This is a genomic window from Actinospica durhamensis (genome assembly GCF_018139695.1).
In the GTDB taxonomy this organism is placed as follows: Bacteria; Actinomycetota; Actinomycetes; order Streptomycetales; family Catenulisporaceae; genus Actinospica; species Actinospica durhamensis.
Genome location: NZ_JAGSOG010000022.1, coordinates 1 through 57,000, shown reverse-complemented (window position 1 = coordinate 57,000; position 57,000 = coordinate 1). Strand labels below are relative to the sequence as shown.

Below are 57,000 nucleotides of genomic sequence, written 5' to 3'. Positions count from 1 at the left end.
CGCCACGCCACCACCGACACCGACACCTACTGCACTGGTCCGCCTGGCGAAGACGCCACCAAGCCACCGCCCGCCGATGCCACTACCAGCGACGATGCAACTCAGGGCAAGAATTGCAACTGTAGTACTAGAATCCCTCGCCGATCGCCCTCAGCAGAGTCCTCATGCCCACCGTCGTCCGACGCTCTCACGCCCTTGACAGGACTGAGCCGTGCCGCAGAGACTCTGCGGCTATGAAGACCCCCCTACAGGCAAGGATCGCACTGGGGTTCTTCGCCAGTCTCGGCCCGCTCATTCTCGCAGCGGTCGTCGGCAGCGCCTACGGAATCGGGTGGGCCGCAGCCGAAGCCCTGTGACTGTATCTCACCATCTATCAGATCTACGCCATGCGCCTCGCCGACTGGCCAAAGCGTCATCTGGCGCAGGCGTTCGTACTCAATCTCCTGTCCATGTCATCGGTGCTGCTCTGCGCCGTGACCTTCGTCGTCATCCAGTTCGGCGGCCCACCCGCAAAACTCCCCGCATGGGGAAGCTTGAGCATCGCCGTGGCTCTCGGGACCGCCGGCACCGCAGCCCTATGGCCTGCTCAACGTCGCTACTACGGCGTCGGTCCCGAGCCGCTCACTGAGAACAGCGACTGACACCAAGGCTCATCGTGCCCGATGTGGGCACTCGCAGGACTTCCGGGGGATCAACTCGACGATGGGCTCGGACCTGGGCTCAGGTCAGTCCGCGTGCGGATACGCCAAGTGAGGGTTCGCATAGCATGGCCCGTATGGCAGTAGGACGCGCAGAGCGACAGGCCGAGCGAAGGCCACGGTTTCAAGAGGTGTTCGGTCGCGACGCCGGGGCAGCCCTTGAGCTGATCGAGCTCGTGGAACTCGCGTGGCACGATTGCTACGACGAGATCACGCCTCCAGCGAACGTGATCGAAGACATCGTGGTCAGCTCCGAAGGCAGCCTGGCAAAGCTGATCAGCGCCGCCCGGCTCGCTGTGACCGACGCGCGAGACCTACAGCTCCTCGCCGAGGACATCCGCAGCGGACGTGGGCGCCGTCGCAACTGAGACCCGTCGCATTCGTGCAGGTCGACAGCGAAGTAGTCGAAGCGGAAGGTCACGTGCGCGGTCGGCGCTGGCAGGACTCACTCTTACCCCTCAACGAAGCCCGAACGCCGGTTGGGCCCTGGAACAAGTCCAATGCCACCCCCGCGCATATCCGGGGAGGCTGGTGCATTCTCGAGCTGGATTCCTCGGTGCCGACCGCGCAGCCACGAGCCTACGGCCGACCTCTGACAGGGCACCGCCGGTAGCCACGGCAGTCCGCCGGGTGTCTGGCGAAAGCCCCCAGTTACAGCCGGCCTGAGACGACAATATGCGAGCGCAGCTGAAGATTCGAACAGCACCACTCGCAGTCGATGATGGGGCTCTCTGACCTGGGCGAAGGTCGGCCCGGGCACGGATGCTGCCGCAAGGCCCTTTCGGCCTTGCGATTCGGTAAGGTGCGGTGATGACAGTCTCGACCGGGCAGCAGGGTGCGAGTGGTGCCGCCGTCGGGCGGCTGCCGATTCTGTTTCTCGACGTGGACGGGCCGCTCAATCCGTTCGCGGCCAAGCCGACACGTCGGCCGGCCGGGTATGTCACGCACCGGTTGCGGCCTGCTGGATGGACCGAGCACTCCTTCTACGGGCGGCCGCGGGCGTTGCGGGTCTGGCTCAATCCCGACCACGGTGCGGCATTGGCTGGTCTGCCGGTGGAGCTGGTGTGGGCCACGACGTGGGAGCATGACGCGAATCGGCTGATCGGGCCTCAGATCGGCTTGCCGCGGTTGCCGGTGGTCGAATGGCCCTCGAAGGAGAGAGCGGACGCGGACGGGTTGTTCTGGAAGACCCGCCATCTCGCGGAGTATGCGGCGGGGCGGCCGTTCGCCTGGGTTGACGATCAGATCTCGCCGGCTGACTGGCGTTGGTGTGCCGAGCGGTATCCCGCGCCCTCGCTTCTGCAGCCCATCGACCCCAGGTTCGGCTTGCGCGAGAAGGACTTCGCCGCGATCGCACGCTGGGCGGCTTTGATCGGATGAGCCCTTGCGGCGTCCGGCGGCTGCGGGAGCAGGGTGAGGCCGCGGATACGGACGGATGCGGAGGACGTGGGCGGGGACGGATTGACCACGCGCGCGGGGGAAATCTAGCTGCGTTGCGGCCGGGTGCCGTGCAGGATGGGCGCATGGTTGATCTGCGCTGGGAGGAAGTCAGGTGCTTCTTCGACCCAGAGTTGATGGGTGGCCTGCCTGACGTGCATGTCCCGGGGGCCTCGGTCACGGACTGGCAGTCGCTCTTCGAACTGATCCGGTCCAGTGGTTGGAGTGTGGAGTGCTTCGAGGGCGCGGATGCCATCGAGCTGCCGTCGGCGGCGGCGCTGTTCCAGCGCTCAGCGGAGGCTGACCAGATGAATATCTGGGTGCGGCCGATCCCGGAGATTCTCGCGATCTTTCGCCCTTGGGCCGGTGGAGGCGAGACCATCGATTTCGACGTCGACTTGTCGGAGTTGCAGGGTCAGAGGAGGCTCGACGACTTCTGCCGGTTTCTGGCAGCGATCGGTCGTCGGTTGGGCAAGCCCGTGTTGATGTCTGCCGAGAGTTCCTGGCAGCATCCCGTCCTCGGCTTCGATCCCGACCTCGATCGAGTCCTACTCCTTGCCGAACCGTGGGTCGCGCTTGCGGCTGAATCTGCCTGAGAAGTCAGGGTATTCATCGCGGACGGCGGGATCGGATGCGCGGCGGCTCCGGTAGACGACGCCGCCCCTGTAGCGAAGACTGGGGAGGAACGGCGCGTCGAGAGTCTCGCTGACCAGGGCGATGAGGAAATCGACCATGCCCATGGGGTAGTCGACCGACGGTTGGCCACGCTGAGGGCTACGCGTGAGTACCGATCATGACAGGGCCCTGTATCCGTGGGGAGCCGGGCGCGGTCGGCCGGCTCCCCACGGACGGGTGGGCGCCCTGGAACTCGGGCGCGGGCTCAGGCACTCTTGACGGCGGAGATGTCCAGGGTGAGCTTGATCTTCTCGCCGATCAGCACGCCACCGGTCTCGAGGGCGGCGTTGTAGGTCAGGCCCCAGTCGGTGCGGTCGACGGTGGTGCCGCCTTCGAAGCCGGCCCGGTTCAGGCCGTAGGGGTCGGTCGCCGCGCCGGTGAACTCGAGGTCGAGGGTGATCGGGCGGGTGACGTCCTTGATGGAGAGCTCGCCGTGCAGGCGGTAGGTGTCGTCCCCGACCTCCTCGGCCGAGGTCGAGCGGAAGGTGATCTCCGGGTACTTCTCGGCGGCGAAGAAGTCGCCGGTGCGCAGGTGCTCGTCGCGCTGGGCCTGCTTCGTGTCGATGCTGGCGACCTTGATGACCAGCTCGGCCGTGGACTTGGCCGGGTCGGCGCCGTCGAGGTGGAGCTTGCCCTCGTACTCGGTGAACTCGCCGCGCACGTTGGTGACCATGGCGTGCCGGACCGCGAAGCCGATGCGGCTGTGCGCAGGGTCGATGGTGTAGTCGCCGGTCAGGTGGGACAGGTCGGTGTCGACCTTGCCCTGGGCGGGCGCGACGGCGACGGCGGACTCGTCCTTGCGGCTGAAGATACCCATGATCTGCTCCTGGAACTCGAAGGCTGGCTTGCGCCAATGGCTAATGGCTTTGGTTGAAACTTCAACTAACTTCTGCCTTCAGCGTAGCGGCATCTTGTTCAAGTTTCAACTAAGTGGCGGGCGGCGCCGGGTGCGGAGGGGAGGCTTGCCGCATCATGGCTGGTCAGGCGGCAGGGGATGGTCGGAGTTCGGGACAGACGCGGGACAGTCGAGGCGGACGCGGGGTAGTCGGGTCGGCTGCCGGCCTCGCTGGTCCCGCGGCTGCAGCGCAGGGCGGCGCGCTGCAGCGGCGGGTGCCCTGCTCAGTGGTACGCGCAGGCGGTGGCCGGGTTGCAGCCGTTCGCGTCGTGTGAGGAGACGTTGCCCGAGGCCAGGGTGTCGGGCGCGCCGGGGACGAGGAAGATGCCCCAGCCGCCGTCGTCGGCCGTGTGATCGTCCTGGACGGTCACTCCGCCGTCCGGCGCGTAGATGAAGAACGCGCCCACGACGGCGTCACCTTCGGGATCGGTCCAGGTGCCGGGCTGGTGGCCGTCGTGGACGGCGACGTCGTCGCTGACGGTGAGTCCGATCGGTGAGCCGCCGCCGGGGTACTGCTCCCACGCGTAGAGGCCGTACATGGCGTCGTTCACGAACCGGTCGCGGGTGATCGTGTCGGAGCTCGGGTACTCCATGTACACGCCGAGGCCGTCGTCGGTGAAGGAGTCGTCGGAGACGGTGTCGCCGGCGATGCTGTACATCCCGAGGCCGCCGCTGTCGTGGGTGAACGTGTCGCTGGTGAACACGTCGCCGCCGCCGGCGCCGGTGTTCTCGTTCGACGAGTCGGCCGCGCCCTCGCCGTCGTCGCTGAAGACGCTGTCCGTGACGGTGGCGCCGTAGTCGCCGTCGAGTTCGAGGCCGACGCCGTCCGCGCTGAACACGTCGTGCGTGAACGTCTCGTTCTGCATGCTCCAGACGTCGACCGCGGTGCCCGCGCCGCTGAAGGTGTCGTAGGAGAAGTCGTCGTCGGCGTAGTCGGGCCCGTCGTAGATCGGGCTGTCCAGGAAGGAACTGTCACTGGCCCGGATGCCGCCCTCGTTATCGAAGGTCATCGGGACGTCGGTGAAGGTGTCGCGTTCGAAGAGCGGTCCGGCGGTCTGGGACAGGTAGTACTGTCCGCCGTCGACCGTGGAGTTCTCCAGCGTGAAGCCGGGGGTGTCCTCGATGCTCGCGTAGGTGAGGTATTCGCCGACCGGCGTGGTGATCGAGGAGTCGAGGATCGTGTAGCCGCCGACCTCGCCGTCGCGGGTGCGGAAGACCGGCCCGCCGGACGCGGCGTCGGTGATCCTCAGGTGCGAGAAGACGGTCCCGCCGACGTCGCCGAAGTTCACCGCGTCGCCCAGGTTCTCCAGGCTGCCGTTCTCCACCTCGTCGCCGGTCTGCTGGACCGGCTGGTCGAACCCGATGGCGATGCCGACGCCCTGGCCGCCGCCGGAGACGGTGTGCCCGGCGGCTCCCCGCCGCAACGCGCGTCGCCCGAACCGCCGGTCCGGGTACCCGCGTTCGGGCCCTTTCGCTGCTCTGTTGGCGTGAGCGGCCGCGCCCTGGGCGGGCCGGACGTGTGATCAGATGATTTGATCGTTTTCAGGAGTTCTGCACCCGATCGGTCCGGCCGCGGCGCGGGCGGGCCGAAGCCCTGGAGAGGACCGATGACGAACGGCTCAGGCTCAGCGCGCGTACCCGCGACCACGACGAACGCCGGCGCGCAGGTGGAGAGCGACGCGCACTCGCTGACCGTCGGGCCCGACGGGCCGGTGCTGCTGCACGACAATCACCTGATCGAGAAGATGGCCCAGTTCAACCGGGAGCGGGTGCCCGAGCGGGTCGTGCACGCCAAGGGCGGCGGAGCCTACGGGCACTTCCGGGTGACACAGGACGTCTCCCAGTTCACCTGCGCGGACGTGTTCCAGCCCAAGCGCAGGACGCGGATGCTCGCGCGCTTCTCCTCGGTGGCGGGCGAGCACGGCTCCCCGGACACCTGGCGCGACCCGCGCGGCTTCGCGCTGAAGTTCTATACGCAGCACGGCAACTACGACATGGTCGGCAACAACACGCCGGTGTTCTTCATGCGCGACCCGATGAAGTTCCAGGACTTCATCCGCTCGCAGAAGCGCGACCCGCACACCAACCTGCGCAGCAACGACATGCAGTGGGACTACTGGACCCTCTCGCCCGAGTCGGCGCACCAGGTCACCTGGCTGATGGGCGACCGGGGGCTGCCGCGCACCTGGCGCAACATGGACGGGTTCAGCTCGCACACGTACATGTGGGTCAACGCGGCCGGCGAGAAGGTCTGGGTCAAATACCACTTCCGCACCGACCAGGGCAACGAGCACCTGACCGACGCGGAGGCCGAGCGGCTCGCGGGCAGCGACGCGGACCACTACCTGCGGGACCTGCACGACGCGATCGAGCGCCGCGACGCGCCGTCGTGGACGCTGTCGGTGCAGGTCATGCCGTTCGCGGACGCGGCCGGGTACCGGTTCAACCCGTTCGACCTGACGAAGGTGTGGCCGCACTCGGACTACCCGCTGATCGAAGTCGGCCGGATGACCTTGGACGAGAACCCGGAGAACTACCACATCCATATCGAGCAGGCCGCGTTCGAGCCGTCGAACCTGGTGCCCGGGGTCGGCCCGTCGCCGGACAAGATGCTGCTGGGCCGGATGTTCTCCTACCCGGACGCGCACCGCTACCGGATCGGGACCAACTACCACGAACTGCCGCCGAACCGCGCAGTCGTGGACCTGCACTCGTACGCCAAGGACGGCTCGATGCGCCAGAGCCCGGCCCGGACCGGCGCCGTCTACGCGCCGAACTCGTACGGCGGGCCCGCGGCGGACCGGCCGCAGGGTCCTGATCCGGCGAGCTGGTGGGCGGAGGCGGGCGAGCTGGTGCACGCCGCCGCCACCCTGCACGCCGAGGACGACGACTACGGCCAGGCCGGCTCGCTGGTGCGCAACGTGCTCGACGACGCGGGCCGCGAGCGGCTCGTCGGCAACATCACCGGCCACCTGCGCAAGGGCGTGAGCGGCCCGGTCCTCGCCCGCGCCTTCGCCTACTGGCGCAGCGTGGACCAGGCGCTCGGCGACGCGGTGGCCGCCCAGTTCGGCACGCAGAAGTAGCGAAGTAGCGAAGTAGCGAAGGCGAAGAAACGAAGTGTCGCGCCGGACCGGGCGGTAGTGGTCGGAGGACTATGACGCGGTGTCGGTCCGTAGCGCCAGCAGTTGGCGCGCGTGTCCGGGGACTTCCATGGCGGCGAGGCCGGTGACGATTTCGCCGAGCGGCACGGGCTGATCCAGCATCAGCTTGCCGTGCGACACGAGCAGCGTCGGCACCGGCGTGGCCAGTTCGGTCTCGCCGAGGGCCGCGCCGTCGACGAGTGCGCGCAGCGCCTGCGCCTGGAGGCGAATGCGCTCGCGCAGGCCCGCGCCGCCGCCGGCGCGTTCGACGAGGCGGTCGAGGGTCCAGGTGTCCTGGGCGACGCGGTTGTCGTACGTGGCGTTGACTCCGGCGGCGACGGCCGAGACCGCGCCGAGGGTGGCCGCGGTCACGAGGCTCACGTGCGCGAGGATCTGCTCGGCGTCCCACTCCCCCGCCGCCGGGGCGACGCGTTCGGCCTCGGCGGCCGAGGAGACCGTCTGCGCCGCGTCCTCGAACGCGCGGTAGGCCTCGAGCAGGGCGTTCGCGGTGCTGTTCATGGAATCCTCCTTCTCTGGCACACGGCTTAGAGCATCCGGCTCACGCGTGTGCGTTCGCGTTCATCTCCCACGGCGCCTGCGGCAGCGCGTCGCCGGTTTCCAGCAGCGACTTGAGGTTGGCCAGCACGGCCGGCCAGCCCTTCGAGATTCCGCCGAGCATCTCCCGGTTGGGCAGCTTCTCGTGGGTCACGGTCAGCCGGACGATGTCCTGGTGCGGCTCTACCGTGAAGGTCACCACCGACGCCTCCCGCTCGGAGTCGGGGGCGTCCTCGAACGTGATCACCAGCCGGGTCGGCGGCTCGGCCTCGAGCACCCGGCCGACGACGTCGACCGCGTCGGAGCCGTCGACGCGGCGGTGCTCCCAACGCGATCCCGGCGCCCAGTCGGAGACGTTGGCGTGTCCCCAGTACCGCGCGGTCAGGTCGGCGTCGGTCAGGGCCCGCCAGACCTGCTCGGCCGTGGCGCGGATGTAGGTGACGTAGACGTAGTCCGGAACCGGGTCGGCGGTGCCGGAAGTGTCGTCGGGGGTTTCGGCGGCCATGGCGTACTCCTCTGCCTGGGTCTTGACGGCGCTGAGCGCGCGCAGGCGCGGTCGGTCGAACCCCGAGATCCAGCGCTCTTCGATCTCGTGGATGGGCACGGGGTTGAGGTAGTGCAGCCGCTCCCGCCCCCGCCGCACGACGCTGACCAGCCCGGCGCCCACCAGCAGGTCGAGGTGCTGGGTCGCCGACTGGCGGGCCATCCCGACGTGTTCGCACAACTCACCGAGCGTCTGGCCGTCCTGCCCGCGCAGCCGGTCCAGCATCAGGCGGCGGGTCGGGTCGGCCAGGGCCTTGAAGACCAGGTCCATCGCGTTCGCTTCGCCGCTCACCCCTCCATTATGCAGGTATCTACCTGCATATCGTCAAGCACCGAGCCCACAGGTCTGCGCCGGACGATTTTTCCGCGGCTCAGGGGCAGCTCAGGGGCAGCTCAGGGGCGATTCAGCCCGCGGGCGTGAACCAGGCGGCGTTGTCCTGGATGAGGCGGCGGTGGTTCGGCATGAGGTCTTCGGGCAGGTCGTCGAGTTCGTAGAAGCCGGCGGCGAGGATCTCGCGGGCGTCCAGGCGCGGGTCCCCGCCGGGGACGAGGGTGGCGGCGAAGGCGGTCTCCACCCGCAGGCGGAAACCGCTGCGCACCTGGACCACGTGGGCGACCTCGACGTGCAGCCCGGTCTCCTCGTGCACCTCGCGGGCCACGGCGTCCTCGAGCCGCTCGCCGGAGACGGCGTAGCCGCCGGGCAGCCCCACCTGGCGGCCGACCGGCCAGAAACGGTGGCGCAGCAGCAGCACCCGGCCGCGGTCGTCGCGGACCAGGCCGGTGGTGGTGACCATGAACTTGCTCTGCCGCAGCCAGACCAGCCGCCACTGGTACTTGCGCAGCCGCCGCCAGACGGCCACCACCACGTCACGCCCGTGCGCGTCCCCGGGCGCGTTGCGGCCCGGCCGCTCACCTGCCCGGTCGTCGATGCCGTCGATACCGGTTCGGGCGGCGCGGCTGTCTCGGTTCTGATCTTGGTCCTGCGGCATCGCGCCAACCTAGCACTGTGCGGACCGGTCGCCGCGCCACGCCGGCTCGGAAAGCCGCGGCTCGGCGACCGGTCCGCCGGGATCAGCCGCCGGTGTACTGGACGGTGGCCTCGTCGAGGTTCACGTAGTTCGAGCTTCCCAGGGAGCTGTTGTAGATCACGGAGATCGTGTTCGAGCCCGCGTTCAGCGCCACCCCGCTCACCGTGACCGTGTTCCAGGTACTCCAACTGGCCGTGCCGGGCAGGCTCAGGTTGTCGTTGACCGCGGCGCCGTTCACGTACAGGTAGCGAGAGGCGTTGCCCGCTGCCGCGGCGTATCGCAGTGTCACGCTGTAGGTGCCGGTGCGGCTGACGTTCGCGTTCAGGTCCACCCACTCGCTGTCGGCGTCCCAGCCCGCGACGTACGCCGTGCCGCTGTAACCGCTGTAGGTCGACTCGGTGGACAGGCCGTGCAGGACACCGTTCTGCGCGAGCAACTGGACCGAGGCCTGCATCGTGTCGAGGTTCAGGTAGTTCGTGTCGCCCGCGGCGGCCGAGTAGTTCACCGTGACGGTGTTGTACCCCTGGTTGAGTGCGACGCCGTTGAGCCTGATCGTCGACCAGCTGGTCCAGCTGCCTGTGCTCGGGAAGCTCTCGGTCTGGGCGAGGGTGGTGCCGTTGACCGTGATCTGCCTGGTCGCGGCGCCCGCGCCGGCCGCGTAGAAGAAGTCGAGCTCGTAGTTCGCGGTGGACGGAGCGTTCACCTCGAACGTGACGTACTGGCCGTCGGCGTCCCAGCCGGCCAGGTAGCCGCGACCCTGGAAGCCCGCGTTGGAGCTCTCCGTGCTGATGTTGGTCAGGGCATTGATCGCGTCGTACGTGCCGAACGCGGGTTGCGCGCCGGTGCTGCCGTCGGCCGGCACGACCAGGAGCGCGCTGGCACCCGCGGCCGCCGTCAGTGACTGGATATATGAACTCGAGGTCGGGGCGGACCAGTCGGCGCCGATCAAACCGTCACTGCTGCGGCGCACGTTCCAGGCCTGATTCGCGTTGCGCTGGAGGTAGGGCAGGAACTGGCTCTCGCCCTCGACCGTGACCAGGTGCGCCAGGTTCCTGATGAGGATCATCTTGAACCCGCCGGCGTCGTCGACCCCCTCGTAGTCGACCGTGCCCGCGTTGGTCAGGTACGTCGTCGCCCAGGTGGCCGCGCTCACCGCGTCGGTGAGGTACGAACTCGTATTAGTGGCCTCATACAGGGCGTCGGCGGCGCCGATGTAGCTGCCGAAGTTGTACGTGAAGTCCCACTTGGCCACGCCGGAGCCGTCGATGTGGTCGTAGACGTGGCCGCCGCTCTGCAACGTGCTCTGCACCCAGCTGAAGATCGACTCGGCGTCGGTCAGATAGGACGAGTCGCCGGTGGCCTGGTAGATCTCGGCCGCGGCCTCGGCCACCGGGGCGTTGGCGGCCACGTTCTTCTCGTTCTGGACCGAGCGCTGCCACCAGATCCCGCCGCCGTAGGTCGAGTCCTGATACGCCCAGATCTCGCTGAACAGGTTCTCCGCGGTGGTCAGATAGCGGCTCTCGCCGGTGATCTGGTAGGCCCGGATCGAGGCGACGTCCCACCAGGCCAGGTCGTCGTTGAAGTCCGTGCTGAAGGTCGGGTAGAAGGCGGTGAACCCGTCGTAGACCTCGTCGATCATGCTGCGGTAGGTGGACGCCTGGCTGGAGCTCTGTGCCTCGGCCGCCTGGTAGGCGTCCATGACGGTCTCCCAGTTCTGCGCCTCCCACCAGAAGTCCGCGTACAGGCCGCTGTCCGGGCCGTAGGCGTGCGCGGTCTCTATCTGCTGGTTGCTGTTCGTGTAGAAGTAGTCGGTCGTGGGATCCCAGAACGCCGAGACGAAATCGGACATCGCCGTGAGTCCGTCGGAGCTTGTGGCGGCCTGGGCCGGGACGGCCGCCGCCAGGCTCGTGGCGGCCAACAAGCCGCCCGCGATCAGGAGACTGAGCTTACGCATCGTTCCTCCGAAACTGCGTCGGTGCAGTGCGCGTGACCGTAGTGTCGAAGTTGTCATGCGTCAACATAGGTCAACCTGTCGCAGGTCTTTCGGCAGGCCAGGCGGAGCGGTAGGGTGACGCAATGTCGAAGCCGTTGCTCTACCAGAACATCGTCGACCACCTGCTCGACGCGCTGCGCACCGGTGAACTCGGCCCGGGCGCGCGGGTACCGTCAGAGGCCGAACTCGCGGCCCGCTTCGGCGTCAGCCGGGTCACCGCGCAGAGCGCGCTGGAACTGTTGCGGCGTCAGGGCGTGGTGGAACGGCTGCGCGGCAAGGGGACCTTCGTCGCGCAGCAGCTGCCCGACCTCGACTCGATCAGCCTGGACAAGACCGAGGCCGGCACGCGTCGCGACCGGGTCGCGGCCGGACGCACCTTCGCGCTGCTCATCCCGGACGTCTCGGAGTCCTACGGGCTCGAACTCCTGCTCGCCGTGGACGCCGCGTGCGCCGAGCACGGCGACGACCTGATCGTGCACCGCACGGCCGGGGACCGGGCCGAGGAGGAACGCGCGGTGGACCGGCTGCGCGAGCGCGGGGTGGACGGGTTGGTCGTCTTCCCCGTCCACGGCGAGTACCACAACGCGAGCCTGGTGCGGGCGGTGCTCGACCACTTCCCGCTGGTCATGGTGGACCGGCCGCTCGAGGGCCTGCCCGCGGACGCCGTACGCACCGACAACCTCGCCGCCGCACGCGAACTGACGGCCGCTTTGATCCGGGACGGCCATCGCCACCTCGCCTTCGCCTCGCCCGAGCCCTCGCACACCACGAGCATCGAGCAGCGCCTTGCCGGGTTCCGGCAGGCGGTGGCCGAAGCAGGGCCCGAGGTCACCGGGCACGCCGTGACCGGGTTCGGCGCCACGCTGCCCGGAGCGCTCAACGCCGCGAACGTGCGCCGCGACGCGGAACGGATCGGACGTTTCCTGGACGACACACCGCAGGTGACCGCGATCGTGGCGAGCGAGTACAACCTGGCGCGGGTGGTGGAGACCGGAGTGCGCGAGCGTCCGAACCCGCCGCGCATCGCCTGCTTCGACTCCCCGGTGGACCCCTTCGACCCGCCGCGCTTCCTGCACGTGCGCCAGGACGAGGCCGAGATGGGCCGGCGGGCGGTGGCGGCGCTGCGCGAGCAGCTCGCCGGGCGGACCCGGCCGGCTCTGACGACCGTGGCGTTTCGGCTCGTGGAGGCCGGGACGGGCCCGGTCGAGAGCTGACCCGGCGTCACAGTCGCGGGGTGCCAAGGGTCATCACCGTTGCGCGCGTGTGAAGGAGGGGTTATATTCACGTCACCGCTCGAACCATTGAATATATTTAGTAGAGGTGATCTGTGCACGCCGTGGCCGCCGAGCTCGCCGCACTCCGGGAACGGATCGGCGCGATCCTCGACGAGGAGACCGCCGCACTGGTCGTGCGCTTCGCCGACGAGACCCTGCACCGCGCCGCCCGTACCCTGGCCGACGACACCGTCTTCCTGCTCACCGGCGACATCCCGGCGATGTGGCTGCGCGACTCCGCGGCCCAGGTGCTGCCGCTGATCCGGCTCGGCGACGCGCTTCCGGCGGCCGAGGGCTTCGCGGTGGCGGTGCTGCGCCGCCAACTCGCCTGCATCGCGCTCGACCCGTACGCGAACGCGTTCAACGCCGGGCCCGACGGCGCCGGGCACCAGAGCGACGAGACCGCGATGAGCCCGGACGTCTGGGAACGCAAATACGAGGTCGACTCCCTGTGCTACCCGCTGCACCTGGCCTACCGGATCTGGCGCGGCTACGGCCGCACCGACGTCTTCGACGCCGGGTACTGGGCCGCGGTCGAGCGCGTCGTCGAGCTCTGGGAGACCGAGCAGGACCACGAGAACGCCTCGACCTACCGGTTCCAGCGCCACGACGCGCCCGCCAGCGACTCGCTCGAGCGCGTCGGCCGTGGCCCGCTCGTCGCCGTCACCGGCCTGACCTGGAGCGCCTTCCGCCCCAGCGACGACGCCTGCGCCTACGGCTACAACGTGCCGGACAACCAGTTCGCCGCCGTGGTGCTCGGCCGGCTGGCCGAGATCGGCGAGGCCGCACCGCCCCCCGGGCCGACCGGCGCCGATCTGCTCGCGCGGGCCGCCAAGCTGCGCACCGCGATCGAGGACGGGCTGCGCGCCCACGCCCTGATCGACGATCCGGAGACCGGACCGCGCTGGGCCTACGAGGTGGACGGGTACGGCGGCGTGCTCGAGGCCGACGACGCGAACGTCCCGAGCCTGCTGTCCCTGCCGCTGCTCGGCTACTGCCGCCGCGAGGACCCGGTCTATCTCGCCACCCGCGCGTTCGTGCTCAGCGAGCGCAACCCGACCTACCACCGCGGCAGCGCGGCGAGCGGGGTCGGCAGCCCGCACACCCCGGACCGGCACGTGTGGCCGATCGCGCTGGCCGTGGCGGCCCTGACCGACACCGACGAGCAGGCCAAACGCGACGCGCTGCGGACCCTGCTGGCCACCCGGGGCGGCACCGACCGCATCCACGAGTCCTTCCACGCCGACCGGCCGGAGACCTGGACCCGCGGCTGGTTCTCCTGGGCCGAGGCGATGTTCTGCGAGCTCGCGCTGGAGTGCTGCGGGTTCCCCGATCCGGAAAAAGGCTGACCCAGGTGACGTACACCGACACCCCGGACCCCCGGCGCGCCGCCGGGCGTCCGGCCCCGAGCCGGCCGGGCCGGGCGCGTACCGGCGGCCTGCGCCGGCGCGAGAGCACCGCCGCGGCGGCCTTCCTGAGCATCCCGGTCCTGGTGTTCCTCGCCTTCGTGGTGCTGCCGATCGGGCTGATGGCCTACTACAGCTTCACCGACTACGACGTGCTCACCCCGCCCAGCTGGATCGGGTTCGGCAACTACACCAAGCTCCTGCACGACCCGTTCTTCCGGATCGCGCTGAAGAACACGGTGATCTACACCCTGATGTACGTGCCGCTGGGCATCGCCGTCTCGCTCGGCACCGCGCTGCTGCTCAACCGCCGGGTGCGCGCCGCGAAGTACTTCAGGGTCCTGTTCTACGTGCCGGTGGTCTCCTCCACCGTGGCCACCGCGAGCATCTGGTACTGGATGCTCAACCCGCAGCGCGGACTGATCAACATCATGCTCGGCTGGTTCGGGATCAACGGCCCGGCCTGGCTCTACGACTCGAACTGGGCGATGCCCGCGATCGTGCTGATGTCGGTGTGGGCCGGGTTCGGCACGAACATGGTGATCTACCTGGCCGGGCTGCAGAACATACCCCCGGAGCTGACCGAGGCGGCCAGGACCGAGGGCGCGAACGGCTGGCAGGTCTTCCGCCACGTCACGCTGCCGTGCCTGGCCAAGACCACGCTGCTGGTGACCACGCTGCAGATCATCGGCGCGTTCCAGGTCTTCGACCAGGCCTACGTGCTGACCCAGGGCGGCCCGGGCAACTCGACCGTCACGCTCGTCTACTACATCTACGACCGCGGATTCGGGGCCTTGCAGATGGGATACGCCTCGGCGATCTCGGTGGTGCTGTTCCTGGTGATCCTCGTCGTCGCGCTGGTCAACGCCGGCCTGGTCAAGCGGACCGGTGACCGATGAGCGCCCTGACGACCTCCCCGACCACGAGCGCGCCCGGCGCGCCCGGCACGCCGAAGACCGCGGCCGCGGCGGCCCCGCACCCGAAGCGGCGCAAGCCCCTGCGACGGCGTGTGGGCGGGCTGCTGTGGTGGGCCGCGGCGGTGCTGGTGAGCATCTCGACGGTGCTGCCGCTGCTGTGGACCCTCTCGACCTCGCTCAAGCCCGCCGGCGAGATCATCTCGGACGGTTTCCGGCTGCTGCCGCGCACCTTCACCTGGGGCAACTACAGCAACGTCTTCCACACGGTGCCGATGCTCTCCTACGCCCGCAACTCGCTGCTGATCGCGAGCGCCGGAGTGCTCTCGAACCTCTTCTTCGGCTCGCTGGCCGGCTACACCCTGGCCAAGCTGCACCTGCGCGGCAAGCGGATCCTGTTCAGCGCCTACGTAGGCTCGATGATGATCCCCTCCACCGCGACCATGGTGCCGCTGTTCCTGATCATGAAGCAGTTCCCGCTGGTGGGCGGGAACGACCTGGCCGGCAAGGGCGGCGGCGGCTTCATCGACACCTACTGGGCGGTGATCCTGCCCGGCGCGGTCGGCGCGTTCGCCGTGTTCTTCATGAAGCAGGCCTTCGAGTCGCTGCCCGGGGACCTGGCCGACGCCGCCCGCATCGACGGCGCCGGGGAGTTCCGGATCTTCTTCCGGATCTACCTCCCGCTGGCCCGGGCCAGCCTCGCGGTACTCGGCATCCTGACCTTCCAGGCCGGCTGGAACTCGTTCATGTGGCCGCTGATCGTACTCAGCTCGCCGAGCATGATGACGATCCAGGTGGGCCTGGCCGGGTTCGTGACCAACTACGCCACCGACTACGGCCCGCTGATGGCCGGCACGGTCGTGGCCTCGCTTCCGGTCCTGATCGTCTTCCTGTTCGCGCAGCGCTGGATCGTGGAGGGACTCGCGACCAGCGGCGGCAAGTGATCCACGGCGCAAAAAACGGTTCACCCTCGATTCCCGAGAAGGGGCTCTTCGCCATGCACGCGACACGCACCAACCCGCACCACTCCGACTCCACCGGATTCTCCCGCCGCGGCGTCCTGCGCACCGGCGCACTCGGCGCCGCCGGCCTGGCCGCCGCACCGCTGCTGAGCGCGTGCAACGGCAGCTCCTCCTCCAGCGGTTCCTCCGGCTCCGGCGGCGTGGCCCAGCTGACCATGTGGGGTTCGTTCTCCGGCGACCAGATCGCGCAGATCAACAAGCAGCTGGCCGCCTTCAACAGCTCGCAGAAGGACATCCACGTCACCTACGAGTCCCAGGGCGTGCTCGAGCCCAAGCTGCTGACCGCGGTCGCCTCCGGCAAGGACGTGCCGGACGTGGTGCTCTGGGACCGGTACCAGACCTCGCTCTACGCGCCGAAGGGCGCCCTGTCCGCGATCGACGACCTGGTCGCGCGGGACCGGGTGGACCTGACCGACTTCTTCCAGCAGCCGCTCGGCGAGATGCGGATCGAGGGCAAGCTCTACGGGCTGCCGATGCTGGTGGACAACCGCTCGCTGCTCTACAACAAGACGATCCTGGACGGCGCCGGGATCAGCCCGCCGAGTACCTGGGACGAGATAGCGGCCGCCGCGGCGGAGCTGACCCAGTACTCCGGCGGCAAGCTCACCCGCTCCGGCTTCGCCATCGACGACGTCGGCCTTTTCAACATGTACATCATGCAGGCCGGCGGCAAGATGCTCAGCAGCGACAAGAAGTCCGTGGCCTTCGACAGCGCGGCCGGCATGGCCGTGCTCGACTACTGGAGCGAACTGGTCAGCCAGAAGAAGGTCTACCAGGTCGGGTTCGCCCAGGGCATCGACGGGTTCGGCACCGGCGCGATCGCGCTCAAGTACGACGGCCCCTGGAACATGCCGACCTACGACGCGGTGAGCGGCTTCGAGTACGGCGTGGTCGCCCCGGCCACCGGCCCGGGCGGGGACAAGGGCGCGATCACCGGCGGCTTCGGCCTGGTCATCCCGACCGCGGCGAAGAACCGGGACGCCGCGTGGGAGTTCATGAAGTGGTGGTGCACGGTGCCGGCGAACGCGGTGGGCTTCTCCAAGATCTCCAGCTGGCTGCCGGGCAGCATCAAGGCGACGCAGGACCCGTACTTCTCCACCGGGCACTGGCCGGCCTTCGTGCAGACGATGGACTTCGCCACGGTCCGCCCGAACACCCCGGGCTACTCGGACGTGGAGGGCAAGGCGCTCGACCCGCAGCTGCAGAACTTCCTGGCCGGGCACACCGGTGCACAGAGCGCGCTGGCCACCGCCGCGTCCCAGGGCAACCAGATCCTCACGCAGAACCTCTGAGCACGAGCACAGGCACAAGCACAAGCACAAGCACGAGCACGAGCACGACGGAAAGGCGAGAGGCAGCCCCCATGGCGCAGCCGCAGGCGCACGGCGCCGCATGGCAGGATCGGGCGGAGCGGGTCCAGCGGAGTCTGGACGAGTACTTCGGTACGGACCGGCCGCAACTGTTCGACAACTGGCACCCGCTCGGACCGGGCGAGAACGACACGTTCAACTACTGGTGGCTCGCCCACGCCCTCGACGCGCGCATCGACGCGTACGAGCGCACCGGCGAGGCCGGTTGGCTGAAGCAGGCCGTGGAGATCCACGACAACCTCGTCGCCCGCAACGAGGGCCTGCTGTTCAACGACTACTTCGACGACATGCTCTGGTTCGCCCTGGCCACGCTGCGGCTGGCCGAGGCGACCGGGGACCCGGTGTACGCCGAGGAGGCCGAGCAGCTGTGGCGGCACGTCCACGAGCTCGGTGCGAACGACGAGGCGGGCGGTGGCATCGCCTGGCGCAAGGAGCAGTTGTATTACAAGAACACGCCCTCCAACGGCAGTTTCGTGATCCTCGGCGCGCGGCTGCACCGCAGAACCGGAGAGAAGCGCTATCGGGACGAGGCGGAGAAGGTCCTGCGCTGGCTGGAACAGGCGCTGGTGCGCCCGGACGGCTTCGTGCAGGACGGCGTGAACCGGCTCGGCGACGGCGCGATCGACACCGAGTGGAAGTACACCTACAACCAGGGCCTGTACATCGGCGCGTGCGTCGAGATGGCGGAGCTCACCGGCGACCGCACGCTGATCGACAAGGCCCTGCGGACCGAGCGCGCCGCGTACGCCGAACTGGCCGAGGGCGACGTGCTGCTCGACCGCGGCGACGGGGGCGACGAGGGCCTGTTCCAGGGCATCATGCACCGGTACGCGGGCCTGCTCGTCGAGGCCTGCGACCGGCTGGGTGCCCATGAGGAGGCCGCAGCGGTGCAGGGCCGGATCACCGCCGCCACCGAAGCGCTCTGGCACGGCGCGTTGGCGGACGAGGAGCGGCTGCTGGCCGGACCGGACTGGCGGGTGCCGGTGCCGCCGGACGGGCACGTGCCCTACTCGGCGCAGCTCAGCGCGATCATGGCGACCGAGGTGTGCGCGCGGCTGACCAGTCGGACGGACGCGCTCTCCGGGCACTGACACCGCAGGCAGAACACCGCCCCGCACCGCCCCCGCGCCGAGTCAGGACCGCGGGGGCGGTGCGGTGGAGGCGCCGGGCACCAGCCGGGTGGGCAGGACGTGCTTGGTCACCGCGCCGGGCTCGGCGAGCTGGGCGAACAGTTCCTCGACCACCCGGGCGCCGAGCTCCGCCTGGGGCTGGGCGACGTGCGTGAACGGGTAGGGCGAGTCGTCGAGCGCGGCCGGCGGCTGGTCGAAGCAGACGATGGAGACGTCCTGCGGGATGCGCCGGCCGAGATCGCGGCACGCTCGGCGCAGCATGATCGCGAGGTGGTGCTCGGAGACCAGATACGCCGTCAGTTCCGGCCTGGCCTCGACGAACGCGGTGAGCTTCGCCAGGTCCTCGCTCGCGTCCACCCGGGATCCGGGGGTGACGGAGTAGAGCTCGTGGAACTCGTCCGCCTCCTGGTGCGGCACGCCGGCTCCGGCGTGGGCCCGGACGTAGCCGTTGCGGCGGTCCTCCACCGTGGAGACGCGGCTGGCCGAGGTGATCAGGCCGAGCCTGCGGTGGCCGAGCTCGAACAGGTACTCGGTGGCCGCGCGGGCCCCGGCGAGGTTGTCCGAGCAGACCGTGGAGACCGGCACGCCGTCGAGCGAGCGGTCGATGATGACCACCGGGAACGACCGGGCCAGCAGGCCCATCAGCAGCGGCGGGATGGACTGCGAAGAACTCGGCTGGAACGCCAGGCCCCTGATGCCCGCGGCCAGCAGCTCCTCGATCAGCGGCCCCTCGGCCGCCTCCTCCCCCACCGAGGTCTTGAGCACCAGGTTCGCCCGGCCCGAGGTGGCCCCGATCATGGACGCCAGCAACGCCGTGCCGAAGGTGTCGTCGAAGCTGGTGATGAGCGCGCCGAGCAGCGGGGCGCCCTCGGCGCGGGCATTCGCCGGCAGCGGCGGGTACGCGCCCGGCTCCGTCGCGCCGCGGACCGCGGCGGCGGGCGCCGGCTGCGGATCGGCGCTGATCACGACGGTGCCGTGCTTGGGCCGGCGTACGACATAGCCCTCCGCCTGGAGCATGTCCAGGGCGCGCTTGACCGTGATGGCGCTGACCGAGAACTCGGTGCCGAGGTCGGCCGGGGCGGGCAGGCGCGCGTCGACGCCGATCCGTCCCTCGCGGATGCGCGCCTTCAACTCGGCGTATACCTGCTCGTACAGCAACTTCTCGCGCAACGCTCGCCCTTCGCCGAAACAGACATGTTTAATATATCAGTTGCGTGCCTGACGCAGCAGCCTCCGGTCCGCCCGTGCGGGCAAGGCTACGCCCGCCCGACACCTTCGCGGAGGTGTCGGGCGGGCGTCGTCGAGGCCTGCTCTCCCGCTGCTCCGGCTGCTACAGCGGCGTCACGTACGCGCCGCTGATGCCGCCGTCGACCACGAAGGCGGAGGCGGTGACGAAGGACGCGTCGTCGCTGCCGAGGAACGCGACGGCGGCCGCGATCTCCTCCGGCCGGGCGAAGCGGCCGAGCGGGATGTGCACGAGGCGGCGGGCCGCGCGCTCGGGGTCCTTCGCGAACAGCTCCCGCAGCAGCGGGGTGTCCACCGGGCCCGGGCACAGCGCGTTCACGCGTACCCCCTCGCGGGCGAACTGGACGCCGAGCTCGCGCGACATCGCCAGCACCGCGCCCTTGGACGCGGTGTACGAGATCTGCGAGGTCGCGGCGCCCATCAGGGCCACGAAGGACGCGGTGTTCACGACGGCGCCGCGGCGCCCGTCCGCCTTGAACTGCCGCAGCATGTGCGGGATCGCCGCCTTGCAGCACAGGTAGACCGAGGTCAGGTTCACCTCCTGCACCCGGCGCCAGGCCTCGATACCGGTCTCCAGGATCGAGTCGTCGTCCGGGGGCGAGATACCGGCGTTGTTGAACGCCAGGTCGAGCGAGCCGTACGTGTCCACCGCGGTCTGGAACAGGGCCTCGACCTGCGCGGCGTCGGTGACGTCGACGGGTACGAACAGGCCGCCGACCTCCTTCGCCGCCGCGGCCCCGGCCTCCTCGCTGACGTCGGCCACGACCACCTTCGCGCCCTCGGCCGCGAGCCGCCTGGCCGTGGCCAGGCCGATGCCGCCCGCGCCGCCGGTCACCACGGCGACCTTGCCGTCATAACGCTCCACCATGTGCAGCTTCCTCTTTCACTCTCGCGTGTTGCCCGTGGGTCGTGCGCCGTCGAGTCGTTCAGTCGGCGGCGATGAAGACGTTCTTGGTCTGGGTGAAGGCCTCGAGCGCGTCGGGGCCGAGTTCGCGTCCGAGGCCCGAGTCCTTGTAGCCGCCGAACGGGGTCCAGTAGCGCACCGAGGAGTTCGAGTTCACCGACAGGGCCCCGGACTGCACGGCGCGGGCGACCCGCAGCGCGCGGCCGACGTCGCGGGTCCAGACCGATCCGGACAGTCCGTAGCGGGTCGCGTCGGCCAGCCGGATCGCGTCGGCCTCGTCCTCGAACGGCAGCACCGCGACGACGGGTCCGAACACCTCCTGCGTGCACACGGGCGAATCCGGATCACCGGGGGCCACGACGGTGGGCGGGAACCAGAACCCCGGCCCGTCCGGCGCGCTGCCGCGGAAGGCGATCGGCACGTCCTCGGTGAGGAACGCGGCTACCCGGTCCCGCTGTGTGGCGGAGATCAGCGGACCCATCTCGGTCTCCGGCAACCCCGGGTCGCCCACCTTCACCGCGGCGACGGCGGGTTCGAACAGCTCGAGGAAGCGGTCGTACACCGAGCGCTGCACCAGGATCCGCGAGCGGGCGCAGCAGTCCTGGCCGGCGTTGTCGAAGACCGCGTAGGGCGCGGCCGCGGCCGCCTTCTCGAGATCTGCGTCCGCGAAGACGATGTTCGCGCTCTTACCGCCGAGTTCCAGGGTCACCGGGACGAGCCGCTGCCCGCCCTGCGCGGCGATCCGGCGGCCCACCGCGGTCGAGCCGGTGAACACGAGCTTCGCCACGTCTGGGTGCTCCACCAGCCGCTGCCCGGCGACCGGCCCGCGGCCCGGCAGCACCTGGAACACGTGCGGCGGCAGGCCGGCCTCCCGTGCCAGTTCGGCCAGGCGCAGCGCGGTCAGCGGGGTGTACTCGGCGGGCTTGAGGATCACCGTGTTGCCCGCGGCGAGCGCGGGGGCCACCCCCCACGCGGCGATCGGCATCGGGAAGTTCCACGGGGCGATCACCGCGACGACGCCGAGCGGCTCGCGGAAGGTGACGTCGATGCCGCCGGCCACCGGGATCTGCCGGCCGCACAGCCGCTCCGGCGCGCCCGCGTAGTAGTCCAGCAGATCCCTGACGTTCCCGGCCTCCCAGCGGGCGTTGCCGATCGTGTGGCCGGCGTTGGCCACCTCGATCCGGGCCAGCTCCTCGATCTCCTCGTCCACGCGCGCGGCGAACCGGCGCAGCAGCCGGGCCCGGTCGCCGGGAGCCACCTCGCGCCACGCCGGGAACGCGCGCAGCGCCCGGGCGACGGCGGTATCCACCTCGGCCTGCCCCGCCATCGCCACCTCGGCGAGCGGCTTCCCGGTCGACGGGTCGAGCACCGTGTACGCGGGCTCCTGCGGCCCCCGGTCGGCTCCCTCGGCTCCCTCGACTTCGAGGTCTGTCATCGGTTTCCCTCCTTCCACGCGGCGGAGGCGGCCCGTTCGCCGCGCGCCGCCCTGAGCGCGGCATGCGTGACCAGGCCCTCGAACAGGCGCGCGTCCTGTCCGGCCTCCGGGTGCCACTGCACGCCCACGACGAAGGCCCGGCCGCCGAGCTGCACGGACTCCACGGTCCCGTCCGAGGCGAGCCCGGTCACCGCGAGCCCGCGGCCCACGCCGCTCACCGCCTGGTGGTGATAGCAGGGCACTTCCACGCTGGGGCCGAGCAGGATGCCGGGCAACGCGTCGGGGTCGAGCGTGACGCTGGTCGTGCCGAAGACGCCGGGGGCGGGACGGTGGCCGTCGTGCTCGGCCCGCTCGGGCACGTGCTGGTCGAGAGTCCCGCCGCAGGCGACGTTGAGCAGCTGGGCACCGCGGCAGATCCCGAGCACCGGCAGGTCCCGGTCCAGCGCCGCCTTCAGCAGCGCCGATTCCCAGGCGTCGCGCTGCGGCCGGGTCCCCGACGTCTCCGCGTGCGCGGGCGCGCCGTAGAGCTCCGGGTCCAGGTCCGGGCCACCGGTGAGCAACAGCGCGTCGATCCTGGCCACCGCGGCGTGTGCCGCCGCCGACGGCTCGACGCCCGCGACGGCGGCCGGTGGAAGCAGGAACGGAAGCCCGCCCGCCGCCGCGATCCCCTCGACGTAGCCGAAGGGCAGCAACGCCGCCTCGGAGTTCCACACGCCCCAGGACGCCTGGTCGCGGTACGTGCTCAGGCCGATCACCGGCAGCGGCCCGTTCTCGGCCGCGGTGGGCGCGGGCCCACCCTGTGCCAAAGCCAAGATGTCGATCTCCATTCTCACATCCGCTCGAATCCGCGGAACCGCTCCCAGTCGGTCACGGCGGCGTCGAAGGCCTCGATCTCGACCCGGGCGGCGTTGAGGTAGTGCTCGACCACCGTGTCGCCGAACGCCGCGCGGGCCAGAGTGCTGCCGCCGAACAGCTCCGCGGCCTCGCGCAGCGTCCCCGGCACGCGCGGCAGGTCGGCGCGGTACGCGTCGCCGCGGAACTCGCTCTCCAGGCTCAGCCCGCGATCGATCCCGTCGAGCCCGGCGGCGATCATCCCGGCCACGGCCAGGTACGGGTTCACATCGCCGCCCGGGACGCGGTTCTCCACCCGCAGCGACTCGCCGTGTCCCACGACGCGCAGGGCGCAGGTCCGGTTGTCCCGGCCCCAGGCCACCGAGGTCGGCGCGAAGCTGCCGGCCGCATACCTCTTATAGGAGTTGATGTTCGGGGCGAACAGCAGCGTCAGCTCACGCAGCGCCGCCAGCTGGCCGGCCAGGAAGCCCTCCATCAGCGGCGAGAACCCGTGCGGCCCGGCGCCGGCCAGCACCGGCGCGTCCTGCTCGGCCGAGCGCAGGCTCAGGTGGATGTGGCAGGAGTTGCCCTCCCGGGCGTCGAACTTGGCCATGAAGGTCAGCGCCGCGCCCTGCTGGGCCGCGATCGCCTTCGCCCCGGTCTTGTAGAGCACGTGGTTGTCGCAGGTGGCCTGGGCCTCGGCGTAGCGGAAGGCGATCTCGTGCTGGCCGAGGTTGCACTCCCCCTTCGCCGACTCCACGTACATCCCGGCGCCGGTCATGCCGAGCCGGATCGCGCGCAGCAGCGGCTCGATGCGCGCGGTGCCGAGGATCGAGTAGTCGACGTTGTACTGGTTCGCCGGTGTCAGCCCTCGATATCCCTTGTCCCAGGCCTGTTCGTAGCTGTCGCGGAACACGATGAACTCGAGCTCCGTGCCGACGTACGCGGCCAGACCGCGCTCGGCCAGGCGGTCGAGCTGGGCGCGCAGCACCTGGCGCGGGGAGACCGAGACCGGCGCGTTATCCTGCTCGCGCAGCACGTCCGCGAGCACCGCGGCCGTGCCGGGCTGCCAGGGCAGCATCCGCAGCGTGGACAGGTCCGGCTTGAGCACGAAGTCGCCGTAGCCGGTGTCCCAGGAGGACAGTCCGTACCCGTCCACCGTGTTCATGTCGACGTCGACGGCGAGCAGGTAGCTGCACCCCTCGGTGGCGTGCGGCACGACCTCGTTCAGGAAGTACTCGGCGGACAGCCGCTTGCCCTGGAGCCGGCCCTGCATGTCGGTGATCGACAGTTCGACGGTGTCGACGGTTCCGTCCTCGACCAGGGCGCGCAGCCGGTCCAGGGTGAGCATGCCGGGCCGGCGCGCTCCCGATTCGTGCGTGACGTTGTTGCCTTCGTTCATGGATCAGACCGACCCCAGCTCCGCCTCGATGGCCGCGAGCTCGGCCGCGGTGCCCTGGACCTTCGGTCCGGTGAACCACTTGCGGGCCGAGGCCAGCCACCAGATCCCGGCGAAGCCGAGCACGACGGCGACCGCCACGACGGTGTAGTTGAAGTTGCCGCGGGTGATCGGCGAGGTCGTGGGCAGCATGAACAGCACCGTGATGACCACCACCCAGGCCACCGCGACCACGCCGATGGGCCTGGACCAGCGGCCCAGGTGCCAGGGGCCGCGCTCGAACCGGTCGCCGAGGCGCAGCCGCAGGAAGGTCGGGATGACGTAGGCGATGTAGAGCCCGATCACCGCGATCGAGGTCACCGCGGCGTACGCGGTGCCGTTCCACAGGTCGGGCAGGCCCAGCAGGAAGGCGCCCACGACGGCGAGCCAGACCGCGTTGGTCGGGGTGCGGGTGCGCTTGTTGATCCGGTGCCAGATCCGCGAGCCGGGCAGCGCCCCGTCCCGGGAGAAGGCGTAGATCATCCGCGAGTTGGCGGTGACCGAGGACATGCCGCAGAACAGCTGGGCGCCGATCACGACGAGCAGGAGCAGCTTGCCGCCGGTGAGTCCGAGCGCGTCGATGAAGATCTGCGCGGGCGGCACCCCGGTGGCCGAGGTGGCCTCGCCGGCGTAGTTCTGGATGGCGAAGGTGATGCCGATCAGCAGCACCCAGCCGGCCACCAGCGAGACCACGATCGACATCACGATGCCGCGCGGGCCGCTGACCGCGGCGTCCTTGGTCTCCTCGGTCATGTGCGCGGACGCGTCGTAGCCGGTGAAGGTGTACTGGGCCAGCAGCAGGCCGAGCAGCGCGACGTAGAAGCCGGAGGACCAGCCGGTGTTGTTCACGAAGTGCCCGAAGACGAAGGAGGCGGACTGGTGTTTGGACGGCCCGAAGGCCAAAGCGCCCACGATCACCAGCACGCCGAGGATGTGCCACCAGACGCTGACCTGGCTCAGCAGCCCGACCAGGCGGACGTTGAAGGTGTTGAGCAGGCCGTGTACGAGCAGCACGGCGCCGAAGATCTCGACGGTGTGCGGAGCGCTTGCGGCGAAGTTCCACTGCAGGTCGAGCAGGGCGTTGATGAAGAACGCGGCGCCGAAGTCGATGCCCGCGGTCACCGCGACCTGGCCGAGGAAGTTGAACCAGCCGGTGAACCAGGACCAGGCGGCCGAGTTGGTCCCGGCTAGCCGGGCCGACCAGTAGTACAGGCCGCCGGCGGTCGGATAGCTCGAGCAGACCTCCGCCATGGCCAGCCCGACGAGCAGCGTCATCAGTCCGACCAGCGGCCAGCCCCAGGTGATCAGCGCGGGGCCGCCGGTGTTCATGCCGTACCCGTACAGGGTCAGACAGCCGCTGAGGATGGAGATGATGGTGAAGGAGACCGCGAAGTTGGAGAACCCGGACATGGTCCGGGACAGCTCCTGCGCGTAGCCGAGTTGGTGCAGCCGTTGTTCGTCGGTCTGCGGCGCGTCGAGTGCGACCGCGTCGGACGGGAGCGGCGACGCGGCGCCGGGGGGATTGTCGGTGGTCAAAGCACGCCTCCAGGGGCCGGCTGCGGATGAGGGCCTTGCGACGGTGGGGCAGGGGTGTGCCGAGCGACATCAATGGACGATCAGTCGTCCATTTTGGATACCAGTCTGGGGGTCACACGCCTGGTGTCAAGAGGCAGTCCGAAAATCGGCTTCGGTGACGGTGGGTCAGGCCCGAGCCGGCCGCTCGTCCGTGCGGCATAAGCGCAGCCGCGAGGCTCAGCGCAGGAAGCCCTCGAGCAGGGACGCGGTCCCGTCCAGGTGCTCGGCCATCGTCCGGCGGGCCGCCTCGGGATCGCCGCCGAGCACGGCCTCGCAGATGCGCCGGTGCTGCTCGGCGGAGTGCGCGAGGTTCACCTCGAGCATCGGGATGGCGTCGAGCAGGGTGTTGATACGCAGCCGCGCGTCGGCGACCGCCGTGGCGAGCAGCGGCGAGCCGGAGGCCTCGGCCAGGGCCAGGTGGAAGCGGGTGTCGGCGATCCGGTAGCCGGCCGCGTCGGCCTGTTCGGCCGCCTCCCTGCGCTGCGTCAGCAGCCTGCGTTCCGCGGCGTCCAGCGCCCGGCCGGCCGCCGCCTCGGCCGCGCCGGTCTCGACCGTGCGGCGGAACACCAGCACGTCCTGCAAGCCGCCGGGCAGTCCCTCGACCAGGTCCCGGAAGCCGCCGGGCGCGGCGCTCGCGGGCACCCGCAGCACGTAGGCGCCGCCGGATCGGCCGCGGCGGCTCTCCACCACGCCCTCGGCGGCCAGCGCACGGATGGCCTCGCGCAGCGTGTCGCGGCTCACGCCGAGCATCCCGGCGAGCTCCCGCTCCGGGGGCAGCCGCTCCCCGCAGCCCACCGCTCCGAGCTTCACCGCCCGCAGAATCCGCTCGACCGTCTCCTCGAAGGCGTTGCCGGTGCGCACCGGGGCGAACAGCGAGGACTGCGGGGACTGCTGGGACTGCTGCGCGGCCGACGGCTCCGTGCGCACGGCATCGACGGCTTCGACGGACCCTTCGGCGGCTGACCTCATCCCCGGAACAGCTCCTCTCGCCTGCCCCCAGGCAGCGCCACGCGGGACGCGTCGTCACGCCGCCGGACACAATCTTAAGGCCTGCACGCCGGCCATTTCCCGGCGCAAGGCTGGCCGCAAAATTCACACGCCTGCCCCACCGCGCACGGGGCACGGCAGGGCAGGCGTGTGATGGTGCGACGATCCGACCGCCCGGTTACGGCGCCCAGGCCGGCTGTACCAGGAAGCTGACGTCGTCGGTCCAGGACGTGGAGCTGTCCCAGGCGTCCGAGCCGCCGTCACTGGCCACGTACAGCTGGCCGCTGTAGTGGCGCAGGTAGTCGGCCGGGGTCGCATTCCAGGACAGGGACTCGCCCTGGCCGTTCTTGCCCGGCGTGGGACAGAACGTGGCGTCCGAGGCGAACTGTGTGGTGCCGTCGTCCTGCTGCTGGTAGACGGCTCCGCTGGTCTGCCGGAGATAGCCGTTCGGGTAGTCCTTCGACTCGAACGAGACGCACGCGCTGTTGGCCAGCCCGGGCGTGACGATCCAGGTCGCGTCCTGCTTGTCGAGCGTGGCGCTGGTGGTGGTGATGGCGGACAGGATCGCCCGGCCGTTCTGGTGCCGGATGAAGTCGGCGGTGCAGCACGCCGTGGTGGCCCGGAAGGACACCTCGGCGCCCGGGGCCAGCGCGACCGCGCTCAGGTAGCCGAACTGCTGCGACGCGCCGCCGGTGCACGCCTCGATGTCCAGCTGTGTGCCGTCGGCGGTGTTGTCACTCGGGTCGGTGAGGCAGAGGCCTGACTGCGGGTTGAGCAGCGAGCCGTCGGGCTGCTGCACCCACCGCTGGCCGCCGATCCCGTTGCACGCCCACAGTTCCACGTGCGCGCCGGACGTGGTGCTGTCGCCGTCGATGTCCAGGCACTTGCCCAGCGACTGCAGCGACTGGCTCGAGGTGTTGTACGTCCAGTGCTGGTCCACCGCGGCGGCCTGGCAGTCCCAGATCTGCAGCTGCGGACCGATGGCGCCGTACAGGTCGTTGCCGGGCACGTCCACGCACTTGCCGCCGGGCGCGCTGATCGGGTGCCCGCTGTTGACGAAGAACTGCTGGTCCGCGGCTCCTTCGCAGGTCTCGATGTCCAGGACGGTGCCGGCCGCCACGGCGCCGCCCGGGTCGGTGAGGCAGAGCCCCGACTGCGGGTTGAGCAGGGTGCCGTCGGTCTGCTGCACCCACTTCTGGCCGCCGACGCCGTTGCAGGTCCACAGTTCGACCTTGGTGCCCGGCGTGGTGACGTTGCCGTCGATGTCCAGGCACAGGTTCAGCGTGCCGATCGACTCGTCGCCGTTCTGCCACCAGTACTGGTCGGCGTCCTCGCGCGCGCAGGTGGCCAGGTCCACGGCCGTGCCCGCGACGCCCGCCGCACCGGCGGTGGTGCCGACGCACTTGCCCGCGGGCGCGGAGATCGTCTGCCCCTGGATCAGCCAGCCCGAGGCGATGACGAACTGCTGGCCCGCCGAACCGGTACAGGTCTCGATGTCGAGCACGGTGCCGCCGGCGGTGCTCCCGCCCGGGCTGGTGAGGCAGAGCCCTGACTGTGGATTGAGCAGGGTCCCGTTGGACTGCGGCACCCATTGCTGGCCGCCGACGCCGTTGCAGTCCCAGAGCTCGACCTTGGTGCCCGCCGTGGTGAGGTTGCCGTCGATGTCGAGACAGCGCCCCATGGTCACGAGCTCTTCGGCGTTCTGCCACGAGGGGATCGCGGCGCCCGAGGGCAGGCCCTGGTCCGGCGCGGTACGCAGGTACTGCCAGCTCTGGTCGACGGCGTCGTGCTGGCAGGTCGCGATGTCGACCGCGGTCCCGTCGCCGCCGGTGTCGTTGCCGCTCACGTCCAGGCAGGTGCCGCCCGGACCGGTGACCGGCACGCCCGGACCGCCGCCGCTGGTGCCGGAGTACGCGGCGGAGGCGATGTTGGTCTGGACGCTCGCGACGGTGGAGTTCGAGGCGTAGCCGGAGACGATGGCGCCCTCGAAGAACGCGCCGGGGGCCATGTCGCTCTGGTCCCCGCCCACGCCGAGCCCGATGCCGCCCTCCTGGTGCATCGGCGCGTACCCGCCGCCGGGCAGCGCGCCGGAGTAGAGCGAGGTCAGCGCGGACCCGGTGGCGTCGCCGCCGTCGAGCGCGAACTGGCTCTGGCCGTCGTTGCGCAGCACCGCCGTGATGAACTTCGCGTTCTCACTCACGTTGGCGGCGTTGGCGCTCGAGCCGTTGCCCATGTACACGCCGTTCTCCAGGTCGGCCTGGATCCACGGCCCCTTGCCGGTGCACGGGGAGACCCCGCACCAGGTGGAGATGATCAGCGCGTCCATGTGCCCGTTGCCGGTGTCGGTGGCGCTGGTCTCCATGTTGCCGAAGTCGAAGCAGCAGTGGTCGGTGGCGTCGGTGCCGCTGGCCACCTCGTAGATCGACTCCGGCGCTCCGTTCACGGCCATCCCGGGCGCCGGGGTGTTCGCGACGGAGGGCACGTAGCGGTAGCCGACCTTCGCGGTGACCCGCACGCCGTAGGCCTCGTGCCCGTTGACCGTCACCGGCAACGCGTCCGCCCGCGCCCCGATGTTGGCCGAGCCGGAACTGCCGGCCGGGCCGAGGGTCAGGTCACTGTGGTTGCCGGACTGGTCGTAGATCCGGGTGATGGTGCAGACGGTGTTCGCGCAGAACGAGTCCTGGGTGGCCGCGTTCACGTAGCCGCCGGTGCTGAGCAGCCCGATGTCCGAGGTGGTCCCGTCGGACTGTCGGCTCACCTGGTACAGCGGCCCGCTGTAGCCCGCCGACAGCGCCCGGACGGTGCTGTAGGCGGCCACACAGGTCTGGCCGCCGGCGGCGAAGTCGTCGCAGGGCAGGGTCGAGCCGGCCGCCTGCGCGGACTGCGCGGCGGCCTGGGTGAGCATCGTGGCGGCGAGCAGGACGACGCACACCAGGGACCACGATCGCGTGGCCAGGGTGCGTAGCTTCATGGTGACTCCAATCTCGGCTGTACGACGAGGTGCAGGGATGGAGCACCGCTGCGCCGCCCCGTGGCAGCGACGCGACGCAGCGGAGTTCTAGCGCGCGGACACCGGCTCGAGCCGCAGGATGCTCCACGAGACCGGGGGCAGCACGAGCGAGAGGTTCTCTCCGTCGAGCTCGTGCTGGGTGCTGGCGCGCGGGGTGACGCGGTCCGGGGCGTCCTGGGAGTTCGTCAGCATCAGCTCGCCGCCGCCCATCACCTGGTGCTCGACGACCTGCAGCCGCGCGTCGGTGACCAGGCGCAGGTCGAGCCGGCCGGAGTCCTGCTCGTTGCGGTTGACCGCGAAGACCGTGAGCGCGCCGGTCTCCGGGTCGCGGGTGGCCGTGACGTCGACCGAGGGGGCGCCGGGACCGTCGGCTCCGGGGACGCCGGGCGAGGTGGGCTCCACTCGCAGCACCTCGCCGCGGGCGTGCCGGGCGGTGAGCGCGAAGGGGTGGAAGATGCTCTGGCGCCACGCCTTGCCGTCCGGCTCGGTCCGGATCGGCGCGATCACGTTGACCAGCTGGGCCAGGCAGGCCACCCCGATCCGGTCGGCGTGCCGCAGCAGGCTCATCAGCAGGCTGCCCACCACCACCGCGTCCTCGGTGGTGTACTCGTCCTCGATCAGCCGCGGCGCCTCGGTCCAGTCCAGGTTGTCCTGGCCGACGAACCGGCTCTCGTACCACAGGTTCCACTCGTCGAAGGAGAGCTTGAGCTTGCGCCGGGAGCGCTTCTTCGCCCCGATGTGGTCGCAGGTGGCCACGACGCCGTCGATGAACGCGTCCATGGTGTGGGCCGAGGCCAGGAACTGCGCCCGGTTGGCCGGGGTCTGCTCGAAGTAGGCGTGCAGCGAGATGTAGTCCACGAACTCGTAGGCCTGGTCGAGCACCTCGGCCTCCCAGCTGCCGAAGGTGGGCATCCGCTCGTTGGAGCTGCCGCAGGCCACGAGCTCGATGTCCGGGTCGATCCGGCGCATCGCCTTCGCCGTCTCGGCGGCCAGCTGCCCGTACTGGGTCGCGGTCTTCTGCCCGATCTGCCAGGGGCCGTCCATCTCGTTGCCCAGGCACCACAGCCGGATCGCGTGCGGGTCGCGCACGCCGTGGCCGATCCGCAGGTCGGAGTAGCGGGTGCCGCCGGCGAAGTTGGTGTACTCGAGCAGGTTGCAGGCGTCCTCGACGCCGCGGGTGCCGAGGTTGACCGCCATCATCGGCTCGACTCCGGCCAGCTTGGACCAGGCCATGAACTCGTTGAGGCCGAAGGTGTTGCGCTCCAGCGAGCGCCAGGCCGTGTCCAGCGTCACCGGCCGCTGCTCCCTGGGTCCGACGCCGTCCTCCCAGCGGTATCCGGAGACGAAGTTGCCGCCCGGGTAGCGCACGACGCTGACGCCGAGCTCCCGGGTCAGCTCGAGGACGTCGGTGCGCAGGCCGTCGGCGTCGGCGGCCGGATGACCCGGCTCGTAGACGCCGCCGTAGACGCAGCGGCCCATGTGCTCGACGAAGGACCCGAACAGTCGAGCCGGGACGGGTGCTATGACGAACGCGGGGTCGATCGTCGCCGTGCTGGTGAACACGCGTGCTCCGTTTCTGGAGGGAGGTGAGCGGGTGGGGCGGTGGCCGGCCGGCTACTTCAGGCCGGTGGTGGCCACGCCCTGGACGAAGAAGCGCTGCAGGAGCAGGAAGGCGAGGGCGAGCGGGGTCAGCGAGATCGCCGCGCCCGCCATCAGCGCGGCGTGGTCGACGCCGGACTGGCTGGAGAAGAGGGTCAGCGCCGCGGGCAGGGTCTGCATCCTGGTCAGGCTGCTGATGACCAGCGGCCACAGGAAGTCGTTCCACAGCGCCGCGAACTGGATGATGAACAGCGTCGCCAGGATCGGCTTGGAGTTGGGCAGGATGATGCGCCAGTACACGGTGAACGAGCCGGCGCCGTCGATCCGCGCGGCCTCGTCGAGTTCGCGCGGCAGCTGCCGGAAGGACTGGCGCAGCAGGAAGATGCCCAGCGCGCTGGTGGCGCGCGGCAGGATCAGGCCCTGGTAGCTGTTGAGCCAGCCCAGGTGGAACAGCGTCAGGAACACCGGCACCAGGGTGATCTGGAACGGCACCATCAGCGTGGCCAGGATCAGCAGGAAGATCACGTTCTGGCCGCGGAAGCGCAGCCGGGCCAGCGCGAACGCCGTCATCGAGTCGAACAGCAGCAGCAACAGCGTGGTGCCGCCGGCGAAGACGAAGGTGTTGACGATCAGCTGGGTGAACGGCAGCTGGTCGAGCACCGCACGCACGCCGTGCAGGGTCCACTGGTCCGGCACGATCCGCGCGGGGTCGGCGTACAGGTCCGCGTTGGTGCGGAACGCGACGCCCAGCATCCAGGCGAAGGGCAGCAGGATCCCGAGCGCGCCGGCGATGACGACCAGCCAGGCCGCCGCGCCGCCGAGGGAGCCGAACAGGCGCAGGACGCGGGGCAGCGGGAGCGGCGACCCGTCCTCGTCGCGGGAGACGGAGGCCGTGATCGAGCGCTGCGAGGTGTCAGTCGTCATCGCGGTACCTCGCCACCCGCAGCTGCACGGCCGAGACCGCGAGGATGATGACGAACAGCACCCAGGCGATGGCGCTGGCGTATCCCATGTCGAATTCCACGAAGCCCTTCTGGTAGAGGTACATCACCACCGACTCGGTCGAGAAGATGGGCCCGCCGCCGGTCATCGCGAACACGAGGTCGAACAGCTGCAGTCCGGTGACCGTCGCGATCAGGCTGGTGAACAGCAGCGAGGGCCGCAGCGCGGGCAGCGTCACGTGCAGGAACCTGCGCCACGGGCCCGCGCCGTCCAGCGTCGCCGCCTCGTAGAGGTCGGCCGGGACCTGCTGCATCCCGGCCAGCAGCACGATCATGGTGAATCCGACGTTCTTCCACAGTCCGACCGCGATGACCGTGGGCAGCGCCAGGCTGGTGGACTGCAGCCAGTTCGGCGGCGAGGAGACCCCGAGGTCGGACAGCCACGCGTTGATCAGGCCCACCTGCGGGTCGAGCAGGAACTTCCAGATCACCCCCACCACGACCAGCGAGGCGATGTACGGGAAGAAGTAGGCGGTGCGCAGCAGCGAGGAGTACCAGGTGGTGCGCCGCAGCCGGGCGGCGATGGCCAGGCCGAGCACGACCTGGCCGACCGTCACGGCGGCGGTGTAGACCACGGTGACCCGCAGCGCGTTCCAGAACCGCGAGTCGTGCCACAGGGCGGTGTAGTTGCCCAGGCCCACGAACGGGTTGTCGGATGAGCCGATGGTCCAGTCGTGCAGGCTCATCCAGCCTGACTGCACGATCGGCTCGGCGATGAACACGGCGATGAGCACGAGGCTCGGTGCGATGAACAGGTAGGCGCTGTTGAACCGCCACCGCCTGCGCCGCGGGGGGCGGCCCGCCCGCGCGGGCGGGGGATGGAGCACTGCCATGGGACGAATTCCTCCGGTCTCGGATCACGCACTCGGCCGGGCCCGGGCGGCGGGGACGGGGCACCCGCCGCCCGGGAGCCGGGGTCAGCTGGTGCAGCCGGTCAGCTTGTCGATCTGCTGGGCGGCGGAGTTCGTGGCGGACTGCACGTTCGCCCCGCGCTCGATCTGCTGGATCATCGGCACGTACACGTCGCTGTCGATGCTGGTGGCCTTGGACTGTCCGGCCAGGTAGAGCCGGGCGTAGGGCAGCTCGGAGGCGAACAGGGAGACGGTGGCGTTGCCCGAGACGGAGCTGCCGAGGTCGGTGCGGGCCGGCGGGAAGCCGGAGATCTCGGAGAACTTGGCCTGCGCGGTCTTGCCGGTGTACCAGGCCAGGAACTGCTCGGCCTCGGCCGCGTGCGGGGTGGTGCGCTCGATCATCAGCGGCACGGTGGAGGCGAGGGTGACCTGGCCGGCCGAGCCGACGGGTATGGTCACCATGCCGAGGTTGATGCCCGCCGACTTGTAGCCCGCGGCCGCCCACGGGCCGTTGATCTCCATCGCGGCCTTCTTCGAGGAGAAGAGCGTGTCGGCGTCCGCGCCGGCCTGGCCGACCGGGCTGATGTGGTTCTGGATGACCAGCTGGCTCCACTGGGTCAGTGCCGCGATGCTGGCCGCGTCGTTCACGTCCGCGCAGCCGTTCGCGCCGACGATGTCGCCGCCGCTCATCCACTGCAGCACCGGCCACATCTGGATGGTGTTGTTGTCGGCCAGGGACAATCCGTACTGCGTGGTCTTGCCGCCGGAGCTCAGCGTGAGCTTCTTCGCGTCGGCGATGAACTCGGCCTCGGTGGTGGGCGCCGCCGTGATCCCGGCGGCCGTGAACATGTCCTTGTTGTAGTACAGGACGAGGGTGGCGTTGTTCGCGGGCACCGCGTACAGCTTCCCGTTGACGGTGAAGGCGTTGCGCACCGAGCTCGGGAACGCCGCGGCGTCGATCTGGTCGGTACCGGTGCCGGTGGCGTCGTCGAGCGGGAGCACCGAGTTGGTGCTGATGTAGTTGAAGATCGAGCCCGGGTCCGAGCTCGGCGTGGCAAGGTCCGGACCCTGCCCGGTGGCCCAGGACTCGGGCAGCTTCTGCGCGACGGTGGCCCAGGGCTCGACGCTCATGGTGACGTGGATCTTCGGGTGGGTCTGGTTGAATTCGGCGACCAGCGCCTGGTAGGAGGCCTCGTCCGGCCCGGTGAATCCGGTCAGCATGGTCAGCTGGACCACCCCGCCGCTCGATGTGCTCGCCACGCCGTTGTTGCCACAGCCGGCCAGCGTCGCGGCCGTGAGGGCCGTGAGGGCCGCGAGGGCGGCCGTGGCGCGCACGCGCCCGCGTCGACGAACTGAGTACATGGAAATCAAACTCCTTGTTTATGGGGCGGGGATCCGCGGCGATCGAGGTGCCTGGTGATGTGTTCCCGAGGTGCTGTGGTGCTGCCTTGCCGGTGTGCTGGTGATTCCGGTGGTGCGCGAGGGAAGGTTCGGGTGGGCGGCCGGCCGCGCCGAGGGCATGGCGGGGCATGCCGAGGGGTGGTCGCCGGTCGCGGCGGCTCGGTGAGTCGGGCTCGGTGAGTCGAGGGGTGCGGAGGTGGAGAAGGTGCGGTGCAGGCGGTGGCCTGAGGCCGCGTCAGCCGGTGGCGGCCGTGGTTCCGGTCACCGTCGGCGCCGCCGTCGGCGCCGGGTGTTCGCCGCAGGATTCGCGGACGACGAGCTCGGTCGGCAGCTCGGTGTGCGTCACTTCGCCGGCCACGCCGTCGATGAGGTCGAACAGCCGGTCCGCCGCGTGCAGCCCGAGCTGCTCGGCCGGCACCCTGACGGTGGTCAGCGCCGGCGAGGTCAGCCGGGAGACGCCGAAGTCGTCGTAGCCGACCAGCGCGATGTCCTGCGGCACGCGCAGTCCGCGCGAGCGCAGTTCGAGCAGCGCGCCGTAGGCCATCTCGTCGTTCGCGGCGAAGATCGCCTGCAGGTCCGACATGCCGTCGAGCAGCTGCGCGGCGCCGGCCCGCCCGGCCTCCTCGCTGAAGTCGCCGATCGCCAGCGTGTGCGCGCACGGTTCGGCGCACTCGGCGAGCGCGGCCCGGAAGCCCTCGTACCGGTCGAGCGCGGTCTGGTGCTCCAGCGGACCGCTGATGTGCCCGATCCGCCGCAGCCCGTGGTCCGCAACGAGGTGGCGGGTGACGGCGGCCGCTCCGGCGTGGTCGTCCACGCCGACCGAGACGGCCTGCGGCAGGTGCGGGTAGCGCCCGACCAGCACCACCGGGAGCCCGGTGTCGACCATGCGGCTGACGTTCGCGTCGTTCGAAGCCGCCGACGCGATGATCGCCCCGGCCGCGGTCTGCGACCGCAGGATCCGGTCGTACGCGGCCACCTCATGGCTCTGATCCGGGTTGGTGGAGACCAGCAGCCCGCTGTCATGCGCGTTGGCCGAGCTGGTCACGCCCACCAGCAGGTGCATGAAGTAGGGGTGTCCGAACACGTGCTGCGCCGTGTTGGGCACCACGACCGCGACCGCGGTGGCCCGCCCGGCCCGCAGCGCCCGCCCGGCCGAGTTGGCCACGTAGCCGAGCTCGCGCGCCGCGGTGCGCACCGCGTCCTTGGTCGCCCGCCCGATCCTCGGGTGGTCCGCCAGGGCCATCGAGACCGCGCTCGGCGAGACCCCGACCACCGAGGCGATGTCGCGCAGGGTGACAGGGGCGCGGCCCGCGGCAGTGCTCTTCGACGGGGGCTGCTTGGGCGGAGTGCTCAATCGTTTCACCGGTGACATCGGAGTGAGTGTCCTTACAGGCTAGCGGTCGGCGGTGCGGGCGGGCAATCCGCCGCACCGGGCGAGCAGCCGGACGCGGTGGCGGTCGAGCCGGGCAGCGCGTGCGCCGGGATCACCGGCGTGTCGCGGACCTGGGTACGGGCCGAGGGACGGGCCGCTGTGCGGGCCACCGGGCCGGCCGCGGGGTGCGCGGGGTCCGCGGAGGTGCCAGACGAGGTGCGAAACGAGGTGCGAAACGAGGTGCGAAACGAGGTGCCCCGTGCGTGCGGGTCTCGTCGCCGTACCGGATCCAAGCTCATGACCGCACCTCCAGTGTGTGCCGCGCCGCTGCGACCAACTTCGCTGAATCGATTGAGCAACTCGTCGACCGCGAACCCCCATAGAGCCGATCGGGGATGTTTCGTGAAGGTCTCGAAGTGCTCTAACGATTGAGCATGGGCGGGACTGTAGCCCAGTCGCCGGGCCGCGTCAACGCCCCGGCCGGGCCGGCCGGGGCGGGGCTCTCCGATCGGCAGGTCCGGCGCCACTCCTTCGAGTGGAAAAGGGGAACTCCGTCGCAGGGGCGCGATTCGATCCGTACCCGCTCCGGCATGATGAGCGGCCATCGATATTCCACCTTTGATCTGCACCACAAGACAGAAAGAGAAGGAGCGCCATGCCTGCTTCGCGACGGCGAGCAACGCCCAGAACACTCGGTTCCCTCGCGTGCGCCACGGCCGTGATGGCCGCGGCCTTGGCCGCCCCGGGCTCCGCCGCGGCGGCCGCGCCCGCGGCCCGGCACTTCCCCGCGCCGATCGGCATCGTCGACGCCACTCCGAACGAGCAGGCGGCGATCCTTTCCCGGATGACCTCGACGCACTCCAGGGTCATCGGCAACTACACCTACTGGATCGGCTTCATGAGCGGCGTGCCGGTCGTCGACGTGGCCGGCGGCGAGGACGACCCCGGCGCCGAACTGGCCACCTATCTCCTGGACACCGTCTTCCATCCCCGCGCGACGATCATGTCCGGCACCGCCGGGGCCGAGAACTCCCGGATCAACGTGGGCGACGTGGTGCTGAGCGGGCTGATCGTCGACAAGGAGGCGATCCACTACCACGACGGCGGCTGGCAGGGCCAGGACAACTCCATGGAGATCCACACCCCTCCGCACGGCACCATCGCGGGCGCCGTCGTGCAGAAGTACGACAACCAGTACCCGACGCCGGCGGACGCGTCGACCTACACCTCGACGAGCCATCCCGTGGACCCGAACTGGGCCCGGCTCGAAGCGCTCGCCGCACCGCTGCAGCTCGCCACCCTCGGGTCCCGCGCGTCCGGCCTGCTCGGGACGACGTCGATCGCCGACGCCACCGGCAACCCGGCCGCGAAGGGCACGGTCACGAACAAGACCGTCGTGGGGGCGATCGGCGACGCCGAGGTCTGGACCGAGCCGCTGAGCTGGATCGCCGCCCAGAACCTGCTCTACCAGACCGATGCCGAGGACAACGAGGCGATCGGTTTCGGATTCGCGAACGCGACGACCGGAACGCCGTGGATCCTGGTGCGCGGCATCTCGGACACCCCGTGGTATCCGAACGCCTATGACAATGTTCTGGCGACGGTCCGCGCCGCGACCGTGACCCGGTACATCGTCACGCACCTGCCTGCCCGGGTCGACCCCGCGCCGACCACGATCGCCGATCTGAGCCCGGTCGCCAACGCGCACATGGCCGGATATCTCATCGCCGACCAGGCCTATTACAACGTGACCCCGGTGACGAACGTGACGTACACCGACGGCGCCGGCACCACACACACGCTCACCGGCTCGTCCTTGGCGGCGCTGCAGAAGCAGTACGCACCGGGATCCGGCGACCTCGGCTAGGTTCCAGGCCGCCGGGCCTGCTGGCATAACCCGAAATATACCGGCGGCAAATGGAATTCGAACCGCGTATTCCTACCCTGTGTCTCGTCCCAGCCGTCGAACGAGACACAGGTGGCCATTCATGACCCGGATTCTCGCCCTCCAGCAGCTCGAAGCCGACCAGGCCGAGGCGTACCCCGATCTGTTCCCCTGCTTCAGCATCTACGCGAGCACCATCACCGTCGGGTACTGAGCAGCCTTCCCGGTGATCAACACTCTGGCTTACACGCTCGCGGGCGACGAGTACTACGCGCCGCTCGCGAGCGCGGCCGACCCCGGTCCGCGCTACGCACCCACCCTCGTCCCGCCCGGCTGGCAGAGCACCGCCCGGGACGTCTGGACGATGTGGAGCCGCCCGGAAGCTCCGCATGTGCCTCAGGGCTGGAAGATTCATGTCTCTGCGCAACTGGAGCGTGCGCCGCAGGTGCTGGACACCGTCGCGGAGATCTGTTTCGCGCAGCGGGTGCCGTTCAAGCATCTGTCCGCCAGGCTTTTCTTCCTGATCGTGCATCACAAACACGGTCACCGCGCCCAGGCCGGAAAGTTCTGCGCGATCTATCCGCCGGACACCGAGACGGCGCGGCTGCTGCTCGAGACACTCGCCGAGGCACTGCGCGAGGAGGACGGGCCGTACGTGCTCTCCGACCGCCGTTTCGGCGAATCGCGGACCGTGCACTACCGCTTCGGCGCGTTCGGCGGACGGTCCAGGCTGCTCGCCGACGGCACCCGGCAGGGTCTCGTGCTCGACGGCTCGGGACGCGAGGCCGTCGACCAGCGCCAGCCCTACTTCGTGCTGCCCGACGGGATCACCGACCCGTTCGTGGCCGAGGAGCCGGCGGCGCACGAGGGCTCGATCCTGATCCGCCACTACGAGATCGTCGGCGCGCTGCAGCCGAGCAACGCGGGCGGCACGTACAAGGCGCGCGACACCCGCAGCGGCAGGCTCGTGTTCATCAAGGAGGCGCGCGCCCACAACGGCCACCTCGGCACGGGATCGAGCGCCCAGGACCGGCTGCGTCACGAGTACGAGATGCTCAATGCCGTGCACGCGGCGGCGCCCGGGACCTGCCCCGAGCCGGTGGAGCTGTTCACCGAGTGGGAGCACGACTTCCTGGTCACCGAGTTCGTCGAGGGCGACCCGCTGCGCACCTGGATCAGCCGTTCGTCCGCGCTGGTCAGGGCGGGAAGGACGGCCGAGCAGTACGAGGCCTACTTCGCCCGCGCACGGGGTGTGCTGCGCAGCCTCGACGCGTCCCTGGACCGGCTGCACGCGCTCGGCCTGTGCTTCGGCGACCTGAGCCCCGGCAACCTCATCGTCACCGCGACCGGTGAAGCCAGGCTGGTCGATTTCGAGACGGCCTCGGCGACGGACGGCCCGCCGGTAAGACTCGGCACTCCGGGATTCGCTCCGCCGGCCGCGCTGCGTCGGGAGAACCCCGATCCGCTGCTGACGGACCGCTACGGCGCCGCCGCGATCGCCCTGGCGTTCCTCGCACCCTTCCACGACGTCGCCGAACGCGCCCCCGGCAACGTCGCGATGCTGCGCCACGATCTCGCGGCCTCGGCCATGCCGCCGGCCGACCTGTGGGCGCGGGCGACGGCGTTCCACCGCACTGACACCGACGCAGGCTCCAGCGGCCTCCCGTCGCCCGAGGACGTAGACGCCGATCCGCTGGGCTGCCTGCGCAGACTCGCTGCCGACACGGCGGCCGGGCTGCTCGCGACGGCGGACACCGACCGGCCCGACTGGGTCTTCCCGCCGCCCCCGCAGGCGTTCGGCACCAACACGGTGTGCGTGGCGTACGGGACCGCAGGGGTCGTGCACGCCCTGCACCGGGCCGGCGTGCCGATACCCGAGCTGATCGAGAAGCGGCTGCGGCGCGACGCGCTCGCTCTGCGCGAGGAACTCCCGCCGGGCCTGAACGTCGGCACCGCCGGAATCGCGCGCGTGCTCGCCGCGCTCGGGCACCTCGACGAGGCGATCGACCTGACTCAGGGTGCCGACGATCATCCGCTCACCGCGTCCTGCGCCACGCTGGCGGGCGGCCGGGCCGGAGTGGGCCTGACCTGGCTCGCCCTGCACCGGCTCAGCCGGGACGCGCGCCACCTCGAGCGCGCCGCAGCCGCGGGCGAGGCGATCCTCGCACTCGAGGACGTGCGCCCGGCCATCGGCGAGCACGACGCGCGCGGCCTGCTGCACGGCCGGTCCGGGCTGGCCCTGTTCCTCCATCAGCTCTCGGATGCGACGGGCGAGGAGCGCTACCGGGCGGCCGGGCTACGGCTGCTGTACGAGGAGCTCGACCGGACGTTCGTCCTGGACGACGGCTCACGCTCGATCGCGGACAACGCCGTGGTCAAGCGGGCCATGCCGTTCCTCGCCACCGGGGCCGCGGGCGTCGCCTCGGTACTGACGCACTATCTCGCCGCCGGCCCGGACGAGCGCCTCGCCGCCGCGCTGCCCCCGCTCGTCGCGGGCGCCGGTGTGTCGTCGTGCACGAAGGAGGCCGGGCTCTACGAGGGACTGGCCGGACTGACCTGGTTCCTGACCGAGCACGCCGACGCGACCGGCGACGCCGCGGACCGCGACACCGCCGTACGCTTCGCGACCGGGCTGGTGAAGTACGCGATCCCGCACACCCGCGGCGTCCGCTTCCTCGGCTCGCAAACCGCGCGCTTCAGCGCCGATCTGTCCAGCGGCGCCGCCGGCGTCCTGCTGGCGCTGCACCGCGTCCTCGACGGACCCGGTGACGACCTGTTCACCCTTCCCCACCCCAAGGAGATCCCATGACCGAGATCCTCGCCCTGCAGAAGCTGGAAGCCAACCCGGATGAATCGATCCCCTGCTTCAGCGTGAGCTGGAGTGGTTGGAGCGGCGTGACGGCGTAACACCTGGAGAAGACACCGGGTGTCCGCCGCGAACGGGCCGGGCCGCTGCCGCCCGGCCCGCTCCGCCGACCGCGCCGCGCCGCGCCGCGCCCACTACCATGTCCGAGATGACTGATTCTTCCCTAGAGGACCGCCTCGACCGACTCAACCGACTCGCCGCAGTCCGCACCTACGCCTGCGCCGCGACAGGCCGCCCGGTCGAGTCGATCACAGCCGTGACCCGGTTCTCCCACCTGGTCCCGCGACCCGTTGCCGCGCGCCCTTCAGCAACGCCTGCGCCACGCCGCCGACGCGCTGACCCAGAGCTTTGACGCCTCCCGACACGACGACGGCTTCAACTCTGCGGAGAGCCTCGCGCTCCTGCACGGCGACATCGGCCCCGGCAACCTGCTCTGGAACCCGCGCCCCTGCCTGATCGACTGGGAGTACACGCACCTCGGCGACCCCGCCGACGAGATCTCCTACACCTTCGACCAGAACGCACTCACCCCCGCCCAGCGCCAGGCGTTCTGGAATGGCTACCGGCAAGGGACACACAGCCGCGAACGCCTCGCCCACATCATCGAACGCACCGACTGGGCTTGGAAGCCCTGCTACATCAGGCCCCTTCGGCATCGAGCGGCAGAGTCTGAGAAATCAACGGGCAACGGCTCATCGTTGACGCCACCGAAGCGGCCGGACTCCACCTGGAGGGGGCGCGGGCGGAGTCATCTAGTCATCCGGATCCGGGGCGCGGCTCGAGGCTGTCGAAGAGCATGGACGTGAGGCGGCGGGCGCGCGGGGAGTCGGGGGGTTCGCCGGCATGGCGCAGGGCGTGGAAGGTGCCGGCCAGCGCTGCAATCAGGTCCTCGACGTCGATGTCGGTGCGGATCGTGCCGGCGTGCTGGGCGCGCCCGAGGAGTACGTCGAGGGCGGATCGAAGCCGCTCGGAGGCTTCCGGGTCGGTTTCCCTGATGTCGAACTCGGTGCCGGACAGGGCGCCTTTGAGCGGGGCGCTCAGTTCGGCTTCGGCCAGCATCTCAGCGAGCTGATCGCGCAGCGCGGCCGCGGGGTCCGGGGCGCTCGAGCGCTGTGACGCCTGCTCGACGATATGCCGCAGCCGGGATCCGGCGACGGCGGCGATCAGGGCGTCCTTGCTCGGAAAGTGCCGGTGCACGGTGCCCGGGCCGACGCCGGCGTGCCGGGCGATCTCGTCGAGCGAGACGGTGAGGCCTTCGGTGGCGAAGAGGGTTCCGGCGGAGTCGAGAATGCGCTGCCGGTTGCGCAGGGCGTCGGCGCGCAGCGGCCGGTGGAGCGGGTCCTTCGGCTCCTCGCGGGCGGTCACTGTACAAAGCGGGGCGTCGCCCCGTATCGTCGTCTGATAAGCGGGGTCACGCCCCGCATCCTACCGGCGGAGGTGGCCGTGGACTACGTCAACCTGGGGCGCTCGGGCCTGCGCGTCTCCCGGGCCTGTCTGGGCGCGATGAACTTCGGCACCGCAGCCGGGGCCCGCTGCCCGCAGGACGAGGCGCTGCGTATCGTCGACGCCTTCCTCGACGCCGGCGGGAACCTGATCGACACCGCCGACGTGTACGGCGACGGCCAGTCCGAACAGGTCGTCAGACGCGCGATCGCGGGCAGGCGGGACGCGGTCGTGCTGGCCACGAAGGGCTCAGGACCGCGCGGCCGGGGGCCCAACGACCGCGGTCTGTCGCGGGTGCATCTCACCCGCGCCCTCGACGCGAGCCTCAAGCGCCTCGGGACCGACTATGTGGACCTCTACCAGTGCCACACCTGGCACCCGGACACGCCGATCGACGAGACCATGAGCACGCTCGACGGCTTCGTGCGGGCCGGCAAGGTGCGCTACCTCGGCTGCTCGAACTACCCGGTTGGCCCGCTCATCGAGTCGCAGTGGGCGGCCGAGCGCGCCGGCGCGACCCCGTTCGTCAGCCTGCAGGCTCAGTACTCGTTGATCGCGCGCTCGATCGAGGCCGAGATCCTTCCGGCCTGCGACCGGCACGGCCTCGGCCTGCTCGCCTACTCCCCGCTGGCCGCCGGCATCCTGGCCGACCGGTACGAGCGCGAGCGGCAGCCGCCCGCGGACTCGCGCCTGCGGTACTGGCTCGAGTTCCCCAACCCCGCCGCCGGGGACGCGGCCCGCGCGATGCTGACCGACCGCAGCTTCGACATCGCGCAGGAGGTGGCGCGGGCGGCCCGCGAACTCGGCGCGACCAGCGCGGCCACGGCGATCGCCTGGCTCACCGCCCGACCCGGCGTCAGCTCCGTCATCATCGGCCCGCGCACCCTCGACCAGCTCCACGACAACCTCGCCGGGTTCGGCCTTGTTCTGCCCGCCGAAATGCGCCGTACCCTCGACGCCGCCTCGCTGCCGGCGAACGGCCCGGTGACCGGGATGCTCGTCGGCGGATGAACGGCGCCATCCCGGGCACTCGGAAACAGATCACCTGCAAGGGACGAGCGGCACGCACGACCCGAAGGAGTCTGACATGAGTACCAAGGACAAGGCCAAGAACGTCGCCGAGAAGGCCAAGGGCAAGGTCAAGGAGACGGCAGGGCGCACCACGGGTGACCGGTCGATGCAGGCCGAGGGCAAGGGCGAGCAGGTCAAGGCGGGCCTCAAGCAGGCTGCCGAGAAGGTGAAGGACGCGGCCAAGGACGCCACCGCGAAGAAGCCCGCTGCGAAGAAGCGCTGAGCCCGGGTGCTGCGGGACGGCGCGGGACGGCGTTCCTCGGCACCGAGTGGCAGTGCGACGTGCGGAGGGGGCCGACGGACTGGATCCGTCGGCCCCCTCCGCACGTCTCGGTGAGCACCCGTCAGGTTCCGGCCGCGTCCTCGGGTCTCACACGTGTCGGCGGCGACCCCGGCGTCAGATCGGCGGCGAGCAGGGCGATGTCGTCGTCCTTGTCCTTGCCGAACACGTCCAGGAGCCGATCGCACAGGGTCTCGAGGTCTTCCGGCCCGCTGCCCACCGCGTCCTCGAACTCGGCCAGGCTCACCGTGAGCTCGACGCGGCGGGTCTCGACGAGCCCGTCGGTGCACAGGACGAGGCGGGTGGGTCCGGTCAGTGCGAGGTCCGTCGCCTCGTAGCGGGCGCCGCCGAGGCCCAGCAGGCGCCCGTGCTCCCCGACGAATCCGATCCCCGCCTCGGTGATCAGCAGCGGCGGGATGTGGCCCGCGTTGGCGACGCTCAGGCGGCGGCAGTCCGGTGCGACCAGCACCAGGCACAGCGTGACGGTGGTCAGCTCGGCCTGTCCGCGATCGAGCATGGTGTCGAGCAGTTCGAGGACGGCCTCGGGCGGGTGGCCCTCGATCGCGTAGGCCCGCAGCGCGTGGCGCACCTCGCCCATCACGAGCGCGGCCTCGAGGGAGTGGCCGACGACGTCGCCGATCGCCAGCAGCAGGCCGCGATCCGTCTCGATGGCCTCGTAGAAGTCCCCGCCAATCTCCGCGTGGGCGCTCGCGGGGAGGTAGCGCACGGCGAGTTCGACCCCGTCGACGGCGGGCAGCCGGCGCGGCAGGAAGGAGCGCTGCAGGTCGAGCGCGAGCGCGTGCTCCTCGGCGTAGTTGCGCAGCGACTGCAGGGAGAGCGCGCAGGCCTGCGCCATCTGCATCAGCAGCGTGCGATCGTCCTCGAGCGGGGGCCGTTCGACCTCGATCGCCACGCACACCGGGGGACGCCCGCTGTGCGCGCGCACCGCGGCGACCAGCACCTCGCCGGTCACCCGGGGGCCGGGCACCAGCGCCCGCCAGGCCTCGCCCGAGAGCAGGGCGACGCGCGCGCCGGTGCGTGAGCCGAGGACGGCGCGGGCGATGCGTTCGAGCAGGGCCGCGGCGATCGGCTCGGAGACCAGCGGCACCTCCGGGCGCAGCTGGTAGGTGCGCACCGGGGCGCCGGACAGGCTCAGGTAGACGCTGGCCGACTGCGCGCCCATCACCTCGAGGGTGCCGCGGACGGCGGCGATCGCGAACCCGTCGAAGTCGGTGGCGCTGTGCAATTCGAGGGTGGCCTGATTGAGCGTCATCAGACGGCCGGCCAGCCGTTGCGCGGCGCGGCGGGCACGGGTGTAGCGCAGCACCGCGTCGAGCGTCGCGAGCAGTTCGCCGGGATCGATCGGCTCGGTGAGGTACGCGTCGGCGCCGCCGTGCAGTCCCTGGGTCCGGTCGGCGCCGGTGATGGACGTGGCCGAGAGGTGGATCACCGGCATGTCCGAGGTACGTTCCCCGGCCTTGATACGCCGGCAGAGTTCGAATCCGCTCATGTCGGGCAGCCCGACGTCGAGGACCGCGACCTCGGGCATGGCGGCGGCATCGGTGTCCGCGGCCGCAGCGGCCTCGGCGAGCCGGCTCAGGGCGTCGGTGCCGTCGACGGCCTCGGTGACCTGGTGCCCGGCCCGGCGCAGCCACTGCGTCACGAGGTACCGGTGGGACGCGTCGTCGTCGACGACCAGCACGTGGGAGCTCTCGCGCTGCTCGTACCCGCCCTCGATCACGGCTCACTCTCCTCGGGCGGCGTCAGTCCCAGCGCGCAGGCCAGGTCGCGCACGCCCAGCCGCTCCTTGGTCAGTACGGCGCGGGCGGGGCCCAGGCGTTCGCGTTCGATCTCCGTCACGGGCAGCCCGGTGAGGACCACGACCGGGATCGCGGCGAGGTCCTCCGCCGCCGCGAGCAGGCGCAGCGTCTCGTAGCCGTCGATGTGCGGCATGTCCAGGTCCAGGACGATCGCGGACGGGCGCGCCCGACGCGCGGCCTCGGGCAGTTCGGCCCCGTCGGCCACCTGCACCACGGTCTCGGCGATCCGCGCGAGCAGCGGGCGCAGCACGGCGGAGAAGGCGGGGTCGTCGTCGCAGCTGATCAGACACGGCACCCGGCTCGGCGCGGGGGCGGCGGGCAGAGCGCCGACAGGCAGGACCACGGCGACCCGGGTTCCGTTGCCGGGCGCGCTCGAGAGTATGAGGGTGCCGCCGAGCAGTTCCACGATCCGCCGCGCGTAGGGCAGCCCGAGCCCGGTGCCAGCGTTGCCGCGCTGGTGCGGCCCGCGCACCTGGTAGAACTCTTCGAAGACCCGCGCCTGTTCGTCCTCGGGGATGCCGACTCCGGTGTCCATGACGGTGATCTCGAGCCGGTCCGGGTCCTGCGGGCGCACTTCGATCCGCACCTGCCCGGACGTCGTGAACTTCAGGCTGTTGCTGATCAGGTTGCGCAGTGCGCGGGTGAGCATCGTCTCGTCGGTCACCAGCGCGGGCATCGACGCGGGATCGGGGAAGGCCAGGATTACCTCGGGCTGCGCGACCAGCGGGCGCATCACCGCCTCGAGCTGGGCCAGCAGCAGCCCGAGTTCCACCGGCGCGGGCTGCGGGACCAGCTGCCCGGCCTCGGCCTTGGCGACGTCGAGCAGGTCGTCCACGAGAGTGCGCAGCGTCTCCCCGGACGCCGCGATCAGCGAGACCTGCTCGCGCTGCTCGCCGCCGAGGACGCCGGGCCCGGCCTCGGCGAGCAGCCGGCTCAGGCCGATCACGGAGTTGAGCGGGCCGCGCAGCTCGTGGCTGACGTTGGCCCAGAACCGGGTCTTGGCCTCACTGGCCTCGCGCAGCTGGCGGGACTTGTCCTCCAGCTCGGTGTGCAGCGCGACGACGCCGGTATTGGTCTGTTCGAGCTCTGCCGAGAGCTCGGAGTAGAGGGCGAGGACGCCGGCGTTGGTCTGCGCGAGCTCCTCGTTGACCAGCTTCAGCTCCTCGCCCTGGGCGCGGGCCTCCTCGAGCGCCACGATCAGGTCCCTGGTCTGGGCGCGCAGGTCCTCCTCGCGGTTGGCGGCCGCGCGGTCGAGCAGCGCCGCGGCCACGCGGTCGGCGATCTCCGGGAAGCGCTCGGCGGGCACCGGGATCAGGTGGCGCAGCACGATGACGCCGCGCCGGCCGACGGACTGTTCACTCAGTTCGCGGATCAGACGGCGCACCGAACCCAGAGCCTCCACTGCGGGCGGCGGCCCCTCGGCCCATCGCAACGTGACCTCGAGCGCGGGCACGGGATCGGCCGCGAGGGATATCCGCACGGTCACCTCGGCGCAGCCGAGCCGGTCACGGCCGAGCTCGCTCAGGGCCGTGGCCAGCCGGATCTGGTCCTGCCGCTCCATCCCGACGATCTCGGCGATGGCCCGGCCGTCGCGGCGCAGCGCGAACACGTCGGGTTCGTTGGCCACGGCGGTCGCCAGGAGCACCTGCGGGGTGTTCACGGCGCGCCCACGGCCGCGCCGACGTTCCCGACCACCACGATGCCCGCGTCATCCCGGCGCACCGCGGACTCGCGCAGCAGATGGGCCGCGATGACGGTGCTCGAACACTGGAACAGGCCGGGCAGCGCGGCCGGGGCCCAGCGCTCGTTTAGCCCGTCGGAGTGCAGGATGAGGCCGGCGCCCTCGGGCAGCGCGGCTTCGAACACGCGCAGACGCGGCAGGTGGTGGCCGACGATGCCGGGGGCCGAGAGCAAGGTACCGCGACGTCCGTCCGCCACGGTGAACCCGCTGATGTTCCCGACCCCGCAGTAGCTCAGGCGCCGCCCGTCCGGATCGATCCTGGCCACCGCGACCGCGCCGCCGCGGGTGCCGCCGAGCGCGTGGTGCATCGCGGTGATCAGCTCTGCCGGGTCGGCGCCGGCGCTTCGGTGGAACGCGGTCACGGCCTGTGCGCTCGCGCGCGGCCAGCGGTCCGTGGCCGAGCCCGTCGCAGAGCATCACCAGGGTCGCGGCGCCGTCGGCCGCGCCCGTCCCCCGTGACGGTGCGGTAGCGGGCCGCACGGCCCATGCGTCGCCGCACACCTCCTCACCGCTCAGCGGCCGGGTCAGCCCGGCCAGCGCGGGTTCCGGGCACGGCGCGGCCACGTGCCGGTAGCCCTCAGGTCGCTCGCGAAAGCGGGCCACCAGCACGGTGCCGCGCCCCGGAAGGGAGAACACGTCGAAGGTGTCGGCCAACCGCTCGACCGCGCCGAGCCCGATGCCGAGGGTGCCCGTGGTGGAGACCCCGTCCTGCCGGGCGCCCGCGACGTCCGCCATACCGGGACCGTGGTCGATCCCGAGCAGCTCCACCGCCACGCCGCCGCCGCACTCCACCAGCCGCAGCAGCAGGGCGCCGTCGACGGCGTGTTTGTTGAGGTTCACGGCCACCTCGGTGACCGCGAGTTCGATCTCGCTCAGCCGCGCCGCGCGCAGGCCGATCCGCCGCCCCAGCTCCGCCGCGCCGCGCCTGGCCTGGGTGGCGAGCGTGGCCTCCTGGCGGATCCAGATGCCTTCCTGCGACCCGATCGGCAGCCCGGCCGTCACCGCGACCACTTGACCACCGTCACCGTCGTTCCCTCGTCCACGACCGTGCGCAGTTCGAACTCGTCGACCAGGCGGCGCGCGCCACTCAGGCCGAGGCCCATGCCGCTGCCCGAGGACCAGCCGTCGCGCAGCGCCAGGTCGATGTCCGGGATGCCGGGGCCCTCGTCGGTGAAGCTCAGCCGCACGCCGCGCCGGCCGTTGCGCTCGACGGGCAGGGCGCTCATCGTCCCGCCGCCGCCGTAGGACAGGGTGTTGCGCGCCAGTTCGCTGGCCGCGGTCACCAGCTTCGTCTGGTCCACCAGGGACAGGCCGCAGCCCACGGCCAGGGTCCGGACCAGCTGCCGGGCCCGCACCACGTCGTCGGAGGTGGCGATGAGCTGGATCCGGGTGCCTTCGGGGTCGAGCCCCGGGCTGGTCACCGCGCCGCCGGACCGGCCGACGAACGCTCGGCGAGGATCGCCAGACCCTGCTCCAGGTTCAGCGCCGTGCGCACGCCGCCGAGCGAGAGGCCGAGTTCGACCAGGGTGATCGCCACGGCCGGGCGCATCCCCACGACCACGGTCTCCGCGTCCAGCAGACGGCTGATCGAGGCGATGGTGGAGAGCATCCGCCCCACGAAGGAGTCGACGATCTCCGCCGCCGTGATGTCGATGATCACCCCGCGGGCACCGTGCCGCACCACGTGCTCGGCCAGGTCCTCCTGCAGGTTCATCACCGTCTGGTCGTCCAGGTCGGCCTGGATCGAGACCAGCAGGTTCCCGCCGATACGAAGGATCGGAAGGCGCTCGCTCACGCCGCGCTCCCCGCGCCGCCCAGCGCGCCGGGCGAGCGGCGCAGCGCGTGGCGCAGGGCGTCGGCCAGAGTCGCCTTCGTCACGATGTCGCCGAACTCGATCCCCAGCGCCACGATCGTCTGCGCGATCTGGGGCCTGATGCCGGACACGATGCACTCGGCACCCATCAGCCGGGCCGCCACCACCGTCTTGAGCAGGTGCTGGGCCACCTCGGTGTCCACCGCGGGCACACCGGTGATGTCGATGATCGCGTGCGCGGAGCCGGTGTCCACCAGCGCCTGCAGCAGCTTCTCCATGACCACCTGGGTGCGCGCGGAGTCCAGCGTGCCCACCAGCGGCACGCCGATGATCCCGTCCCACAGTTTGACCACGGGGGTGGAGAGCTCGAGCAGTTCCTCGGCCTGGGCGCTGATGATCTGCTCGCGGGTCGCCGCGTACGCGTCGACGGTGAACATGCCCAGATCGTCGGTCAGCCTGGCCAGCGCGAGGTAGGCCGCGACGTCCTCGGCCGAGCCCTCGTCGAGCAGCGGCTCGAGGCCCCGCTTGAGCGCGAACACGCCGATCGCGGTCTCGGCCGGGCTGAACCCCTGCCGGGCCCGGTTGCGCGATATCTCGTTGAGCAGCGCACGCACCTCGGCGTAGTGCTCGCCCGCCGCGTCCACCCCGCCCCGGCGCAGCGCCTCGAGGATCGCGCCGTACAGCTCGTGCAGCTCCTGATCGAGCTCGGTCCGGCTCACCCGGCGGGCGAGCGTGCTCGAGACCACCTCGATCCAACCCTGCGCGAGTTCCTCGCGCCGGGACGTCATGAGCTCAAGCAGGTGATCGGCAGATCTCTGATTCACTACGCCCTCATCCCTTCGGCTCACCGCCATTCGCGGGTGGCTCGCCGAGCCTATGTCAGCCCGGCCGTCAAGTTGATCGGCGGAGAAACGGCGAATCGGACAGGGCCCCGTTTGCCGCCGGTCGCACGGGTCACGCGCGCGTGTGACCGTTTCCCCCGCAGGCAAACGGTGGGAGTCGGGTCATTGAGAGTGATGTCACACACAACGTTCGGGCATAGCGCTGTGCATTGAGCCGAGTGCATTCAAAGGCCTGCCGACACGCTGCGCCCTATTCACGCCCTGTCTACGAACTCTGTTGATCCGGACTCGACTGGCCCGCGGTCGCGCCCGAAGTCGCGCACTGGGCGAACACGTGGCAGTACCCGTCGTCGGTGTACCGGACATCGGTGACCTCCACGGTCACGGCCGTCCCCGCGTGCGTCTCCTGATGCGCCGCCGCGGCGTGCAGCACGGTCGTGACGGCCTCCCGGGTGTCGTCGCCGGGTGTGGACCCGGGCACCGAAAGGCACAGCCGGCCCTCGGCGAAGGTCTCCGCGCGGGCGAACTGCCCGGCGAGCGCCGCGACGAGGGCAGGCGCGGGGTTGCGGATGTCGGCGTGCGGACGGATCACGACCTGGTAGGCCGTCACGGACGACCTGTCGATGACCTGCTGGCTCATCTGGTGAGTCCCTTTCCGTCGATGAGCGGACGACGCCGAGTGAACGGCGCTCCCTCGTGCCCCCTGAGCCCGCGCGCAAACTCAGCCCTCCGTCAGCGCGGCCCAGACCCCCTCGTACTGCCGTCGCGCCAGCTCCGTCTGTTCGTGGTCCTCGCCGTGGATCCGCTCGTACGCGTCGATGCACAGTTCGTACACCGGCAGCGCGCCGCGCAGGTCCCCGGCCGCGCAGTGGCAGCCGGCCAGCAGGTGCAGCGCGGCCGCGGACTCCGGATGGTCCGGACCGTACGCGGCACGGTAGTTCGAGACGCACTGCCGGGCCAGGTCGATCGCACGCTCGTGCTGTGCGTCCGCGCTGACCGCGAGGGCGAGGTTGACCAGGGTGGCGAGCGTGTGCGGGTGCCGCAGGCCGAGCAGTTCCAGCCGGGATTCGAGGGCCGCTTCGAGCAGCGGGACGGCCTCGTCGAACCGGCCGGCCTCGAACAGCGCGTAGCCGAGGTTGTTGCGGGCGGTGAGGGTCTCGAGGTGATCATGGCCGAGCACGCGTTCGTGGTCGGCGAGCGACCGGCGGTGCAGCGCGAGCCCGCGGTCCTGCTGCCCGGCCCGCCGCAGCAGCTGGGCGAGGCCCTGTTGCGCGGCGAGCGTGTGCGGGTGGTCCGGGCCGAGGGTCGAGACCCGCTGCGCGATGATCTGCTCGATCATGGCGACGACCGCCGCCGGATCCTGTTCCTCGTCCTCGCCCTCGAAGGCGGGTTCCTCGTCCTCGTCCCGCGTTCGCTCGGTGGCCGGGGTGTCGGCGTCCGGCGGGTTCGCGGCCAGAGCGGCGGCGAGCACGGCGGCGAGGGCCGGTGACGCCTCGGGTTCGGAGTCGTCCGCGGCCGTGTCGGAGGCCGGAGTATCTGCCACCTCCTCGCCCGCGAGCTCGCGCAACTGCCGGGTGAACTCCCGCGCTTCCGCGGCCGACCGCTGATAGGCCGCCGGGAGTTCGTCGGCGAGCTGCTGATAGAGCGCGGCCGCCTCGGCGGCGGCCCGCGCCCCTTCGGCGTACACCTGCCTCGCCGCCGCGTCGGCGGCCTGTTCTGCGGCCGCCATCGCGACCGTGGCGCTCATCCGCAGCGCACGGGCCAGATTCGGGCGCTGTGCGGCGGCCCCGCGCAGGGCGCCCACCGCTTCATCGACGAGGGCGCGGGCCTCGTCGTGCCGACCGCTCTTGGCCAGCAGTCCGGCGCGGTTGACGAGCAGGAACGCGAGGCCCGGGCCCTCGGCAGGGTTGCCCCGCACCGCCTCGCGCATCGTCTCGAGGCCCTGTCTGCCGAGTTCCAGGGCGGCGTCGTGCTCCTCCAGCGCGTAGAGCGAAATGCTGATATTGCTCAGGGCCTGGGCGAGCCTCGACGCGTACGCACCGGGATTCGCCGCATGCAGGAGACGGAGCATCTCGATGCCCTCCCGCTCCACCTCGACGGCCTCGGCCAGGGCGCCGGCCTCGTCCAGACTCGCGCCCAGCATGCCGAGTGCCCGGGCGAGAATCGACGCGTGCGCCGCCGGTTCGGCGGCACTGAGCTCACGCAGCAGCGTGACGCCGCGCCGCTGCACCTCGAGCGCCTGGTCGTGCAGGCCGACGCGGTGCAGGCTCACACCGAGGCTCAGCAGCGACTCGGCCAACGGCGCCTGATACGTGGCCGGGTCGGCCGCCGCAAGCCGCCCGCGGATCTCGACCGCCTCGACGCTGAATTCGAGCACTGTCTCCACATGGCCGAGCGAGGCGTGGACCGCCGCCACGTTGGCGAGCGCCGTGGCGAGTCTGGGCTCATAGACACCGTGCCGCTGCGTGGCCAGGCGGCGAAAGACCGCCACGGCCTCCAGCGCAAGGCCGAGCGCCTCCTCACCACGTCCGACGTCGTTGAGCGCGACGGAGAGGTTGATCGTGTCGGCGGCGGCCTCCGCCTCGAAGGCCGCCGGGTTGGCCTCGGCCAAGCGGCTGCTCACCGCCAGCGCCTCGGCGGCGGGCGCGACGGCGTCCGCCAACCGGCCCACCTCGCGCATCCGCACCGCGAGATTCGTCAGCGATGCGGCGAGATCCGGCAAGCCGAACGCCGGATTGCGCTCGGCGATCGTGCGCCGGATCCGCACCGACTCCTCGGTGACGGGCAGTGCCTCGGTGTGCCGCCCCACGCCGGCGAGGGTGATGCCGAGGTTGGACAGGATCATCGCGAGCTGAGCTTCATGCCGACCGGCGGCCTCGACCCGGGCGGCCCGATCGGTGTCCGTCTCCGACCGGCCGGCCGCGCCGGTCTCGAGGGAGATCGCGCGGCGCATCGTTACCTCCGCTTCCCGTGCGTTCGTCAACGCCTCGTCGAACCGCTGGGCCTGAGTCAGCCGCATGGCGAGGTTCGAGAGCAGGGCCGCGAAGTCGGCGGTGCGATGGACCGGATCGCTGAGCACCGCGGGTCGCATCATCGCCACGGCGAGCTCGCTGGCGCGCACCGCACGGGCCGTGTGGCCCGCCTGTGCGTAGTAGACACCGACGTTGGACAGGGACGCGGCGAGTATCTCGCCGAACAGCTCCCGATCCATCGCGGCGAGCCTGCGGACGATCGCGACCACCTCGTCCGCGGCGGCCAGTGCCTCGTCGTCGCGCCCGGCGCGCCAGCACCGTGAGCTGAGCCGCTCCAGCAGCCGGGCGCGCTCGAACGGATTGACGTTCTCCTGCAGCAGTTCGGCGGTCAGGCGCGCGCAGACCTCGGCGATGCCGGCGTCCAGATCCACGTTGCGCTCCGTCGGCACGAGTGCTTCGAGCGAGGCGAGGACGGCGCGGTGGTCCGGGTGCATAGGCCGACCGGAACCGATCTCGGCCAGCGCGGTCAGGGCCGCGGAACCGGCATCGAGGGCGGGCCGCGGATCGGCCCGCAGCAGCGGATAGAGGTGCGTCGGTCCGACGTGCGGCCAGCGGTCCGCCGCCGCGGCCAGGAAGGTGACGGCGCGCGCGGTGTACTCGCGCGCCGCGCCCGTGTCCGAGCGGGCCAGCAGGGCCGGGGCCGCACCGACGGCCCATGGGTCCGGGTCGTAGCCGGTCACGTCATGGCCGGGCAGCAGCAGGGCGAGGAAGTCCTCGGCCAGCCGGTCGGGGGCCAGCGCTTCGAACACGAGCGCGCGGTCCGCCGGCGGGTAGCACACCCGGTGGTCCGCCAGCAGGCGCTGCGGGTGGACTTCGAGGTCGAACCGACGCAGTGTCCGCTCGCCCTGCGCGTACGGCATCGGCCCGGTCAGCGCGGCGGTGAACACGGCCCGGCCCATGACCGTCGGCGGGGACTTGTACTCCCGGTCCTTCGTCCCGCTCTGGTAGTAGCGCTGCCAGGACGCGTACTCGCGGTCGAGAAGATACGCCGAGAGGCCGTGCAGATCTTCCGGAGCCGCGTCCCCGCGCGAGGCGGCGTCGACCCCGGCCAGCGCCGCCATGTGCAGCGTCAGCACCGACCCGTAGCCCGCTCCGCCGCCCGCACCGCCGTCCCCCGGCGCGACCTGCGGCCGCAGAGCGTCGTCGAGTCCGTACAGATCGGGCGCGGCGAAGCGGTCCCAGGCCTCGTGGAACGCGTCCAGCCGCTCCTCGGGCATGGGCGCCAGCGAGCCGAGCCGGTGATCGGTGGTCAGGGTGCGGCGGACTTCGGCGAGTTCGCCGCGCACCGCCGGCCACCAGCCGACGCCGCGGGCCAGCAGCAGCACACGCAACCGGCCCTCAACGCCCTGCACCCGCGGATCGGCGAACAGGGTGAGCAGGTCGCCGTGCGCCCAGCGATCCGCGTAGTCGACGACGAGCAGCAGCCCGGCGTCCGACCCCACGGGCTCTGCGCGCTCGCCGGGCCCGCTCGCACCTCGGGCCTACCGCGCGTGCAGAACCGTCCAGCCGAGTTCGACGCACTGCGCCGCGAACCGCGCGGCCAGACGCGACTTGCCCTGGCCTCCGTGGGCGTGCACGAGGTGGTGGCGCTCGGCCGCGGCGTGATCGCGCCACTCGGCCAGCAGGCCCAACTCCTCGACCCGGCCGCGGAAGGGCACGATGGCGTTGCGCGCGTCCAGCAGCCGGCTCGGCTGCCGCCGCAGCCAGGCCGCGTCGCCGCCGCCGGCCTCGTCGCCGCCGACCAGCTCGTACGGAGGCTCGGCACCGTAGTAGTTGGTGACATACGCCCGCGCGTTCGGCCCCTGCGCCCCGGCCGCCCCCGGCTCGACGTGCTGATCGTAAGACACCTGATACCGTCCAGGAATTCCAGGAAGACCCGAAAGAGAATCCGCTCGCGCCGTGCGCGACCCCGCCCACCACGCGCTCCGCGCGTCCTGAAGCCACCGCGCCTATAGTATCGCTGACGCCGCATCAGAGGGGGCCCCGTGGATCCGTCGCTCGCGGAACTCGACACCGTCGCACGCCTCGCCCAGCCCTATCTCGTCGCGGCCCTGCGTTCCCTCGGCGCGAAGGTGCTCGACCACGCCGAGGACGCGGCGGCCGAAGGTGCCACCGACGCCGCCGACCGCGCCGGACGCCGGCTGTGGCGCCTCGTCGCCCGCCGCCGCGGCGCTCGCGCCGAACTCGACGCCGCCGTCCGCGACGTGCAGAGGAACCCCGACTTCCCGGACTACGAGACCGTCCTGCGGATGAAGCTGGTCGGCCTGCTCAAACAGGACCCTGAACTACTCCGGGAACTGCGCGCCGCCCTCGACGAGGTCGAGCCCCAGGCCACCTACCGGATGACCGTGAGCCGGGGCTCGGCCGGCGCCCAGGGACCCGGCGCCCAGGCGTACGTGATCAACCAGGCCGCGCCGAGCACGGCCGACCGGCCGCCGCACGACGTGCGGGACTGAACCGAGTCGAAACGAAGTCTTCGAATACAGTTTCTTTCAGTGCTCTACCATCGGGCGCTATGGGGAATCCTGGTCGGGGCGGGGCACCGGGCGGAGACGGAAGTAGTGCGTCCGGAACGCCTGGAGCAGAATCAGAGCACGAAGTCGGACCGGGCTCGTCGGAGTCAGGGCCCGAACTCGAGTCCGCCGCACGGCATCCGGCGGAGCACTACATCGTCTGCGGGGCCAACACGCTGGCGCACCGGCTGGTGGTCGAGCTGACCGAGCAGTACGACGTGCCGGTGGTCGCGGTGGTGCCGAGCCGGGATCTGGACCACGCACCGCAGATCGGGCGGCTGCTCGGGGAGGCCGCGGTCGTGGTGGCCTCGACGATCACCGAGGAGGTGCTGCACGCCGCGGGGGTGACGCGGGCTCGCGGGATCGCGCTCGTGGACGGTGACGACCAGAGCAACATCCACGCCGCGCTGCGGGTGCAGGCGCTGAACGAAGACGTCCGCGTCGTGCTGCGGATCTACAACCCGCGGCTGGGCGCGCACGTCGAGCGGCTGCTGAAGAACTGCAGCGCGCTCTCCCGGTCCGCCACCGCCGCGCCCGCGTTCGTCAACGCCGCGCTGCGCCGGCCCAACTCGGTGCGGGTCGGCAGCCGGGCGGTGAGCGTCGAGATCGGGGCGACGGGCGAGCGCGAGGACTTCCTGTGCACGGTGGCCGACCGGATCGACCGGCAGGACCTGACCCGTATCCGGATGCTGCCGGACTCCCCCGGCCCGGCCGCGATCTGGATCGGCCGGACGGAGCGGCAGCAGCTGGTCGAACCGGGTACCCGGGCGGTGCTGCGGTTCGTGGACGAGGAGCCGAAGCCGGTCTTCTCCCCCGGCTCCCGGCTGCTGTGGCGGCTGATCGACATGGTGCGCTTCTTCACCGGCGTCCAGCTGCGGATGGTGCTGCTCGGCTCGGTGCTCGCGGTCATCGGGTCCTTCGTGCTCATCTGGGTGCTGGCCCGGCCGTTCGCCTGGGCAGTGTACCAGACGCTGCTCGACCTGGCCGGCTCCGCGGTGCCCGACGTCTACGGCCAGCCCGGCTCGGCCGGGGTCGGCGGGGGCTGGCAGCGGGTGGCCCAGGTGGCCATCACGCTCAGCGGGGTGCCGCTGATGGCCGTGGTGACCGCCGTCCTGGTCGAGAACGCCGCGTCCCAGCGCCGCACCGCCCCGCGCCAGCCGAGCCGCGGCGTGCGCGGGCACGTGGTCGTGATCGGCCTGGGCAACGTCGGCACCCGGGTCGCGACCCTCCTCCAGAGCCTCGGGATCCCGGTGGTCTGCGTCGAACGCGACGTCTCGCTGCGCGGCATCCTGGCGATTCAGGCGCTGGACATTCCAGTACTGACCGGCGAGGCGCCGCTCGAGCACCATCTGCGCCAGGCTCGGGTGCACCGCGCCCGCGCGGTGATCGCGCTGACCGGGGACGACGCGGCCAACCTGGAGGCGTGTCTGGAGGCGCGGGCCATCGCCCCGGACGTGCGCATCGTGCTGCGCCTGTTCGACGACGACTTCGCCGCGCACCTCTACCAGTCCTTCACCAACGCGGCCTCGCGCTCCGTCTCCTACCTGGCCGCCCCGGCCTTCGCCGCGGCGCTGATGGGCCGTGAGGTGCAGGGCACGCTCTCGGTGCACCGGCACGTGGTGCTCATCGCCGAGTTCGTCGCCGAGGAGGGCTCGGAGCTGGTCGGGCGCACCCTGCGCGACATCGAGGTCCCCGGCGAGATCCGGGTGATCGCGGTGCGCTCCCCCGCCGCGCGCGACTACCTCTGGCGACCCGACCACGGCCGGCACATCGGCGCGGGCGACACGTACGTGCTGCTCACCACGCGGGCGGGCCTTGGCCGGCACACCGGGCGGGTCACCCGGGCGCTCGCGCACCCCGAGCTGTCCTGAGCCCCGGAGCCCACCGGGCCGCCCGTGCGCCCCGCGCGCCCCCGCCCACGTTCATAAAACCGTCATGAGACGGGTGCCCCTGGGTAATCAATAC

The 57,000-nt window shown here is 71.0% G+C and carries 48 protein-coding genes and 1 pseudogene; 19 read left to right on the top strand and 30 right to left on the bottom strand.

The window, feature by feature from the left end; translation table 11 throughout:
• Positions 1–386: 386 nt before the first annotated feature.
• The 4 genes from KDL01_RS07570 to KDL01_RS07555 all read left to right on the top strand — a co-directional run bounded on the left by KDL01_RS07570 (position 387) and on the right by KDL01_RS07555 (position 2,731).
• Entirely contained in the window at positions 387–641 is a 255-nt protein-coding gene (locus KDL01_RS07570) for a hypothetical protein (protein WP_212527637.1), read from the top strand.
• A 134-nt stretch (positions 642–775) separates the two neighbouring features.
• Positions 776–1,066: a hypothetical protein gene (locus KDL01_RS07565; protein WP_212527636.1), complete on the top strand. Its 291-nt coding sequence runs from the start codon at positions 776–778 to the stop codon at positions 1,064–1,066.
• A 442-nt stretch (positions 1,067–1,508) separates the two neighbouring features.
• On the top strand, positions 1,509–2,078 hold the full coding sequence (locus KDL01_RS07560; protein ID WP_212527635.1) for an HAD domain-containing protein: 570 nt from the start codon (positions 1,509–1,511) through the stop codon (positions 2,076–2,078).
• A 143-nt stretch (positions 2,079–2,221) separates the two neighbouring features.
• Positions 2,222–2,731, top strand: a complete 510-nt coding sequence (locus KDL01_RS07555) for a hypothetical protein (RefSeq protein WP_212527634.1) — start codon at positions 2,222–2,224, stop codon at positions 2,729–2,731.
• Between the two features lie 284 nt (positions 2,732–3,015).
• Here KDL01_RS07555 and KDL01_RS07550 read toward each other — a convergent pair whose 3' ends face one another.
• Together KDL01_RS07550 and KDL01_RS07545 are read right to left on the bottom strand one after the other, a co-directional pair.
• Positions 3,016–3,627, bottom strand: coding sequence for a YceI family protein (locus KDL01_RS07550; protein WP_212527633.1), 612 nt, complete (start codon positions 3,625–3,627; stop codon positions 3,016–3,018).
• A gap of 302 nt (positions 3,628–3,929) precedes the next feature.
• Positions 3,930–5,129: a NosD domain-containing protein gene (locus tag KDL01_RS07545; RefSeq protein WP_212527632.1), complete on the bottom strand. Its 1,200-nt coding sequence runs from the start codon at positions 5,127–5,129 to the stop codon at positions 3,930–3,932.
• A 183-nt stretch (positions 5,130–5,312) separates the two neighbouring features.
• Here KDL01_RS07545 and KDL01_RS07540 point away from each other — a divergent pair, with 183 nt between their 5' ends.
• Complete coding sequence (locus KDL01_RS07540; RefSeq protein WP_212527631.1) at positions 5,313–6,788, top strand: catalase; 1,476 nt, start codon at positions 5,313–5,315, stop codon at positions 6,786–6,788.
• Positions 6,789–6,857: 69 nt separating this feature from the next.
• Here the strand turns inward: KDL01_RS07540 and KDL01_RS07535 are convergent, their stop codons facing one another.
• From KDL01_RS07535 to KDL01_RS07520, 4 genes are all read right to left on the bottom strand, one after another.
• A complete protein-coding gene (locus KDL01_RS07535; protein WP_212527630.1) occupies positions 6,858–7,364 on the bottom strand; it encodes a hypothetical protein in 507 nt (168 codons plus the stop codon).
• A gap of 40 nt (positions 7,365–7,404) precedes the next feature.
• Positions 7,405–8,214, bottom strand: coding sequence for an ArsR/SmtB family transcription factor (locus KDL01_RS07530; RefSeq protein ID WP_281415293.1), 810 nt, complete (start codon positions 8,212–8,214; stop codon positions 7,405–7,407).
• A gap of 133 nt (positions 8,215–8,347) precedes the next feature.
• Entirely contained in the window at positions 8,348–8,932 is a 585-nt protein-coding gene (locus KDL01_RS07525) for an NUDIX domain-containing protein (protein WP_212527628.1), read from the bottom strand.
• A gap of 82 nt (positions 8,933–9,014) precedes the next feature.
• On the bottom strand, positions 9,015–10,925 hold the full coding sequence (locus KDL01_RS07520) for a glycoside hydrolase family 76 protein (protein WP_212527627.1): 1,911 nt from the start codon (positions 10,923–10,925) through the stop codon (positions 9,015–9,017).
• A 122-nt stretch (positions 10,926–11,047) separates the two neighbouring features.
• Here KDL01_RS07520 and KDL01_RS07515 point away from each other — a divergent pair, with 122 nt between their 5' ends.
• The 6 genes from KDL01_RS07515 to KDL01_RS07490 all read left to right on the top strand — a co-directional run bounded on the left by KDL01_RS07515 (position 11,048) and on the right by KDL01_RS07490 (position 18,041).
• Positions 11,048–12,178 (top strand): GntR family transcriptional regulator, encoded by a 1,131-nt coding sequence (locus KDL01_RS07515; RefSeq protein ID WP_212527626.1) that lies wholly within the window; start codon positions 11,048–11,050, stop codon positions 12,176–12,178.
• Positions 12,179–12,291: 113 nt separating this feature from the next.
• On the top strand, positions 12,292–13,587 hold the full coding sequence (locus tag KDL01_RS07510) for a glycoside hydrolase family 125 protein (RefSeq protein ID WP_212527625.1): 1,296 nt from the start codon (positions 12,292–12,294) through the stop codon (positions 13,585–13,587).
• Between the two features lie 89 nt (positions 13,588–13,676).
• Positions 13,677–14,543 (top strand): carbohydrate ABC transporter permease, encoded by an 867-nt coding sequence (locus KDL01_RS07505; RefSeq protein ID WP_368861528.1) that lies wholly within the window; start codon positions 13,677–13,679, stop codon positions 14,541–14,543.
• Positions 14,540–15,502 (top strand): carbohydrate ABC transporter permease, encoded by a 963-nt coding sequence (locus KDL01_RS07500; protein WP_212527623.1) that lies wholly within the window; start codon positions 14,540–14,542, stop codon positions 15,500–15,502. The genes KDL01_RS07505 and KDL01_RS07500 overlap by 4 nt, the downstream gene beginning before the upstream one ends.
• A gap of 53 nt (positions 15,503–15,555) precedes the next feature.
• Positions 15,556–16,872, top strand: a complete 1,317-nt coding sequence (locus tag KDL01_RS07495) for an ABC transporter substrate-binding protein (protein ID WP_212527622.1) — start codon at positions 15,556–15,558, stop codon at positions 16,870–16,872.
• Between the two features lie 71 nt (positions 16,873–16,943).
• The gene (locus KDL01_RS07490) at positions 16,944–18,041 is read left to right on the top strand and encodes a glycoside hydrolase family 76 protein (RefSeq protein ID WP_212527621.1); all 1,098 of its coding nucleotides are present in this window, start codon (positions 16,944–16,946) and stop codon (positions 18,039–18,041) included.
• Positions 18,042–18,083: 42 nt separating this feature from the next.
• Here KDL01_RS07490 and KDL01_RS07485 read toward each other — a convergent pair whose 3' ends face one another.
• From KDL01_RS07485 to KDL01_RS07425, 13 genes are all read right to left on the bottom strand, one after another.
• Positions 18,084–19,250, bottom strand: a complete 1,167-nt coding sequence (locus KDL01_RS07485) for a GntR family transcriptional regulator (RefSeq protein ID WP_212527620.1) — start codon at positions 19,248–19,250, stop codon at positions 18,084–18,086.
• Positions 19,251–19,410: 160 nt separating this feature from the next.
• Entirely contained in the window at positions 19,411–20,193 is a 783-nt protein-coding gene (locus tag KDL01_RS07480; RefSeq protein WP_212527619.1) for a 3-oxoacyl-ACP reductase, read from the bottom strand.
• Positions 20,194–20,251: 58 nt separating this feature from the next.
• Positions 20,252–21,664 (bottom strand): aldehyde dehydrogenase family protein, encoded by a 1,413-nt coding sequence (locus tag KDL01_RS07475; RefSeq protein WP_212527618.1) that lies wholly within the window; start codon positions 21,662–21,664, stop codon positions 20,252–20,254.
• Positions 21,661–22,491 carry a gamma-glutamyl-gamma-aminobutyrate hydrolase family protein gene (locus KDL01_RS07470; RefSeq protein ID WP_212527617.1) on the bottom strand — a complete coding sequence of 277 codons (831 nt, stop codon included), beginning with the start codon at positions 22,489–22,491 and terminating at the stop codon, positions 21,661–21,663. The genes KDL01_RS07475 and KDL01_RS07470 overlap by 4 nt, the downstream gene beginning before the upstream one ends.
• A gap of 2 nt (positions 22,492–22,493) precedes the next feature.
• Positions 22,494–23,846 (bottom strand): glutamine synthetase family protein, encoded by a 1,353-nt coding sequence (locus KDL01_RS07465; protein ID WP_212527640.1) that lies wholly within the window; start codon positions 23,844–23,846, stop codon positions 22,494–22,496.
• Positions 23,847–23,900: 54 nt separating this feature from the next.
• Entirely contained in the window at positions 23,901–25,343 is a 1,443-nt protein-coding gene (locus tag KDL01_RS07460) for an amino acid permease (RefSeq protein ID WP_212527639.1), read from the bottom strand.
• A 342-nt stretch (positions 25,344–25,685) separates the two neighbouring features.
• Positions 25,686–26,477: a FadR/GntR family transcriptional regulator gene (locus tag KDL01_RS07455; RefSeq protein ID WP_212527616.1), complete on the bottom strand. Its 792-nt coding sequence runs from the start codon at positions 26,475–26,477 to the stop codon at positions 25,686–25,688.
• A 196-nt stretch (positions 26,478–26,673) separates the two neighbouring features.
• Positions 26,674–29,466, bottom strand: coding sequence for an arabinofuranosidase catalytic domain-containing protein (locus KDL01_RS07450; RefSeq protein WP_212527615.1), 2,793 nt, complete (start codon positions 29,464–29,466; stop codon positions 26,674–26,676).
• 87 nt (positions 29,467–29,553) lie between these two features.
• Positions 29,554–31,068: an arabinosylfuranosidase ArfA gene (gene arfA, locus KDL01_RS07445; RefSeq protein ID WP_212527614.1), complete on the bottom strand. Its 1,515-nt coding sequence runs from the start codon at positions 31,066–31,068 to the stop codon at positions 29,554–29,556.
• A gap of 51 nt (positions 31,069–31,119) precedes the next feature.
• Entirely contained in the window at positions 31,120–32,028 is a 909-nt protein-coding gene (locus KDL01_RS07440) for a carbohydrate ABC transporter permease (protein ID WP_212527613.1), read from the bottom strand.
• Positions 32,018–32,938: a carbohydrate ABC transporter permease gene (locus KDL01_RS07435; protein WP_212527612.1), complete on the bottom strand. Its 921-nt coding sequence runs from the start codon at positions 32,936–32,938 to the stop codon at positions 32,018–32,020. Before KDL01_RS07435 ends, KDL01_RS07440 begins: the two co-directional genes overlap by 11 nt.
• An 84-nt stretch (positions 32,939–33,022) precedes the next feature.
• Positions 33,023–34,318 carry an extracellular solute-binding protein gene (locus KDL01_RS07430; protein WP_212527611.1) on the bottom strand — a complete coding sequence of 432 codons (1,296 nt, stop codon included), beginning with the start codon at positions 34,316–34,318 and terminating at the stop codon, positions 33,023–33,025.
• A 274-nt stretch (positions 34,319–34,592) separates the two neighbouring features.
• Positions 34,593–35,720, bottom strand: coding sequence for a LacI family DNA-binding transcriptional regulator (locus KDL01_RS07425; protein WP_212527610.1), 1,128 nt, complete (start codon positions 35,718–35,720; stop codon positions 34,593–34,595).
• 664 nt (positions 35,721–36,384) lie between these two features.
• On the opposite strand from KDL01_RS07425, the gene KDL01_RS07420 reads away from it, so the two are divergent.
• The 4 genes from KDL01_RS07420 to KDL01_RS45855 all read left to right on the top strand — a co-directional run bounded on the left by KDL01_RS07420 (position 36,385) and on the right by KDL01_RS45855 (position 41,286).
• Positions 36,385–37,596 carry a 5'-methylthioadenosine/S-adenosylhomocysteine nucleosidase family protein gene (locus tag KDL01_RS07420; protein ID WP_212527609.1) on the top strand — a complete coding sequence of 404 codons (1,212 nt, stop codon included), beginning with the start codon at positions 36,385–36,387 and terminating at the stop codon, positions 37,594–37,596.
• Positions 37,597–37,840: 244 nt separating this feature from the next.
• Positions 37,841–40,423: a class III lanthionine synthetase LanKC gene (lanKC, locus tag KDL01_RS07415; RefSeq protein WP_212527608.1), complete on the top strand. Its 2,583-nt coding sequence runs from the start codon at positions 37,841–37,843 to the stop codon at positions 40,421–40,423.
• Positions 40,420–40,521 carry a class III lanthipeptide gene (locus KDL01_RS07410; RefSeq protein ID WP_212527607.1) on the top strand — a complete coding sequence of 34 codons (102 nt, stop codon included), beginning with the start codon at positions 40,420–40,422 and terminating at the stop codon, positions 40,519–40,521. The genes lanKC and KDL01_RS07410 overlap by 4 nt, the downstream gene beginning before the upstream one ends.
• A 249-nt stretch (positions 40,522–40,770) precedes the next feature.
• Positions 40,771–41,286 carry a phosphotransferase family protein gene (locus KDL01_RS45855; RefSeq protein WP_212527606.1) on the top strand — a complete coding sequence of 172 codons (516 nt, stop codon included), beginning with the start codon at positions 40,771–40,773 and terminating at the stop codon, positions 41,284–41,286.
• Here the strand turns inward: KDL01_RS45855 and KDL01_RS07400 are convergent.
• A complete protein-coding gene (locus KDL01_RS07400) occupies positions 41,237–41,845 on the bottom strand; it encodes a TetR/AcrR family transcriptional regulator (RefSeq protein WP_212527605.1) in 609 nt (202 codons plus the stop codon). The two genes, KDL01_RS45855 and KDL01_RS07400, sit on opposite strands and share 50 nt — an antisense overlap.
• A 78-nt stretch (positions 41,846–41,923) precedes the next feature.
• Here KDL01_RS07400 and KDL01_RS07395 point away from each other — a divergent pair, with 78 nt between their 5' ends.
• Positions 41,924–42,934 (top strand): aldo/keto reductase, encoded by a 1,011-nt coding sequence (locus KDL01_RS07395; RefSeq protein ID WP_212527604.1) that lies wholly within the window; start codon positions 41,924–41,926, stop codon positions 42,932–42,934.
• A gap of 76 nt (positions 42,935–43,010) precedes the next feature.
• Positions 43,011–43,217 carry a CsbD family protein gene (locus tag KDL01_RS07390; RefSeq protein ID WP_212527603.1) on the top strand — a complete coding sequence of 69 codons (207 nt, stop codon included), beginning with the start codon at positions 43,011–43,013 and terminating at the stop codon, positions 43,215–43,217.
• A gap of 121 nt (positions 43,218–43,338) precedes the next feature.
• Here KDL01_RS07390 and KDL01_RS07385 read toward each other — a convergent pair whose 3' ends face one another.
• The 10 genes and pseudogenes from KDL01_RS07385 to KDL01_RS07340 form a co-directional block, all read right to left on the bottom strand.
• On the bottom strand, positions 43,339–45,015 hold the full coding sequence (locus KDL01_RS07385; RefSeq protein WP_212527602.1) for a SpoIIE family protein phosphatase: 1,677 nt from the start codon (positions 45,013–45,015) through the stop codon (positions 43,339–43,341).
• Entirely contained in the window at positions 45,012–46,754 is a 1,743-nt protein-coding gene (locus KDL01_RS07380; RefSeq protein ID WP_307846162.1) for an ATP-binding protein, read from the bottom strand. Before KDL01_RS07380 ends, KDL01_RS07385 begins: the two co-directional genes overlap by 4 nt.
• Positions 46,751–47,197 carry a SpoIIE family protein phosphatase gene (locus KDL01_RS07375; protein WP_212527601.1) on the bottom strand — a complete coding sequence of 149 codons (447 nt, stop codon included), beginning with the start codon at positions 47,195–47,197 and terminating at the stop codon, positions 46,751–46,753. Before KDL01_RS07375 ends, KDL01_RS07380 begins: the two co-directional genes overlap by 4 nt.
• Before the next feature lie 292 nt (positions 47,198–47,489).
• Positions 47,490–47,837, bottom strand: a pseudogene (locus KDL01_RS45850) (ATP-binding protein); the annotation flags it as partial.
• Entirely contained in the window at positions 47,834–48,256 is a 423-nt protein-coding gene (locus KDL01_RS43145; protein ID WP_212527599.1) for an ATP-binding protein, read from the bottom strand. The gene KDL01_RS43145 and the pseudogene KDL01_RS45850, both read right to left, overlap by 4 nt.
• Positions 48,253–48,630 (bottom strand): STAS domain-containing protein, encoded by a 378-nt coding sequence (locus KDL01_RS07360; RefSeq protein WP_212527598.1) that lies wholly within the window; start codon positions 48,628–48,630, stop codon positions 48,253–48,255. Before KDL01_RS07360 ends, KDL01_RS43145 begins: the two co-directional genes overlap by 4 nt.
• Positions 48,627–49,436, bottom strand: a complete 810-nt coding sequence (locus KDL01_RS07355) for an STAS domain-containing protein (protein ID WP_246576084.1) — start codon at positions 49,434–49,436, stop codon at positions 48,627–48,629. Before KDL01_RS07355 ends, KDL01_RS07360 begins: the two co-directional genes overlap by 4 nt.
• Positions 49,437–49,755: 319 nt before the next feature.
• Complete coding sequence (locus KDL01_RS07350; protein ID WP_212527596.1) at positions 49,756–50,130, bottom strand: hypothetical protein; 375 nt, start codon at positions 50,128–50,130, stop codon at positions 49,756–49,758.
• Between the two features lie 81 nt (positions 50,131–50,211).
• Positions 50,212–53,964 carry a tetratricopeptide repeat protein gene (locus KDL01_RS45150; RefSeq protein ID WP_212527595.1) on the bottom strand — a complete coding sequence of 1,251 codons (3,753 nt, stop codon included), beginning with the start codon at positions 53,962–53,964 and terminating at the stop codon, positions 50,212–50,214.
• 39 nt (positions 53,965–54,003) lie between these two features.
• Complete coding sequence (locus KDL01_RS07340) at positions 54,004–54,369, bottom strand: hypothetical protein (protein WP_212527594.1); 366 nt, start codon at positions 54,367–54,369, stop codon at positions 54,004–54,006.
• 138 nt (positions 54,370–54,507) lie between these two features.
• Between KDL01_RS07340 and KDL01_RS07335 the strand changes: the two genes are divergently transcribed.
• Both KDL01_RS07335 and KDL01_RS07330 read left to right on the top strand, forming a co-directional pair.
• Positions 54,508–54,978, top strand: coding sequence for a hypothetical protein (locus KDL01_RS07335; RefSeq protein WP_212527593.1), 471 nt, complete (start codon positions 54,508–54,510; stop codon positions 54,976–54,978).
• A 59-nt stretch (positions 54,979–55,037) separates the two neighbouring features.
• Complete coding sequence (locus tag KDL01_RS07330; protein ID WP_212527592.1) at positions 55,038–56,906, top strand: NAD-binding protein; 1,869 nt, start codon at positions 55,038–55,040, stop codon at positions 56,904–56,906.
• Positions 56,907–57,000 lie beyond the last annotated feature (94 nt).

Coding starts and splice junctions, on each gene's coding strand:
- KDL01_RS07570 (WP_212527637.1), top strand. CDS start 387: ATGCGCCTCGCCGACTGGCCAAAGCGTCATCTGGCGCAGGCGTTCGTA.
- KDL01_RS07565 (WP_212527636.1), top strand. CDS start 776: ATGGCAGTAGGACGCGCAGAGCGACAGGCCGAGCGAAGGCCACGGTTT.
- KDL01_RS07560 (WP_212527635.1), top strand. CDS start 1,509: ATGACAGTCTCGACCGGGCAGCAGGGTGCGAGTGGTGCCGCCGTCGGG.
- KDL01_RS07555 (WP_212527634.1), top strand. CDS start 2,222: ATGGTTGATCTGCGCTGGGAGGAAGTCAGGTGCTTCTTCGACCCAGAG.
- KDL01_RS07550 (WP_212527633.1), bottom strand. CDS start 3,627: ATGGGTATCTTCAGCCGCAAGGACGAGTCCGCCGTCGCCGTCGCGCCC.
- KDL01_RS07540 (WP_212527631.1), top strand. CDS start 5,313: ATGACGAACGGCTCAGGCTCAGCGCGCGTACCCGCGACCACGACGAAC.
- KDL01_RS07535 (WP_212527630.1), bottom strand. CDS start 7,364: ATGAACAGCACCGCGAACGCCCTGCTCGAGGCCTACCGCGCGTTCGAG.
- KDL01_RS07530 (WP_281415293.1), bottom strand. CDS start 8,214: ATGGACCTGGTCTTCAAGGCCCTGGCCGACCCGACCCGCCGCCTGATG.
- KDL01_RS07525 (WP_212527628.1), bottom strand. CDS start 8,932: ATGCCGCAGGACCAAGATCAGAACCGAGACAGCCGCGCCGCCCGAACC.
- KDL01_RS07520 (WP_212527627.1), bottom strand. CDS start 10,925: ATGCGTAAGCTCAGTCTCCTGATCGCGGGCGGCTTGTTGGCCGCCACG.
- KDL01_RS07515 (WP_212527626.1), top strand. CDS start 11,048: ATGTCGAAGCCGTTGCTCTACCAGAACATCGTCGACCACCTGCTCGAC.
- KDL01_RS07500 (WP_212527623.1), top strand. CDS start 14,540: ATGAGCGCCCTGACGACCTCCCCGACCACGAGCGCGCCCGGCGCGCCC.
- KDL01_RS07495 (WP_212527622.1), top strand. CDS start 15,556: ATGCACGCGACACGCACCAACCCGCACCACTCCGACTCCACCGGATTC.
- KDL01_RS07490 (WP_212527621.1), top strand. CDS start 16,944: ATGGCGCAGCCGCAGGCGCACGGCGCCGCATGGCAGGATCGGGCGGAG.
- KDL01_RS07480 (WP_212527619.1), bottom strand. CDS start 20,193: ATGGTGGAGCGTTATGACGGCAAGGTCGCCGTGGTGACCGGCGGCGCG.
- KDL01_RS07475 (WP_212527618.1), bottom strand. CDS start 21,664: ATGACAGACCTCGAAGTCGAGGGAGCCGAGGGAGCCGACCGGGGGCCG.
- KDL01_RS07470 (WP_212527617.1), bottom strand. CDS start 22,491: ATGGAGATCGACATCTTGGCTTTGGCACAGGGTGGGCCCGCGCCCACC.
- KDL01_RS07465 (WP_212527640.1), bottom strand. CDS start 23,846: ATGCTCACCCTGGACCGGCTGCGCGCCCTGGTCGAGGACGGAACCGTC.
- KDL01_RS07460 (WP_212527639.1), bottom strand. CDS start 25,343: ATGTCCGGGTTCTCCAACTTCGCGGTCTCCTTCACCATCATCTCCATC.
- KDL01_RS07455 (WP_212527616.1), bottom strand. CDS start 26,477: ATGAGGTCAGCCGCCGAAGGGTCCGTCGAAGCCGTCGATGCCGTGCGC.
- KDL01_RS07450 (WP_212527615.1), bottom strand. CDS start 29,466: ATGAAGCTACGCACCCTGGCCACGCGATCGTGGTCCCTGGTGTGCGTC.
- KDL01_RS07440 (WP_212527613.1), bottom strand. CDS start 32,028: ATGACGACTGACACCTCGCAGCGCTCGATCACGGCCTCCGTCTCCCGC.
- KDL01_RS07435 (WP_212527612.1), bottom strand. CDS start 32,938: ATGGCAGTGCTCCATCCCCCGCCCGCGCGGGCGGGCCGCCCCCCGCGG.
- KDL01_RS07430 (WP_212527611.1), bottom strand. CDS start 34,318: ATGTACTCAGTTCGTCGACGCGGGCGCGTGCGCGCCACGGCCGCCCTC.
- KDL01_RS07420 (WP_212527609.1), top strand. CDS start 36,385: ATGCCTGCTTCGCGACGGCGAGCAACGCCCAGAACACTCGGTTCCCTC.
- KDL01_RS07410 (WP_212527607.1), top strand. CDS start 40,420: ATGACCGAGATCCTCGCCCTGCAGAAGCTGGAAGCCAACCCGGATGAA.
- KDL01_RS07390 (WP_212527603.1), top strand. CDS start 43,011: ATGAGTACCAAGGACAAGGCCAAGAACGTCGCCGAGAAGGCCAAGGGC.
- KDL01_RS07355 (WP_246576084.1), bottom strand. CDS start 49,436: ATGACGTCCCGGCGCGAGGAACTCGCGCAGGGTTGGATCGAGGTGGTC.
- KDL01_RS07350 (WP_212527596.1), bottom strand. CDS start 50,130: ATGAGCCAGCAGGTCATCGACAGGTCGTCCGTGACGGCCTACCAGGTC.
- KDL01_RS07330 (WP_212527592.1), top strand. CDS start 55,038: ATGGGGAATCCTGGTCGGGGCGGGGCACCGGGCGGAGACGGAAGTAGT.